This is a genomic window from Caulobacter sp. BP25 (assembly GCF_002737755.1).
In the GTDB taxonomy this organism is placed as follows: Bacteria; Pseudomonadota; Alphaproteobacteria; order Caulobacterales; family Caulobacteraceae; genus Caulobacter.
On sequence record NZ_PEGH01000018.1, the window covers coordinates 163,894 to 220,703 of the forward strand.

The window sequence follows — 56,810 nt, forward strand, 5'->3', positions numbered from 1 at the left end:
CGCGGATGGCGGTGGCGACCTCGGCGTAGCGTTGGCGGGCGCCGTCCAGGTGAGCGACCAGCGCCGCCCGCTTCTCGCGGGCCTCGCTGGCGGCCTGTTCGGCGGCCCGGGCCGCGCGGTCGGCGTTGATCCGGTTGGTCTCGGCCGTCTCCAGGGCGTCGCTGGCCTTGGCGCGGCGGGCCTCGGCGGCGGCGAACTCGTCGAGCAGGGCGACCAGCTTTTCCCGCAAGGCGTCCGGCGCTTCTCGGGCGGCCTCCAGGGCGGCGGCGGCCTTGACGCGGTCGCCCTCCAGCGCCTCGGCGCGCTTGCCGGCGGTCTCGGCGCGTTTGGCCCAGTCGGTGCGGTCGCGCTCCAGGCTTTCCAGGCGGCGCTGGCGGCCGGCGCGTTCGCGGGTCTCGACGTCGAGGGCGGTGCGGGCGGCGCTGGCGCCCTCGCGGGCCTTGGCCGCATCCTGGCGGGCTTGGGCGAGCTGCGGTTGAAGGTCCCCCGAGGTCTGGGCGGCGGCGTGGGCTTCACGTGCCTGGGCCAGCGCCGCGTCGACTTCCGCCTTCTCGGCCTCGAAGCGGGCGATGGTGTCGTCCAGAGACTGAGCGCGGGCGGCCCGCACCGCCTGCTCGCGCTCGAACTTGGCGACCTGCTCGCGGGCCTGGTTCAGAAGCCGCTCGGCGTCAGGCGGGCCGCGCCGGCGGTCGCGCAGCAGGTCCTCGACCGCGCGCATCCGGTCGGCGGCGGCCTTCAGGGCGGCGGCGGTGGCCTCGGCGCGCGGGGCCAGGACGTCGATCTCGGCCTCGACCTCGGCCAGACGTGTGCGCTGCTCCAGGCGGATGGCGGCGGGCTTGGGCGCATCGGCGCGGGCGACGAAGCCGTCCCAGCGCCACAGATCGCCTTCCTTGGACACCAAGCGCATGCCGGGCTTCAGCGCCTTTTGCAGTCGGTCGCCATCGGCGCGCTCGACCACGGCCACGTGGGAGAGACGCGCGATCAGCTCGGGCGGCGCCTTGACCAGCGGGACCAGTGGCTGGGCGCCCTCCGGCCAGACCGGCGAGGAGACCTGCGCCCCGCCCCAGTAGGACGGCGCCTTGGGATCGAGCGCGGCGTCGAGATCATCGCCGAGCGCGGCGGCCAGGGCCGCGCCATAGCCCTTGTCGGGCGAGACGCTGTCGAGAGCCGGCGCGTGACCGCTCTTGGCGCGCGGGGCGGTCAGCTGCGCCAGGCCCCGGGCCTCGGTGCGCAGACGACCCAGCTGGTCCTCGACGCCTCGGGCAAGCTGGCGAGCCTGAGCCTCCTGCTCGGCGGCCTTGACGCGCTGCGCCTCGGCTTCCTCCAGCGCCATGCGGGCGGCGGCTAGAGCGGCTTCGGCATTGGCGAAACGCTGGCGGGCGTCAGCGGCGGCCGGGTCGACCTCGGGGCCGATCGCGGCCCGTTCGGCCTTGGCCTGGTCGAGGGCGCGGTTGGTGCGGTTGGCGCGGGCGTCGGCCTCGGAGAGGCGCGTGGCGGCGGCGCGGAACCCGGCCTCCTCGGCGGCGACGCGGGCGGCCAGTTGCTCGACCTGCGTCTCGGCGACGGCGCGAGCTTCCTCGGCGGCCTTGGCGGCGGCTTCCAGCTCGGGGCCACGTTCAGGCGCGGCGGCGACCAGGGCGCGGACCTCTTCGAGCTCGGCGTCGATGCGAGCCAGAGCAGCGGCCGCGTCGTCCTTGGCCTGGCTCTCGCGGGTTTGGTCGGCGTCGATGCGGGAAAGATCGTTCTTCAGGCGCTCGAACTCGGCGGCGGCGGCTTCGGCCTCGCGCTCGGCGCGGTCCTTCTGGATGGCCAGTTGGCCCAGGATCGCCTGGGCGATCGTCGCCTCTTCCCGCAGCGGGGGCATGGCGACCTCGGCCTCGGTGATGGCCACCTGGGCGGCGGCGCTGGCGCGGGCGGTCTCTTCGACCAGGCGCGCGGCCTGCGTCGCCTCGCGCTGGGTGCGTTCCAGCGTATCGCGGGCCTCGGTCCAGCGGGCGTAGAGCACCGCGCCCTGCACGGCGCGGATTTCGGCCGACAGGCGCTTGTACTTCTCGGCCTGGCGGGCCTCGCGCTTGAGGCGGTTCAGCGCCGTCTCCAGTTCGCGCGCCACGTCGTCCAGGCGGGCGAGATTGGCCTCGGCGGCGCGCAGGCGCAGCTCGGCCTCGTGGCGGCGAGTGTGCAGCCCCGAGACCCCGGCGGCCTCTTCCAGAATGCGGCGGCGGTTCTGCGGCTTGGCGCCGATCAGCTCGCTGATCTGGCCCTGGCGGACCAGGGCGGGCGAGTTGGCGCCGGTCGAGGCGTCGGCGAACAACAGTTGGACATCGCGGGCCCGCACCTCACGGCCGTTGATTTTGTAGGTCGACCCCGCGCCGCGGTCGATACGGCGCACGACTTCCAGCACCGGATCGTCGTTGAACTGGGCCGGCGCCGTGCGGTCGGCATTGTCGATGGTCAGGGCCACGTCGGCGTGGTTGCGCGGCGGGCGCGCGCCGCTGCCGGCGAAGATCACGTCGTCCATGCCGCCGGCGCGCATCGCCTTGGCCGAGTTGGCGCCCATCACCCAGCGCAGCGCTTCAAGCAGATTGGACTTGCCGCAGCCGTTCGGGCCGACGATGCCGGTCAGGCCCGGCTCGATGCGGAACTCGGTCGGCTCGACGAAGGACTTGAAGCCCGAAAGGCGAAGGCGCTGGAACTGCACGAGGCGGTCCCCCTCCTCCTCAGCCCTTCGCCGCGACGGCGAAGGCCTTCGCCAGGGCGTCGAAGCCCGTGTCGCCCTCGATCGGCGCGCCGTTGACGAAGAAGGTCGGTGTGACCTCGATGTTGTCCTGGTTCAGGGCCCGGAAGAAGCGATCATTGACCGCCTTCAGCGCGGCCGGATCGTTCATCGCGGCGGCGAACTCAGCATCGGTCAGGCCGTACTGCTTGCCGATGGCCAGCAGGCCCTCCCACAGCTTCTCGCTGCGATAGATCTCTTCCTGGCGCTGGAAGACGGTGGTCAGCACGTCGAAGTACTTGCCCGGGATGCGGCGGGCCAGGATGAAACCGGCGGCCGCGAACTCGGTCGGCTGGGTCAGGAACTCGCGGAAGACGAACCGCACCTTGCCCGTGTCGACGAAGCTCTTGCGGACTTGCGGCAGGACCTGCGTCCACCAGTGGGCGCAGTGCGGGCAGCTGGTCGAGGCGTAGGCGACGAACTGGACCGGCGCCTTGGGCGAGCCCAGCGTCATCTCGCCAGGAACAGGCGGCAAGGGCGCGGCGCGCGCCATGGCGGGCGCGGCCGTGACGGCCAACCCCGAGATTAACAGCGCGCGCCGGTCCAGCGTCATTACTTCGAGGCTTCCGCGATGGCCGCGTCCAGCTCGGCCAGGGTGCGCGCGCCGCCCTCTTCGGCGCCAACCTTCTTGCCGTTGACGACGAAGGTGGGGGTGCCCTGGATCTTGGCTTCCTTGCTGTACTTTTCGACGCGGTCGTTGAGCGCCTTCAGCGCTTTCTCGTCGGTGACGCAGGCGTTGAACTGGTCCTCGCTCATGCCGGCCGACTGGGCGACGGTCAGCAGGCCCTCGCGGAACTGGCCCGTCTGGAACATCTGCGACTGGGCGCGATAGACCGAGTCCAGGACCTGGAAGTACTTATCCTTGCCGGCGCAGCGAGCCATCAGGAAGGCGGCGGCGGCCACCTCGTTCGGCGGGGTCAGGATCTCGCGGTAGACGTAGTTGACCTTGCCGGTGTCGATGTATTTGGCCTTGAAGGCCGGGTAGACATCCTCGTTCCATTCGGCGCAGTGGCTGCACGAGGCCGAGGCGTACTCGACGACGGTGACCTTGGCGTTCGGGTTGCCCTGGGTCATGTCGTCAGCGGCGACGGTCTCGCCCTTGGGGCCGCAGCTGGCGAGGCCGGCGGCGAGCGCGGCGACAAGGGTGACTCGGCTGATCAGCGAACGCATCAATGGGCCCTTTGGCGGTCGGTGGGAAACTTAAGCCCGATTCTCGTTTCGAAGGGAAAAGGGCTGGACGCGGACTACGGCAAGAGCGCGACCGACGACCTATTGTCAATGGTCATGGGCGCTCCGCAAGGGGGCTCAGCGGCTGGAGGAGAGGACCCCTCGGCCCAGCTTCAGCAGCGCCTGCTTCAGCGCCCCGTCGGGCTGCTCGGCCAGGCTGTCGGCGAGCTCTTTCTCTAGGGCGGCGTCCAGCGGCGGCTTGCGACGCGGACGCTGGGCGACGGGCGCGGCGGCCGCCTTGACCGGCCCTTGAATGATGCGCAGGCGCGTCACCACGCCCTTGCCGAGCAGCATGTCGAGACGGGCGGTGATCTGCGGCGCCTGGTGCTGGATCAGCGAGGCCATGGGCCCATCGACGCGCAGCTCCAGCGCGCCGCCTTCGCCGTTGCGCCCCTTGATGATGCGGACGGGCTCGGTGCGGCGGGCCAGGGTGTCGCCGACGATCTCGCGCCAACGGGTTTGCAGCGCGGCCGGACCCTGGCCAAAGCGGTTCTCGAGGTCCTTCAGCAACGGCGCCAGGCTCTTGCCGGCGGGCGGCGGCGGGCGGCGTTGGGGCTTCGTCCGCTTCTGACGAAGGATCGCGAGCGCTTCTTCCGGAGAGGGCAGGGGGCGGCGGGCCATGATGGAAAGCTAGCACGAGGCGGGCTGCTTGCGGTAGGCGAGGAGACGATGAAAGCCAGCGTCTCTCTTGATTGCGCCGCCCTCCGCTCGAACCTGCTGGCCTGGTACGACCGCCAGGCCCGAACGCTGGCCTGGCGGGTTTCGCCCGATGACCGCCGAGCGGGCGTGCGGTCCGACCCCTATCGCGTCTGGTTGTCGGAGGTGATGCTGCAGCAGACCACCGTGCCGCACGCGACCCCGTACTTCCTGAGCTTCACCCAGCGCTGGCCGACGGTCAGCGATCTGGCGGCGGTCGAGGACGGCGAGCTGATGGCCGCCTGGGCAGGGCTGGGCTACTACGCCCGAGCCCGTAACCTGCTGGCCTGCGCCCGCGCCGTCGCCAGCCAACACGGCGGCGTTTTTCCAGACACCGAGGAGGGCTTGCGGGCCCTGCCGGGCGTCGGCGCCTACACCGCCGCGGCCGTGGCGGCGATCGCCTTCGACCGCGCCGCCAATGTGGTCGACGGCAATGTCGAGCGGGTGATGTCGCGCCTGTTCGCCGTCGAGACGCCGCTGCCCGACGCCAAGCCGGAGCTGAAAGCCCTTGCCGGCGAACTCGTCACCGATGAGCGCCCCGGCGACTGGGCCCAGGCGCTGATGGATCTGGGCGCCACGGTGTGTAAGCCGAAGGGTCCGCTCTGTGATCGCTGTCCGGTCTCGGCTTGGTGCGAGGCCTTCAGGAGCGGCGCGCCGGAGACCTATCCCCGCAAGACCAAGAAGGCCGACCGCCCTCGTCGCCATGGCGTCGCCTATGTGCTGACGCGCGGCGACGACGTCGCCCTTGTGCGCCGGCCGCCGAAAGGGCTGCTGGGCGGGATGCTGGGCCTGCCGACGTCGGAGTGGCGAGCGAGCCCCCATGACGACACCGAGGCGTTGGCCGCCGCGCCCGCCGCTGCGGCGTGGCGCGACCTCGGCGCGGTCGAGCATGTCTTCACCCACTTCACGCTGACGCTGCGGGTGTTCGCGGCCGAGGGCGGCGCGGATGGCGACTTCGTCTGGACCTCTCGCGAAGGTCTCTTGGCCCTGCCCAGCGTGTTCCTGAAGGCCGCGCGGGCAGCGGAGCGACTCCCCTAGGACGAGTATTTTTATAGGATCGCCTCTGAGTTTCATGGCAAGCTATGCGGGCCGTTGGGTTGGCGGGCCCACGCGCTCGCCCCGCGCTCCGCGCGCCATGCTCAACCCTGGGAGCGTTCCATGACCGCTACGCCCACGAACGCCGTGATCGACATATCGCACTACAACACGCAGGTTGACTTCGCCCAGGCCAAGGCCGGCGGCATCATGGGCGTGATCCAGAAGGCCACCCAGGGCGCGACCTACGTGGACCCGACCTACGCCACGCGTCGACCGGAAGCCGAGGCCGCTGGCTTGTTGTGGGGCGCGTATCACTTCGGGACGGGCGATGACGTCACGACACAGGTCGAAAACTTCCTGACGACCGTCGGACCAGACAACGGATCAATGCTGCTGGTCCTGGACTTCGAGGAAAACACCGGCGGATCCAGCATGACCCTGGACCAGGCGCGCGACTTTGCCTCGGCGGTTCAAGCCCGGACCGGACGCTGGCCTGGCTTCTACTCAAGCAACAGCTACGTGAGCTCGATGCTGGACGGACCGGATTCCGTCCTGAGCCGTTGCTGGTTCTGGCTCGCGCAATATGACTCGACGCCAGAGGTTCCCTCGGCGTGGCCCACCTGGACCCTGTGGCAATATACGGACGGCTCGGCGGGCGAAGAACCCTACGATTGCCCCGGCGTCGGCCCCTGCGATCGCGACCAATACAATGGCGACGCCACCAAGCTGACCCAGTTCTGGGAAGCCGGCGGTGTCGTGAGCGTCAGTTCATTCCCGCCCGGACCTGAGCGCGCAGGACGTCGATCGGCGCCAGGCCCTTGTCGGTCTTGAAGTGCCAATAGGTCCAGCCGTTGCAGGCTGGAGCCGACTGCACCAGGGCGCCGATCTTGTGGATCGAGCCTGACAGGTCTCCGACCGTGATCGAACCGTCCGGACGCACCTTGGCCACCCGCTCGCCCTTGGCGCAGTAGAGGGTGTCGCCGGGCGACAGCAGGCCCGCCTCGACGATCGTGCCGAAGGGCACGCGCGGCTCGGCGCGTTTGGAGCCCATGACCTCCAGGTCCTCGGGCGCGATCGGTACGACCTTGGAAATCCGCGCCTTGGCGTGGTCGAGATATTCAGCCTCACGCTCGATGCCGATGAACCTGCGGCCCAGGCGCTTGGCGGCCGCGCCGGTGGTGCCGACGCCGAAGAACGGATCCAGGATCACGTCGCCCGGCTTGGTCGTCGACAGGATCACCCGATAGAGCAGGGCTTCGGGCTTCTGGGTCGGGTGGGCCTTGTTCCCGTCAGCGCCCTTGATGCGCTCCTCGCCGGTGCACAGCGGGATGGTCCAGTCCGAGCGCATCTGCACCTCGTCATTGGCCATCTTCAGGGCGTCGTAGTTGAAGGTGTAGCGCTTGGCGTTCTGGCTCTTGGACGCCCAGATCAGGGTCTCGTGAGCGTTGGCGAAGCGGGTGCCCTTGAAGTTGGGCATCGGGTTGGACTTGCGCCAGACAATGTCGTTCAGGATCCAGAAGCCCAGGTCCTGCACGGCCACGCCGACGCGGAAGATGTTGTGATAGCTGCCGATCACCCAGATTGCGCCGTCGTCCTTCAAGACGCGGCGGGCGGCCTTCAGCCACTCGCGGGTGAACTTGTCGTAGGCGGCGAAGCTTTCGAACTGGTCCCAGTGGTCGTCGACCGCGTCGACCTTGGAGTTGTCGGGACGCAGCAGGTCCCCGCCCAGCTGCAGATTGTAGGGCGGATCGGCGAAGATCAGGTCGACCGACTTCTCCGGCAGGGCGTTCATCTGCTCGATGCAGTCGCCCAGGATGATGGTTTCCGGCCCGAAGGTCATGTCCGCGTCCTCAAGAAAGAGAACGGAATCATGAGTCTTGCTGGTAAATGCGGTGTGTAGAGACGTGGTTAGCGAGACGTAAACGCGCCGCTACAGCAGTTGAAGCTGCTCGACGGCGGCCTTCACCGGCGCCCAACCCAGGCGGTGGATCGGCGAGGGACCCAGCCGGCGCAGGGCCTCCACATGGATTGGCGCGTGGTAGCCCTTGTGGCCGGCGAAGCCGTAGCCGGGATAGAGCGCGTCCATTTCGATCATCAGCCGGTCGCGGGCTTCCTTGGCCAGGATCGAGGCGGCGGCGATCGAGCACGACAAGGCGTCGCCCTTGACCACGGTCTTGACCTCGCACGGCAGCGGGAAGCGGTAGTTGCCGTCGACCAGAGCGATGGCCGGGGTCACCGACAGGCCCTCGATGGCGCGACACATGGCGCGGCCCGTGGCATGCAGGATGTTGAACTCGGCGATCTCCTCGATCCCCGCCATGTCGACGCACCAGGCGATCGCAACGTCCTTGATCTCCTCCTCAAGGGCCGCGCGGGCCTTGGCTGAGAGCTTCTTGGAGTCGTTGAGGCCCTTGGGCACCCGGTCGGGATCCAGGATCACCGCCCCGGCGCTGACTGGCCCGGCCCAGGGACCGCGCCCAGCCTCATCCACCCCGCAGACCGGTCCCGGTCCGCAGGCCAGTTCCAGCATCATGTCGGGCCCGGATCGCATGGATCGGTGTCTAGAGGGATTTGGCGCGATTGAAAATCGCCGCTAGATGCGGGAGCGGCTTGGACCGCCGGAGGACCTTGAATGCATCCAGCGACCATCGCCTTGCCGCTTCTGTGGCTTGTTGCGTCCGGGACCGCGTTTGTCTTCGTGTTCAAGCCGTATCCGCGCTGGCCGCTGGTGGCGACCCCGGCGCGGGCGGTGGCGGTTTTCCTGGCGAGCTTTCTGGGCGGCGCCGTTCTGGTGGCGGTGACGCGGCCCAAGGACGAAGCCCCGCCGCCCGCGCCCAGGCTGGCGCCGGCCGCGCGCGCCTTGCCCGATCCGGCCCAGGTCCGCGCCCACCCCGAGCGCTTCGTGGTGCTGGACAGGGTCACGGCCTTTCGCAACAAGGCCGGCGACGTCTTGGTGACCGGCGGCGCGACCAATGTCTCGGGTCTGGCGATCGCCGAACCTCGTCTCTCGTGCCAGATGGCCAAGGGACGGGCGAAGGCGGGAACCGTCTCGGCCGTTGCGCCTGGGACGATCCCGCCCGGCGGCAAGATGATCTTCGCCGCCCTCAATCTGGGCCAGGCCGAGGGGCCGTGGGACCGCTGGACCTGTCAGGTCGCCGGGGCGCGGGCGTCGTAAGCAGAGGCTTATCCAGGCCCGCATAAGCCGTCCGCCGATGGCCGCAGGCCGCCGGACGACGCAGGTCTTCTCCCGTCATCAGCACGGGAGAACCGCAAATGACCAAGCTCTCCACCGCCGTCCTCGGCGCCAGCCTTCTGATCCTGTCCTTGGCCGCGCCAGCCCTGGCGGACGAAACCAAGCCGGCCTCGCCGAAGGCGCGGGCTCCCTTGGTCAAGACCCTCCGGCCCGCGTCGTCCGAGGCCAAGGACCGCGACGATCACGGGGCGCGCCGCGTGTCGGAAGACCGCGACGACCAGGCCCATGGCGAAAAGCACAACAAGGCGCGCCGCCATGACCGCGACTGAACGCCCCGCCGCCGCGCCCCGCCGCTGGGATCCGGTGGTCAAGCTGACCCACTGGACGATCGTGGCGGCCATCCTCGCCAACGCCCTGATCACCGAGGAGGGCTCAGACGCCCACGTCTGGGTCGGCTACGCCCTGGCCGCAACGCTGACCTTTCGCCTGATCTGGGGCGTCATCGGTCCGGCCGAGGCGCGCTTTTCGGCCTTCCCGCCCAGCCCCGGCCGCGCCCTGGCGCATATGCGCGAGATCGTCGCGGGCAAGCGCGCCGAGCACGCTTCGCACAATCCTCTGGGCGCTCTGATGGTCTATGCGATCTGGAGCACGCTGGCGGTCATCATCGTCACCGGCGTGCTGATGGTCAGCGCCCCCGCCAAGCCGGAAGGCGGGCCCGCCGCCGCCGCGCCGCCAGCGGCGGCGGCGCAAAGTCTCGAACGCGAAGAGGACGAAGGCCAAGAGGGCCGCGAGGGCGGCGGCGAGCGCGAGGAGGGGCCGCTGGTCGAGATCCACGAGACGGCCGTCAACCTGCTCTACGTCCTGATCGTTCTGCACATCGCCGGCGTGGTGTTCGAGACGCGCCGTAGCGGCCGGCGGATTGTCTTGGCGATGCTTCCCGGGCGGCGCTAAGTCTTCGACCTATGATCAAGCGGCGTCGCGCTCTGGAACGCAGGATCACGATGATCGCGGTCGTCGTGATCCTTCAGCTCGCCGCCACCCTGTTCTTCCTGGTGGACGTCACGGGCGACGCGCGCGCCGACGGCATGGGCTCGCACCTCTGGGCCGAGGGCGGCGCGGTCCTGGCCCTGCTAGCCGGCGTGCTGTTCGGCGCGGCCCTGGTTCGCTGGCTGGTCTTGCGCGCCCGCCAGGACGAGGCGGCCGTCGCCGCGGCCAAGGGCGCGCTGGCCGACCTGGCGCGCCTGCGCTTTTCCGACTGGAAGCTGACGGCGGCCGAGGCGGATGTGGCCCTGTTCGCCCTCAAGGGCTGCGACGTCGCCGAGATCGCCGCCCTGCGCGGCGCGGCCACCGGCACCGTCCGCGCCCAGCTGACCCGTGTCTACGCCAAGGCCGGCGTGCGCTCGCAATCGGCGCTGATGGCGCTGTTCATGGAAGAGCTTGTGGAGGCGGGCTCTCAGCCTGACGCGCCCTAGGCGATTGGCCGCTTGATCCGCCGAACGGGGGGCGCTTGTCAGCCGGTGTCAGCAGGCCGCCTCGCCGCTGACGGCCTTCCTGATCGGGCCGCTGACTCAGTTCATCGTGATACCGTTCATGGCCCATGGCGCCGGGGCGATGGCGATTGGCGATTGGTTCGGGCGCGGCCCCGATCGGGGCATCGCCCTGGTCTTCACCGTGGCGGGCATGATCGGCGTGATCGTGACGCTGATGGCCTTCGGTTCCAGCGCCTACCGACGCCTGTCGGCGGCCTATGCTCAGGGCCAGGCCGCCGCTGGCCCGTAGAGGGCTATTGACGAAGGACGCCCGGAAGGCTGGCCGCGTGCGAGGAGCGCGCCGCCAGCCTCCTGGACGACTAGAAGTTCATGCGGGCTGACAGGGAGACCGTGCGCCCGTTGACCGCTCGCCCGAGGCCAATGCCGTTGGTCGGAACCGACGGCGTGGTGATCTCGATGAAGGCGACCTTGTCGAACAGATTCTCGGCGTTCAGCATCAGCTGCAAGCGTTCCGTCGGGCGGTACTGGGCGAAGGCGCCGACGAGCGTGTAGCCGGGCATCTTCATCAGGTTGTTGTCCTGCACCCAGCTGCTGGTTTGGCCGGTAAAGTTGGCGCCGATCGTCACCTGGCGAAGCTCGAACTGGGGCGAGACCTGGTAGATGAAGTCCGGTTGGCGGCGCGGGACCTTGCCGGCGACGGCGGCGTTCAGCTTGTCGTTGACGAGTTCGGCATGGGTGTAGGTCACGCCGCCCCGAACGCTGAACGGACCGTGGCGATACGTCCCTTCGGCCTCCACGCCATAGGCCTTGTAGGTCCGATCGGTGGTGATGGCGCCGGCCTGGACGTTCGTGTCTTCGGTGTCGGCCTTGAAGCCGGTGACGTTCAACGTGATGTTGGACGCGCGATACTTGAAGCCGCCTTCGAGCTGCTTGACGATGTCGTAGCCGTCGGCCTTGTTGACCAAGTGGCCATCGGTCGTGCTGACCTTGTTGGAGAACAGCACCTTGTCGGCGGCGGCCCGCGCGCCGCGGCTGTAGCGCACGAAGACCGCGAACGGCTCGGCGACCCGATAGTTCACGCCCACCGAATAGCTCATGTAGCCGTAGTTGTAGCGGACGGGCGCTGGGCGGTCGTAGGGCGTGAAGGCGGTCTTCGACTCCGCGACGGAAATGACGCCATCGCCGTTGAAGTCCACGGACTTGATGCCGACGCGGCCGCCGCCCAGATCCGCGCCGTAAAGCTGGCCGCGCACCCGGCCGCCGTCATGGCGGAGGCTGCCGCCGATCGCGATCTTGCCGAAACGATAGTTCAGCGAGGCGTAGGGCGCGGTGATGTTGTAGCGGACGTCATAGTCGCGACGGAAAAAGGCGGTGGAGCCGGACCGGTTGAAGCCCAGATAGCCGTTCTGGGTCTGCGGCACGCCGGCGGCGTTGGTGTAGTTGATCAGCCCCGAGTCGCCATCATCGGCGACATCCTGGATGTGGTTACTGTACAGGTAGTCGCTGGTGTAGTCCTGCAGCGACTTGTAGACGCCGCCGGTGATCGTCAACTCGCCCGCGCCGATGTCGTAGGCTCGGGTGGCGCGCAGATCGTTGATGAAGTTGTTCAGCGAACGCGACTCGATCCGGTTCAGCGAGGTCGCGACAATCAGGCCGTTGCCGTTGAGGGCGCCGAGATTGGTGATGACCTGGCCGGCGTTCGGGCCCGAGGCGTAGGTGTAGGTCCCCACGCCGCCGCCCAGCGAGGCCGGCAGCGCGCTGCCCGAATAGATGTTCGCGACCAGGTTACGGGTCGTGCCGCCCGCGATGTCCGAATACCGGCCGCGCTGGGTGATCGTCCAACCGCGCACTTCGAACTGCGATTCCAGGCCGATCGACTTCACCAGGGCGTTCATGCCCTGTCTGAGCGGAAGGACCGAGGCCTTGTTGTCGGCGTCCAGCGTGATGAGATCGCCCAGGTGGCCCGACAGCATCGAGTCGCGTCGGACATCGTAGGTGTTGAAGCTGCCGAAGACCGGGTTGTCGTTGGTTCCGGTGATGCGCACCGGGCCCGGCAGGTAGTGCGGCGAGCGGTCATCCAGATACTTGCCCGACAGCCGGACATACCCGTTGGAAAACTGCTTGGTGACGTTGAACTTCAACTGGCCGCCCTTGAAGGCGTCGAAGCCGGCGCGGCGCGGCCCCTCGCCGACCCTGTAGAAGCCGCCGATGTGAAAGCGCCAGGAGTCGTTGATGGGCGCGCCGTACTCGAAGTCCACGCGCTTCATGTCGTAGCCGAGACCGGTCATCACCTGGACCGTGCCTCCGGCCACGTCGCCGGTCTTGGAGATCAGGTTGATCACGCCGGCCGGCGAGTTCGACGCGAAGGTCGAGGACGAGCCGCCACGGATGGACTCGACCGCAGCCAGATTGAGGTCGGCGCGGATGTAGATGTCCACGGCGCCGTTGAAGAAGTCGCCGAACTCCAGGATCGGCAGGCCGTCTTCCTGAAGCTGCATGTATTTCGAGCCGCCGGACGCCAGCGGAAGGCCGCGGATCGTGTAGGCGGAGCTGCCGTCACCGGTGGACGACTCGGTCCGGATGCCCGGCAGGTTGCGGAGCAGGTCGCCAAGCGAACGCCCGCCGAGGACCTCGATGTCCTTCTCGCGCAGCGCGCTTGTCGAGGTCGCGCTGTCCAGTCGGTCGCGCCCCTTGGCGACGCCGGTGGAGAAGACCTCTTCGCGGCTGGCCGGCGTGCTCGCCGCCTGTCCGGAAGTGTTTGCGGCTGTGGCCGCGCCTGTCTCGGCCACAGCCAGAGAGGGTGCGACAAATAGAAGCGGCGCGATCGCGGCTGAGAGGTATAGTACCTTCATGATGGCAAGCTTCCTCCGTCATTTTGTATTATTGTTTTCGCGTGTTATCGTTTTTCAATCATGAATATTCAATGCGCGAATTGTCGCGGTAAGCGCGTGTTGTCGTCGAATTACATATCATCTGTGATGTATTCGTCCTCGCCATCTAAGGCGCGGCCCCGCTGGCGCGGCTTTTCGGCTGAATCTCGACCGGCGCGCGCCCAGCTCTGACCGGGTGGTTTCGCGATCGGCGTCCGCGAGGGCGCAAGCCGGCGTGGCGCCGCGCGCCCAATCTGGCGGCGACGGGCGGCGCAAAGCGTTCGCCCCGGGCGCTCTTGGCTCCGGAGCCTTTTTGATGGGCGGGAAGCGGCGATAGCGCCGCGCGGGCCCTAGGCTGTGGGCTGCCAGTCCAGCCAATCGCCGTAGGGGTGGCAGATCGCCAGCACGCGGGTTGAGCCCGTCGGCCATTGGGTCAAGCGCAGCTCGACCTTGCTGCGGTCCGGCGTCCACTCGAAGCCTATGCGCAGTAGTGGCCTTTTGTCGCTCGCCCTAGCGCCGGCCTGTTCCATCGTCTCATCAATCTGGAGTCGGTCCTGGTCGCTCAGGTACTGGATGAACATGGTGTGGATGACGGCGCGGCCGCGTCCTTCTGGCTGCGGCTCTTCCAGGCGCTCGTTGAGCCACGTCATGGCGTCGCCCTGATCGACGCGGGGCGGATGGATGCTGGCGATCTGGAGCGCCGCCTCGAGGCGCTTGTACCGATCCTGCTGGTTGGCCCAGGCGAAAGACAGCAAGCGTTCGCGATGTTCGGGATTGGACGCGTCGAGCGGCTGAAGATCTACGCCGCGTGCAGAGGCGATCTCCAAGGGTGCGATCGGCGGTGAAGGGCCGCGCCATTGAGGCTCGACGCGGACCGCCGAGGTCGGGTCGCCGACCGAGATTGCCCCCAGTCGATAGAAGTAGCGCGCGAGGTTAAGGTTCAGACCAGCGCTTGTTCCAAGATCGAGCAGCTCAAACGGCATGTTCCATCGCGTGCGCGCCGTCAGTAGCGCCGCGACGATTGCGCCGGCCCGAGCGACCTCATTGGTCTGGGGCGGATGTTCCAGCCAGCGGGCGATGAAGGCGTCTTCGAGCGATAGGGCTTCGGCGATCGCGCCGTCGAAGTCGCTATGGTCCCCGCCATACAGCCTGGTCAGCGACGCAGACGCGCCACGGCGCGCGAGCGCGTTGAGCGCGCCGTTGAATCGCATGGCGATGGCCGCGGCGGCGGGGTCTCCTTCCCAGCTGCGGATCATCGCGGCGCTGATCGGTGCGTGCGGGAGCTGACGCTCCACCGCTTCAAGTACGCTGGCGACGAATGGCGCTCCCATTGCGCGGCACCTGTCGGCCTGGCGCAGAAACTCGCTTCCGCCGCGGACTTCGGCGCGCTTCGTCATCCACTCGCTCTCCGCAGGGGTTTTTGTCCAAAGCTTGTCGGTCGGGCGCGGCTTGGCGGCCACGTTATCGACCTCGCGCCGCTCGGGCCCGTGGGCCGTCGCGCGGATCTTTTCCAGCCTGGTATCGCGACACTCGGTTACAGCCACTTTCGCGTCTTTCTCCACGCCTGATCCGCGGTTCCGCGCCGCCAAAGCGCGGCGCTCGGATGGCCCCCAAAAGTCCCGGCTGGTTCTCCGGGGGCGTGATCAGCGCTAGGGCTAGATAAGGTCCTCAACGGTTAAAAATTACCCCATGAGACAGTCTTTGCTTCGCCAGTCTCAGATATTGATTTGGAGGATACGTCGTAATCTGGATCGTATTGGGCGTAATTTAAAATTTTAGGTTGCGACAATTGCGCGCATCGGTTAAGCGAATATCGAAGATGCTTGAAATATACTCGCGACAATTCGTCGCACCCAAGTATAGAAAACCTTCAAATCCTCGATCATTAAGGTTTTAGACACCTTCAAGTCGCCTCCTTGCACCAACTTTTGCGGGAATGAGGTGTGGCGGAGCGCGGAAGGCGTTGCGCTCTTGAAGGGGCGAAGGGCGCCTAGGCGCGTCGATTGCGGCGCGAAGGGCGGCTCATCGTTCGCTCAAAAACTCAGCGGCGGACGGGCCCGGCTACGGCCGGCATCTCCCGTGTGCCAGGTCTCTGTAAGCGTTGGCCGCCGGGCGGCCTTCTCACGACAAAGAAGGGGATTTTAGGATGAAGGTTGTTCTTCTAGCGGGCGCCGCGCTGGCGGCCTTAATGACGGCCACGCCGACGCTGGCTCAAAGCGCGTCGCCCGACCAGGCTGAGCTCATCGCGCTGGTCCGCGCGCAGGCCCAGGAAATTGCTAATCTGCGCAATCGCCTGGACAAGATCGAGGGCGCTGGCGCAACGACCGCTCCGGGCGCTGCGGCGCGAATGGAGATCGGCGCGACCCGCCAGCCTCTCGCCAATGAGGAAAGCATCTCGGAGGTTTCGGGGCCGCAGATTGTCACCCCGGACCTGGCCGATCAGAGCGTCGCCCAGGTGATCGCGGCGGCCAAGGACGCCGCAGGCGTTACCACCGAGTGGAAGGGCGGTCTGCCGACGTTCCGCTCGCCGGACGGTTTCTACATGTTCAAGATGCGCGGCCGGATCATCAACCACGCCAGCACGACCTTCGGCTCCGACTACGGCGCCCGCAACATCACGACTACGGGCGCGCGCGCCCTGCGCATCGGCGTGGAGGGCGGCGCGGGGGCCCACTTCTTCTACCAGTTCGAGAACGACTTCGCCGACAACGTCTCCGATGTTGGCACCGCGTTCGTCGGCTGGCGCGATACGGTCGGCGATATCTCCTATGACGTTCGCTTCGGCAACATGTTCAACGATCGCAGCTTTGAGGGGTCGAGCGGCTCGGACGCGCCTTCGTTCCTGGAACGCAACGTCGTCGCCACCTCGATCATTCCCCAGCGCGGCTTCTACGGCATCTCGATCATGCCGCGGATCTTCTGGAAAAGCGGCCACGCCTCAGTCACGCTTAGCGGCGACAGCATGGACGCCAAGCAGAGTGTTTCGGACAGCCGGACCCTGATGGCCCGCGCGCACTGGAACCCGATCAAGACGGATCGCTCGACGCTGCACCTTGGCGTCTGGGGCTTCGACGAAGACCTGGCCGTGGGCGGCGGAGCCCTGACCCGCAATACGGTCATCGGCGGACGCTTCAACGGCGCGCTGCGCGTGTCGACCGGCACGGTGACGGGTGGCACGGGCACGCTGGGCTATGGCGCGGAGGCCGGCGGTTACGTCGGCCCGTTCTGGGTGATGGGTGAAGTTGGCGAGCGCAAGGCGGCGCTGGACGCCGGCCGCCCCGATCTCGTGACGAAGGCCTGGAGCCTGTCGAGCGGTTACTTCATCACCGGCGAACTGCCGCCTTACAACGCCCGCCTGGGCACCTTCGCCCAGCCCAAGGTGCGCAAGCCGGTTCTGCGAGGCGGCCCGGGCGCGGTCGAGGTGCTCGCACGCTATGAGAACATCGACTACTCGGGCGTTCCGACCGCCGGCGACGGCTGGGCGGCGACCGGTGGCGTGAACTGGTATCTGGATAACGTGATCCGGCTTCAGTTCAACGTGATCCACTGGAGCGCCACGAACCGCTCGGGCTCTTATCCGACCAAAGACAGCGGCCAAACGGTTAGCGGCGGGATTGGCATCACCTTCTAGGTCGAGCGCCGCTTGCGCACGGTCGGCGGTCTTCAGCATCTTTTTCATCACGACAAGATGTTGCGGGCCGCCGATCACGCATTTTACACACCGACCTCGCGATATGTGAGGCTCTTCGTCGCAGGGTCTGGGTTTTAACGCTTGTTGTGCAAATAGAGGTTTATCGACAAGGGGTCCGCATCTAGTCGTTGCGAACGTGGTTAAGCTTTTAATGATGAAAGTGCGTTATATTACTTTCGATCGAGCGAGTCTTTCCGTGAGTATTAGCGTGATGGACACCTAGAGGTCGTATTCCGATGGAGCGTGACGTGATCAAGTCAATGAGTATTCCGCGCAAGTTGAGCATTTCATTCGTGCTGATCTGCGTGTCGGCGGCGATCACCATGTTGGTGTTTTTTGCGACGATCTCGGCGATCCAGTCGTCGACAAAGAGCAGCAACCTCGCCCAGTCGATCCACGCCCAGACGTTGGCTCTAGAGACCGCGATCCTGCGCCAGAACAGTCAATTCAGAGGCTTTCTCGTCACCGGCGATGAAACCTACCTGAAGTCCTATTACGAAGGGCGCGACGAGTACGACAAGGTCGCTTCGGACCTTAAGCCCATGCTCACCAGCGCCTCGCAGCTGGAGCAGCTGGAGGCCTCGCGCGTCGCGACGTTGGCATGGCGGAAAGATTGGGGCGACAGGCTGATCGCCGTGGTCCGTCAAGGAGGCCGCGAAGAGGCTCAGGAGATCGTCCGTACGGCTGGCAAGAAGGTGCTGGTCACCCAGGCTGTGCAGCCGCTGCGCGACATCCGCAAGGACCAGACGAAGCTTATCGAGCAGAACGGCCAACGCCAGAACACCGCGATCATCACCGCCATGGTGGCCTTGGCCGTCGGAGGCGTGGCGCTGATCGGCGTCGCGATGGGTCTCTCGGCCATGCTGAGCCGGATGATCGCGCGCCCCATCACCCAGCTGACCTCGGCCATGGCCGAGCTTGCCCAGGGAAACAACGAGATCACCGTCGACGCCGATCGCGCCGATGAGGTGGGTGACATGGCGAAAGCCGTCCTGGTGTTCCGCGACACCGCCCTGTCCAAGGCGCTGGCGGACCAGGCCAAGGCCAAGGCTGATCAGGCCAAGGCCGAGGCCGACCAGGCCAAGGCCGAGGCGGACGCCGCGGCCCGCGAGGTTGTGCAAAGCCTTTCGGCGGCGCTTGAGCGTCTGGCCATGGGCAATCTGAGCATGCCGATTCATACGCGCTTCCCGACGGACTACGAAAAGCTCCGTGCCGACTACAACACCGCGCTGCAAAGCCTGACGGATCTGATCGCCGACATCTCGAGCGGCGTCAGCAGCCTCGGCGAAGGCGCGCACGATATCAGCAGCGCGGCGGACCAGATGGCCCACCGGACCGAGCAACAGGCGGCGAGCCTGGAGGAAACCGCTGCGGCGCTGAACGAAATCACCGTCGCGGTGCAAGCGGCCTCGGGCGGCGCCGGCTTGGCCAAGCAAGCTGTCGATGTCGCGCACAAGGACGTCGAGCGCAGCGGTAAGACGATGGACGAAGCCGTGGCCGCCATGGAGCGGATCGAAGCCTCGTCCCGCGAGATGGAATTGATCGTGGGCACGATCGACGAGATCGCCTTCCAGACCAACCTCCTGGCGCTCAACGCGGGCGTGGAAGCCGCGCGCGCTGGCGAGTCAGGACGCGGGTTCGCCGTGGTCGCCCAGGAAGTTCGAGCTCTCGCCCAACGGTCGGCCGAGGCCGCCAAGGAGATCAAGGGGCTTATCTCCAGCTCGAACGAACAGGTTCAGCTTGGCGCCAAGCTCGTCAATGAGACGGGTGGAGCTCTGGGCAAGGTTGTTGGCCAGTTTGGTGAAATCTCCCGTCTGGTGACGGAGATCGCCAGCTCGGCCACCGAGCAGGCGAGCGGCCTCAACGAAGTCAACGTCGCGGTCAATCAGATGGATCGCTTCACCCAACAGAACGCCGCCATGGTCGAAGAGAGCACCGCGGCCAGCCATGCCATCCGCGCCGAGACGGAACGGTTGAGGTCGAAGGTTTCGGTGTTCAAGGTCGCCGAAACCACGGCGTCGAGCCGCTCCGAGGCCGCCTAGAGCCCTTTCCGACCTGATTGGATCAATCGGATCGGATAGAAAGAGTTATAATTCAAAAGCTTAGAGTATTCTCCGATAACCGTTTCACACTCATCGGAAAATACTCTAGCGGGAAGCCGGCGCGCGCGTCGTCTCACGCGCGCTGGCCCAGCGCCTTACACGCCTCATGGCGGAAGCACGTCACGTAGTGGTCGTTGACCATGCCGGTGGCCTGCATGAAGGCGTAGACGATGACTGGGCCGCAGAACTTGAAGCCCTTAGCCTTCAGCGCCTTGGCCATGTCGACGGCCAGCGGCGTCTGGGCCGGGACCTGGCCGCTATGCTCCCAGGCGTTCTGGATCGGCGTCCCGCCGACGATGTCCCACAGGAAGCCCGAGAAGTCCTCGCCGCGCTCGCGCATGTCGAGATAGAGCCGGGCCCCGGCGATGGCCGCGTCGATCTTGCCGTTCGAGCGGATGATGCCCGCATCGGCCATCAGCCGGGCGCGGTCGGTCTCGTCAAAGCGGGCCACCTTGTCCGGATCAAAGCCCGCGAAGGCCGCGCGGAACGCCTCGCGTTTGCGCAGGATGGTGATCCAGGAAAGACCCGCCTGGAACCCGTCCAGCACCAGCTTTTCCCACAGGGCGCGGCTGTCCCACTCGGGCACGCCCCATTCGTGGTCGTGATAGGCCTCGTAGAACGGGTCCCCGTTCATGCCGCGCCAGGTGCATCGGGTCGGTTCGGTCATGACCCGACGCTATCAGAACTTTTCGAGAACAAAAGCCCCCTCAGGCGATCCAGTCGGGCCGCTCGACCTGAACCGGACGCCCCTCGACCGTCAGCGCCGCGCCGTCGATGCGGTCCAGGCGCAGGAGGGCGAGCGCGCGGCCGTTGCGACCGCTCAAGACCTCGCCGGCCCGCAGCTCGCCAGCCAGCACCTCGGCGCCGATGGAGGGCGGCGGACCTTCAAAGGTGATCGGCAGCATGCGGTTCTTGATCGTCCCGCGCCGCTTCATGCGGCTGGTGGTCTCCTGGCCGACGAAGCAGCCCTTCTTGAAGTCGATCCCGGCCAGCAGGTCGAAATTAGCCTCGATCGGATAGGTCTTCTCCTGGCCCCAGTCGGCGGGACCGGGCACGGCCAGGGCCAGGCGATGGGCGTCATAGGTGTCCTCGTCGGCGTTGGCCGGGCGCTCGTCATAGGCGCGCGCGCCCAGGGCCGGCAGGCGCGGATCGACGTAGAGGCCCGGGCCAACGGTCTCGTCGCCGAACACCGCCAGCACCGGGTGATCGCTAGCCTCCAGCGTCACCTTTGCTCGCAGGCGGTAGATCGTGAGGCGCTGTATCAAGGCGTCGCGCTGGTCAGCCTGGACGTCCAGCAGCGCGCCGTCCTCCATCCCTTTTGTGGTTCCGGCCACGAACAGGTCGTAGAGCAGCTTGCCCTGCGGCGTCAGCAGGCCCGCGAACCGCAGCTCGCCCGGCGCCAGGGTCTCGACGTCCTGGGTCAGCAGGCCCTGCAGGAAGCTCCTCCAGTCGGGACCGGAGACGGCGATGACGGCGCGGGAGGTCAGGCGGGCGGTGGTGGTCATGGGCGCAGATGTGGCGCCGAGGCGACGCTCGCGCCAGTCCCGAACATCGCGGAAACCTGAAGTGTTAACGCATGATGCGCCGACTCGCCGTTCAGCCTATAGATAGACCGATGACACAGCGGGCCTTCCCGATTCTCTTCATCACGGCGACGCGCATCGGTGACGCGGTGCTTTCGTCCGGCCTCATCAAGATGCTGGCCGACCAGATCCCCAACGCGCGCTTCACGATCGTGGCCGGTCCGCTGGCCGCGCCGCTGTTCGCCCATGTGCCCGGTCTCGACCGGGTGATCGTGATGGAGAAGGGGAAGAGTAAGGGCCATTGGTTCAAGCTGTGGAGCCAGGTGCGCCACAAGAAGTGGGGCTTGGTGGTCGACCTGCGCGGCAGCGCCACGGCGCTCTTCCTGCGCCGCGACAAGCGGGCGATCTGGAAGAGGACCCCCGGCGAGCCCGTGCACAAGGTGGTCGAGGCCGCTCGTGTCCTGAAGCTGGAGGGCGAGCCCCCCGCGCCCTATCTCTACATCACGCCCGAGGTCGAGGCCCTGGCCGACGAGCTGCTGGGGACAAATGGCGTTGAGGGGGGCGGCCCGATCCTGGCCGTGGGGCCGGCGGCCAACTGGATCGGCAAGGTCTGGCCGATCGAACGCTTCGCCCAGACCGCCGCCCAACTCTTGGACAAGGACGGACCGCTGGCCGGCGGCCGGCTGCTGATCCTGGGCGGGCCGGAGGACACGCGTCTGGTCGAGGAGCTGCGCATGGCCTCGGCGCGCGGCCGCACGATCGACCTGACCGGCAAGGTTGATTTGCTGACCGCCTATGCCTGCCTCAAGCGCGCCAGCCTGTTCATCGGCAACGACTCGGGCCTGATGCATATCGCCGCCGCCGCCGGCTGCCCCACTGTCGGCTTGTTCGGCCCCTCGGACGAGCGCCGCTACGGCCCCTGGGGCGACAAGACCGTGGCCGTGCGCGGTCCGCGCAGCTTCGAACAGTTTCAGGCTGTTGATCCGGAGCTCTCCCAGGCCATCCGCCATATGAGCGATCTGCCGGTGACCACCGTGTTGCGTGCGGCCAAGGACCTGCTGGCGCGAGTGACGCCCAAGCCGGAGCCGGTGGTCGAGGCGCCTGCCGCCGAGCCCGCCGCCGAGACCGAGCAAGCCCCGCAGCCAGCGCTGGACGCCGAAAAAACGCCCGCTCGACGCGCCGCCCCGCGCAAGCGCGGACCCAAGCTCAGCGAGACCTCAGAGCCCGGCTGATCCCGCCCTTGGTCCGGACGAACGGATAGTTGTTGCGGTGGAAATGGGGTGGCCCTAGATGGCCGAAAACCATCGCGAGGAGCCGTGCCATGACCCAGACCTTCGACCTGATCGTGCGTGGCGGCGAGGTGGTGAACCACGCCGGCCGGGACTTCACCGACATCGGCGTGCGCGGCGGCAAGATCGTCGCGATTGGTGATCTGTCCCAGGCCAGCGCCGGCGAGGTGTTCGACGCCACGGGCCTGACCGTGCTGCCGGGCGTCATCGACAGCCAGGTGCACTTCCGCGAACCGGGCCTGGAGTGGAAGGAAGACCTGGAAAGCGGCTCGCGCGGCGCGGCCCTGGGCGGCGTCACCGCCGTCTTCGAGATGCCCAATACCGAGCCGACCACCACCGACCCCGACGCCCTGGCCGACAAGCTCTCGCGCGCCAAGAACCGTATGCACACAGACCATGCCTTCTATGTCGGCGGCACCCACGAGAACGCGACCTTCCTGGGTGAGCTGGAGCGCCTGCCCGGCTGCTGCGGCATCAAGGTGTTCATGGGCGCCTCGACCGGCTCGCTGCTGGTGCAGGACGACGAGGGCGTCGAGAACGTGCTGCGGCATGTGAACCGCCGCGCGGCCTTCCACTCCGAGGACGAGTACCGCCTGGCCGAGCGCCGCAGCCTGGCTCGTCCCGGCGACTGGACCAGCCACCCGGAGGTGCGCGACGCCCAGGCCGCCCTGCAATCGACCCACCGCCTGGTCCGCATCGCCAAAAGCCTCGGCAAGCGGATCCACGTGCTGCACGTGACGACCAAGGAAGAGATCGACTTCCTGGCTCAGAACAAGGACGTCGCCAGCGTCGAGGTCACGCCCCAACACCTGACCCTGGTCGCGCCGGAAGCCTATGAGCGCCTGAAGGGCTTTGCGCAGATGAACCCGCCGATCCGCGACGCCGAGCACGTGGCCGGTATCTGGCGCGGGATCGACACCGGCGTCGCCGACGTGCTGGGCAGCGACCACGCCCCGCACACCCGCGAGGAGAAGGCCAGGCCCTATCCGGCCTCGCCGTCGGGCATGCCGGGTGTCCAGACCCTGGTGCCGATCATGCTGACCCACGTCGTCGACGGGAAGCTCACCCTGGAGCGCTTCGTCGACCTGACCAGCCATGGCGTCAACCGCATCTTCGGCCTGGCCGACAAGGGCCGTATCGCCGAGGGCTTCGACGCCGACTTCACCATCGTCGACATGAAGGCCCGCCGGATCATCACCCACGACTGGATGGCCACCCGCTCGGGCTGGACGCCGTTCGACGGCTTCGAGGCCAAGGCCTGGCCGGTGGCGACGATCGTGCGCGGGATCGTGGTCATGCGCGATGACGAGGTCATCGCCGAGGGCCGCGGGGAGCCGGTGCGGTTCCTGGAGACGCTAGCGGGGTAGGGTTTCCCTTCTCCGACCTCCCCGGCGAATGCCGGGGCCCAGATCGTAGAGCGTTAGGGCTGACGGGATTTAGAACCGAGGCCTATCGGCCGCTCAGAGCTTTCCATCTGGACCCCGGCATTCGCCGGGGAGGTCGGCTGAGTGATGGCTTTCGCGTAATTCCATCCGCCTACAGATCAACCAGCGCCGCTCCGCCTCCGCCGGCCCCAAGGCCAGCGCCCGGTCATAGGCCAAAAGCGCCTCATCCCGACGCCCCAGGCGCGCCAGGAGGCTCGCCCGCACGGCGTGGAACGGCTGGAAGTCGGCCAAACGCGCTGCGTCCAGGGTTTCCAGTTCGGCCAGCGCCGTCGCCGGCCCCGCGATCTCGGCCAGAGCCACGGCGCGGTTCAGGCGGACGAACGGGTCCTCGCGCCACGTCAGCAGCATGTCGTAGAGAGCCAGGATCGCCGACCAGGGCGGCGGTTCGGTCAGCGAGCGCCGACGGAACCAGGCCGCGTGCAGCGCGGACCGCAGCTGGCGGGGCCCCGGCCTGTTCAGCTTGGCGGCCCGGCGTAACAACGCGTCGCCCTCGGCGATCAGCGCCCTGTTCCAAAGCTCGGGATCCTGCTGGTCCAGCGGGACCATCGCGCCCCCTGTATCCACCCGCGCTGGCCGACGCGCCTCGGCGAAGCGCACCAGGGCGGCGAAGGCCAGCGCTTCTGGTTCGTCCGGCAGCAGGTCCGCCAGGACGGCGGTCAGGCCCAGCATCTCGCGGGCGTAGCCGGCGTGCGCGCCCAAGCCGGCCGCATCCTCGTGAGCGCGGGCATAGGCGATTTCCAGCGTCGAGAGCACAGCGTCGATCCGCTCGGGCCAGGCTTGCGGCCCAGGAACCTCGAACGACACGCCAGCCTGCGCGATCTTCCTCTTGGCGCGGGTCAGGCGCTGGAACATCGCCGGTTCGGAAACGAGGAAGGCGCGGGCGATCTCGGCGACCGACAGGCCGCAGACCAGCCGCAGGGTCAGGGCCGCGCGGGCCTCTGGCGCCACGGCCGGGTGACAGCAGACGAAGATCAGCCGCAGGCGCTCGTCGGGGATCAGGCGGGTGTCGGAGGCCAGTTGCGCCTCAATAGAGGGCTCAGGTTCGGGCGCGTCCGGCGCCAGTCTTCGCCGAACGCTCCGCTTACGGATCATATCCAGCGCCCGACGCCTTGCCGTGGCGTAGAGCCAGGCGGCCGGGTCCAGAGGCGGGGCTGTGGGCCAGACCTCGGCGGCCTTGGCGCAGGCTTCGGCGAACGCGTCCTCGGCGATGTCGAGGTCGCGGAACGCCGCCGCCAGGGCGGCGACGATCCGACCCCCGGCCTCCCGAAAGGTCTGGTCCAGCGGCGCCAGGCGCCTAGTCCTCGTCGATGACCGGCCGCACCTCGACCGATCCGTCGCCGGCGAAGGGGATGCGCTTGGCGATGGCCAAGGCGGCGTCCAGGTCCGGAACCTCGATCAGATAAAAGCCACCCAGCTGTTCGCGCGCCTCGGCGTAGGGGCCGTCATGCAGCGTGTCGCCGCCGCGCGACCTGCGCAAGGTGGTGGCGGTGTCCGACGACTTGAGGCCCTGACCGCCGCGCAGGACGCCCTCGGCCGCCAGCTCGCTGGCCAGGGCCTGATGCGCCGTGATGATCGCCTCAAGACTCGGGGCGTCGGCTTCGGCGTAGATCGCTTCGTTTTCGTACAGCAGCAGGGCGTATTGCATCGTCATCTCCCGTCGAGCCCGCGACCATCGCGGCGCTTCGACCCCAGAGACGCGCCGGCTCAGGCGGATTCGACAGCGGGCGCGGAAAAATGTCGAGGGGGATGCGGATGAAGGGGCAAGGCGGCTTTAGATCCTCCCCCGCGATGCGGGGGAGGTGGCCCAGAGGGCCGGAGGGGGCCAGCTTCGGCCGATGTCCAGTTCGCCCCCTCCGTCGCTCCGCGACACCTCCCCCGTGTCACGGGGGAGGAACTTTCACGAGCGTTCGCGGCGCTCTATGATCCGCGTATCCGGAATCGAACCGAACGATTTCAATCACTTCTCACTTTTACACGCCGCTGGATCATCCGCGTTGAATCCCGCTCCATACTTCTTCTCACCCGATGGCTTGGAAGGGACGTCCGGCCGGCGATCGTGACGGCTGTCGGGGGTGGTCGAGCGGGAAGCGCTCGCCGGTCTTCTTTCGGGAAGGCGTCTTCGCGGCGGATCCAGTGGCGGGCTCCCTGAAACATCGGGACGAGGCTCTGGCGGTGAAGACTTCGGCGGCGCGACAGGTCCGGGCTGAAATCGCCCGGGTGTTCCGGGACCGGGGTCGTCGCCCTGGCCCGCCCGTCGGGGGCCTCTTTCGGAAGCGGGTTAAAACCCCGCGCGTCGAGGGCTCACCGGATAACGACTGCGCGGAGCGCCTGGCTTCGTCGAAACGGTACTTAACTTCCAAACCTCCGGACGGATGTCCGGCGCTCCGCGTCCCTTTCCATCCCTTCAGCGGGCGACCGCGTGAAGCGGCGGAGTCGCGCCGACTTGAAACCGTGAATAGGCCTTACGCCGCCGTCTTCTTGCGCAGGCGCGCCAGGCGCCGCAGCCGACGCCAGAAGCGGGTCTTTTCCGGCTCCGGATAGGGTTGCAGGTTGCGGAAGAACTCCTCGGCGCAGGACCGCCACGAGAACTTCTCGGCGAACTTGCGCACCACGGTCCGGTCGAGCTCAAGGCACGCCAGGCAGGCCTCCTTCAGGCCGTCGGTCTGGCCCGGCGCCAGGACGCCGGCGTTGGAGCCGGGAATGATGTCGACGGGGCCCGGGGCCGAAAAGGCCGCCACCGGCACGCCGGCGGCCATGGCCTCCAGGATCACCAGGCCGAAGGTGTCGGTCAGGGATGGGAAGCAGAAGACATCGGCGCCGGCGAAGTAGCGACCCAGCTCATCGCCGAACTTGGCGCCCAGGAACTTCACCTCGGGATACTTCTCGGCCAGCTCTTCGCGCTGGGGACCGTCGCCGATGACGACCTTGGTGCCGGGCAGATCGAGGCTGGCGAAGGCCTCGATGTTCTTCTCGACGGCCACGCGGCCGACATTGAGGAAGATCGGACGGGCCAGGCCCTCGAAGATGTCGGGATCCTCGGCCGTGCGCGGTTTGAAGACGTCGGTGTCGACGCCGCGCGACCAGGGCGAGAGGTTGCGGAAGCCATGCTTGGCCAGCTCGTCGCGCATGGTCGGCGTGGCCACCATCAAACGGCCCGACGGCTTGTGGAACCAGCGCATGTAGGTGTAGCCGGCCGCCAGCGGCAGCGGCAGGCGCGCCGAGACGTATTCGGGGAACTTGGTGTGGTAGCTGGTCGTGAACGGCAGCTTCCATTCCAGGCAGATGCGGCGCGCGGCCAGACCGATCGGGCCTTCGGTGGCGATGTGGATCGCCTCGGGCTCGAACTGCTTGAAGCGCTCCTGCACCGGCTCATAGGCGCCGATGGCCAGCTTGATTTCCGGATAGGTCGGCAGCGGGAACGTCGGGAACTGGTCGGGGCTGACGACATCGACGACGTGGCCCATGGCGCGCAGTTCGTCGACCACCCGGGTCAGGGTGCGAACCACGCCGTTGACTTGCGGTTCCCAGGCATCGGTAGCAAGCAATATCCGCATCAGGCGACGGCGGGCTCCGGCAGGGACTCTTCGGTCAGGCTTGGCAGCTTGCGGCTGCGGTCGATCACCGACCACGAGCGCACCTTGGCCCATTCCAGGATTTCGAGGCGGCCGTCGGCATGCTCGACCACGGCGGTGCAGCTTTCGACCCAGTCGCCGTCGTTGACATAGGCGATGCCGTCGATGTCACGCATCTCGGCCTTGTGGATGTGACCACAGATCACGCCGTCCACCCCTCGACGTCGAGCCTCGTCGGCCACAGCGGCCTCGAAGTTCTCGATGAACTGCAAAGCGTTCTTCACCTTGACCTTCAGATAGGCCGAAAAACTCCAGTAGCCGAACCCCAGGCGGCGACGCGCGCGATTCACCAGGGTGTTCAGCATGAGGATGGTTCTATAGGACCAATCCCCGAGGAAGGCGAGCCACTTGGCGTGCTGGACGACGCCGTCGAACTCGTCGCCGTGGACGACCAGATAGCGTTTGCCGTCGGCCGCCTCGTGGATGATGTCGCGGGCCACGACCACGCCGCCGAAGTGCACGCCGCAGAACTCGCGGACGCGATCGTCGTGGTTGCCGGGCACATAGATGACCTCGGCGCCTTTGCGGGCCATGCGCAGGATCTTCTGGACCACATCGTTGTGGGCCTGGGGCCAGTGCCAGCCGCTGCGCAGCTTCCAGCCGTCGATGATGTCGCCGACCAGATAGAGCTTGTCGCACTCGATGTGGCGGATGAAGTCCAGCAGCAGCTCGGCCTGGCACCCTCGGGTGCCCAGGTGAAGGTCGCTGATGAAGACGGAGCGATAGCGGCGGACGGCGACGTCGGCGCTCATGGTCTTACCCCCGTTAGGCGCCGCAAGATCGCTCCGTCCCCGGATCGGCGCGAAGGCGGCCAACGGCAGGCGATTAAGCTGATTGCATGTCGCTTTGATGAAGCGGAGGCGGATCGTCGATGCGGCTTCCGGGCCGGGTCTTTCGCTGGGACAGCCCGCCGACTGCTCAGTTTCAGCGCATTTGTCAAAAATCTAGGCGCATGGGTAAGCCCTTTGCGGGCCTGGGGTTGCTCTAGCTGTTGCGGCGCAGCATCGCCCGCACTAGATCACGCCGATGGATGCCGCCCGCCTCGCCAAGGACACCCCGAAGTCGCAGAAGACCCGCGCTCGGATTCTGGATTGCGCGATGCACCTGTTCGCCGAGATCGGCTATCACGCGGCGACCAATCCGGCGATCGCAGACGCTGCCGGCCTGACGCGCGGGGCGATGCTGTACCACTTCCCGACCCGCGAGGCCCTGGTCGAGGCGGCCGTCGCCCACATCCAGGCCGAGCGCTCGACCCTGTTCCGCGCCGCCGCCGACAGCCTGCCGCCGGGCGCGGACGTGACCGAGCACGCGATCGACAGCTATTGGGACCTGCTGCACAGCACGCCTTTCCAGGCCTTCGCCGAACTGGAAGCCGCGGGCCGCACCGATACGGCCATCCAGGCCCTGCTGACGCCAGCCCAGGCCGAGTTCGACCGCGCCCAGGCTGGCGACCACTTCCTGAAGATCCTGCACGCAGGCGCTGGTCCGCGCTTCCAAGCCAGCCGTGACCTCGCCCGCTTCATGCTGGAGGGCCTGGCCCGCACGACCCTGACCTACGACAAGGACGGCCGTAAGGATCGCCTGCTGGCGGTGATCAAGCGCGCCACCCACATGCTGAACCGCAAGGGCGATATTCAGGACCTCTGGCCGGATTGAGCCTCGCCAGCTGCGTCAAGCGGAGAGTTTCTGGCCCAGGGCGCGAAGAAGCTGTCGCGCGTCGTCCTCGCCCAGCGCGCCCAGCATCCCTCGGACGCCTTCGGGCAGGTGAGCCGTCGCCGTGTCCGGATCACCGAACACATAGTGCTCGAACCCGGCCTTCCACGCCTGGCGCTGATGCGGGGGCAGAGCGCGCAGCGCCAGGACTGCATGCAGGAAAGCGTCCATGGCGCGGCCGCGTCCCGCCGGCTCATTGTCCCACCAATAGTTGGTCAGCAGGTTCACGGGCTCAAGCGAGCGCACATGGTGCCACCAAAGATAGGGGATGTAGAGCGCGTCGCCGGGGGCGAGCTCGACGGTCTCCGCCACCGCCAGGGCGCGCTCGAAGCGCGGGTGGGCCGCGAGATCAGGCGCCTCGAACGAGACCAGGCTGATCGCGGGGCCGCCGGGGGTCTTCTCCAGAGGGCCGACATAGAGATCGCCGACGGCTTCCGGCGGGAACAGGGTGAAGCGGCGGCGTCCGGCGACCACGCAGGCCAGGTTCTCATACGGGTCCTGGTGGGCTGCGACGATCACGCGATTGCCCAGCCAGAGCAGGGGCTCGATCTCCGGCCCCAACAGCGGGGCGAGGTTCTCGGTCGAGAAGCCGGGCAAGTGGACATCGGCCGGAATGGACTGGACCGCCAGCGGCGTCGGCGGATCGGCGCCACGCTGGGCCAGCAGGAAGTCGAAGCTCTTGCGCAGGCGGGCCGGACCGCGCTGGAAATTGAAGCCCGTCAGGTCGGCGTCGTAGAAGAAGCGCCCGCCGGCCTTGGGATCGCCGACCAGCGTGCCGACCGGCTGACCCTGATCGAAGCCGCCCAGATAGTCGAAGAGCGCCTCGTCTCCGGCCAGGGCGGCCTTCACCGCCGGCCAGTGGGCGACAAGGCCTCGCAGCACGACGGGGCGGCCGCCCGGGACGATCTCACCGTGGAAGCGGTCGGCGTCGATCGCCTGGAGTTCAAGCACAGCCATGTGGAGACGCCGCGAGGTTCACACTGGAGCCTCGACCCATACGGCCTCCAAGACCGCGCGCCTAGAGCCTGTCGGGGCTCAGGTCGGGGCGATCGGCAAGGCCGTGGTGAACTTGATCTGCTCCATCGCGAAGCTGGACGAGACGTCGCTGAGCGGCGCGGTGGCTATCAGGCGCTTGTAGAAGCGATCATAGGCGGCGATGTCCTTGACCACGACCTTCAGCAGATAGTCGACCTCGCCGCTCATGCGGTAGAACTCGACCACCTCTGGCAGGGCCTTGGCTCCGGCCGCGAAGAGGCTCAGCCAGTCCTCGTCGTGGCGGCCGGTCTTGACGGCCACGAAGACGGTCAGAGGCAAGTCCAGAGCTTCGCGATCCAGCAGGGCGACGCGCGCGGTGATCACCCCGGAGTCCTGCAGCCGCTTGATCCGCTTCCAGCACGGCGTCTGGGTCAGGCCGACCCGCTCGGCCAGATCTGCGATCGGAACGGTGGCGTCCTCCTGCAGGATCGCGAGCAGGCGTCTGTCGATATGATCGAGATCAATCATCTCCGCACCCCGCATTGATTGAGAATGAAATTCTCTCTACGCCGCGTTCAGTGCGCAATCCAGTAATGCCTTTCCCCGAATCCTCGCCATCATGGAGAGCCTCGGCAAGTCGCGAGGTTTCGATGCTGGCATCCTTCACCCGTCACCCCCGTTCGGTCGGCGAAAGCTATGGTCAGCACATGGGCGTGGCCTGGAGCTTTGGTTTCACCCTGATCGGCGCGGGCCTAGCCTGCCTCGTGCATGGCCTGCTGCCGTTCGCCTTCGAGCGGACGGGCAGCCGCGCGGTGCGCGCGCTGAACGAGCGCCTCTCCAACCGCTGCGCCCGGGCTGACGCGCATTTCGCCGCCGCTCCGGTCGCGGGCGAGACCGTCCGCGGATGACCGCCGCGGCCCTTCGGCTGGGCGTTGGCAAGCTGGCGCCAGGCCTGGTGGCGGGTCTGGCCCTGGCCGTTCTCGCCAAGCTGCTGTCCCAGACCCTGCACGCCCCTGCGCCGCTGATCGCGGTGGTCCTGGGCATGATGCTTGGGGCGCTTGGCCTGCAAGCCCAGCTCGGCGCGGGCCTCGATGTCTTCGCCAAGCCTGGTCTGCGTCTGGGCGTCGCCATGATGGGCGCACAGATCAGCTGGGCCGAGTTCGCCGCCTTGGGCGGTCCGGCCATTGTGGCCAGCGGCGTCGTCGTGCTGGGCGGTCTAGCCATCGGCGCGGCGGCGGGGTTGGCCTTGGGTCTGCCCTTCGCCGAGGCCCTGATCGCGGCGGCGGCCTGCTCGATCTGCGGCGCCTCGGCCGCCCTGGCCGCCTCGCAGGCCGCGCCGGCCAGCCCGGCCAATCAACGCACGACCGCCCTGGTCATCGTGGGCGTGAACTTGCTCTCCACGGTCGCCATGCTGGCCTATCCGCCGCTGGCCAGCGCCGTCGGACTGACCGCGCACCAGGCGGGGGTCTTCTTTGGCCTGTCCATTCATGACGTCGCCCAGGTGGCGGGAGCCGGGGCTTCGGTGTCGCCGGAGGCGGCCAGCACGGCGGCTCTGGCCAAGCTGGCGCGGATCGTCTGGCTGGGCCCTGCGGTGGTGCTGATCGGCCTTGTCCTGACCCGAAGCCGCGAAGGCGGTCGTGTCGCGGGCTTGCAGGCGCCGCCGGCTTTCGTGTTGGGATTCGCGGCATTGGCGGCCGCGCGGGGCCTGAACCTGATCCCGCCTGTTCTGGTCTCCACCCTCGCGGCGTGCTCCGGCTTTCTACTGCTGGCCGGAGTCGGCGCCATCTCGGCCATGCTGGGCCCCAAGGCTCTGTTGCAGGTCAGGCCGCGTCTGGCGGTGGCGCTGGGAACGGCCACGGTCGCGGTGGCCGGACTGGCCTATGCGCTGACGACATTATTCTTCTAACGATCAAGGCTTGGCTGAGCACGAAACCGACTCCATGGTCGCGTCCATGAGTCGGAGGGACCCTCAGTGAGCTTCTGGACGCGCCGAAAGGCCATCGACACCATCACCGCCGGACACGCGGACAGCCATCAGCTGAAGAAGACCCTCAGCTGGCCCCATCTGGTGGCCCTTGGCGTCGGCGCCATTGTCGGCACCGGCATCTACACCCTGACCGGCATCGGCGCGGGCCTGGCCGGTCCGGGCGTCATCCTGTCGTTCCTGATCGCGGGCGCGGTCTGCGCCTGCGCCGCCCTCTGCTACGCCGAGCTATCGACGATGATGCCGGCGGCCGGCAGCGCCTACACCTACAGCTACGCCGCCATGGGCGAGCCGGTCGCCTGGTTCGTCGGCTGGAGCCTGATCCTCGAATACACCCTGGTCTGCGCGGCCGTGGCGGTGGGCTGGTCGGCCCACGCGCACGGCTTGTTCAAGGCTATGGGTTTCCCTGACGCTCTGCTGGCTGGCCCGCATGCGGGTGGGCTGATCAACCTGCCGGCCGTGATCATCTCGATGGCGGTGGCGGGTCTTCTGGCTCTCGGCACCCGCGAGAGCGCCGTGGTCAACATGGTCCTGGTGGCGGTGAAAATCCTCGCGCTGATCGTCTTCGTTGTCCTGTGCCTGCCCGCCTTCGACGCCAGCCACTTCGCGCCGTTCATGCCCTACGGCTTCTCGGCCGCGCCGGGGCCCGACGGGGTGAAGATCGGCGTGATGGCTGCGGCCAGCCTGATCTTCTTCGCCTTCTATGGTTTCGACGCGGTCTCGACCGCCGCCGAGGAGACCAAGAACCCCAAGCGCGACCTGACGATCGGCATCGTCGGCTCGATGGCCGCCTGCACGGCGATCTACATGATCGTCGCCGCCGTCTCGATCGGCGCGTCGCGCACCGAGGTGTTCTCCAAGAGCGAGGCGCCGCTGGTCTTCATCCTGGAGAGCCTTCAGTACCCGAAGGTCGCCCAGCTGGTGGCCCTGGCGGCGGTGATCGCCCTGCCGACGGTGATCCTGGCCTTCATGTACGGCCAGAGCCGCATCTTCTTCGTGATGGCTCGCGATGGTCTGCTGCCGCGCGCTCTGTCGCGGGTGAACGCCAAGACCGGTACGCCGGTGATGATGACTCTGCTGACGGGCGCACTTTCGGCGGTGCTGTCGGGCCTGCTGTCGCTAAAGGACATCGCCGAGCTGGCCAACGCCGGCACGCTGTGGGCCTTCATCGCGGTGGGCGCTTCGGTGATCCTGCTGCGCCTGCGCGAGCCAAACCGTCCGCGCGTCTTCTCCACCCCGATCTGGCAGGTCGTGGCCCCCGCCGGCATCCTAGGTTGCCTCTATCTGTTCATCAGCCTGCCGGTGAAGACCCAGGTCTACTTCCTCTACGCCCACCTGATCGGCGCGGCGATCTACCTGGCCTACGGCGTGCGCAAGAGCGTGCTGGCCCAGGCGGAGAAGGCCTCGAAAGGCGCGTAGGGGAAGGCTTCCATTCTCAAGGGTCATCGCTACAGTTCTGGTCAAAACAGATGTTTGACCGGGAGAAACGCGTATGGCCCTCGACCTTGAGACCCGCGAGCAGCTGATCGACACGGTGGCGCGCTTCGTTGCAGAGCGGCTGCGTCCGATCGAGGCCAAGGTCGCCGAGGACGACGCGGTGCCCGCCGAGGTCATCGAGGAGATGAAGGCGCTCGGCCTCTTCGGCCTCTCGATCCCGGAAGAATACGGTGGCCTGGGTCTGGGCATGGAGGACGAGGCGCTGGTGGCCATCGAGCTGGGCCGCGCCTCGCCCGCCTTCCGCTCGGTGTTCGGCACCAATGTCGGCATCGGCAGCCAGGGCCTGGTCATGTTCGGCGACGACGCCCAGAAGGCTAAATGGCTGCCAGGGGTCGCGTCCGGCGAAGTGATCACCTCGTTCGCCCTGACCGAACCCGAGGCCGGCTCGGACAGCGGCGCGGTGCAGACGCGCGCCACGCTGGACGGCGACGCCTACGTCCTGAACGGCGCCAAGCGCTACATCACCAACGCCGGCAAGGCCTCGCTGTTCACGGTAATGGCCCGCACCAATCCCGACGTCAAAGGCGGGGGCGGGGTGTCGGCCTTCCTTGTGCCGCGCGATCTTCCCGGTCTCTCGGTCAGCAAGCCCGAGAAGAAGATGGGGCAGCAGGGCGCCCACATCCATGACGTCACTTTCGACAACGTCCGCGTGCCCGTCGAGAATCGCCTGGGCGCGGAGGGCGAGGGCTTCAAGGTCGCCATGCAGGTGCTGGACCGCGGCCGCCTGCATATCGCCGCCGTTTGCGTGGGCGTTGCCGAGCGGCTGATCGCCGACTGTGTGGCCTATGCTTCCGAGCGCAAGCAGTTCGGCCAGCCGATCGCCAACTTCCAGCTGATCCAGGCGATGATCGCCGACAGCAAGACCGAAGCCCTAGCCGCCCGCGCGCTGGTGCTCGAAACTGCCCGCAAGCGAGACGCCGGCGTCGGGGTCACGCTGGAGGCGGCGGCCAGCAAGCTGTTCGCCTCGGAGATGGTCGGCAAGGTCGCCGACCGCGCGGTGCAGATCTTCGGCGGCGCCGGCTATGTCGCCGACTATGGAATCGAGCGCCTCTACCGCGACGTCCGAATCTTCCGAATCTACGAGGGCACCAGTCAGATTCAGCAGCTGATCGTCGCGCGGGAGACGCTCAAGCAAGGCGGCTGAGCGATTTGGATGCGTGGCGGTTTGTCGCACGCGTCGCACATGCGTGGCTGCGTCGTCGCGTCGCATGGCGGGGTTGAAATCCCTATTAACGTTGGTCCCAGGCGCGTCGGCCGAGGCTCCCCGCGTTGAGTTTTGAGCGAGGGCGAGCGCGGCAAGCTGACGCACGTCTGGCGAGTATGTTTAAGCCGACATTAAGTACGCCGCCGCGAGCCTTTCCGCTGCACCCAGCAGATGGAGCACGGCCATGAGCCACGACTACGCGATCAACGAGCGAGTGGCGTTCATGGGGATCGACGACAAGGCTCGAGGAGCCCTGCGCGATCTTCGGCCTGTCGTCGGAAAGGCGATCGGGCCGGCCCTGGCGAGCTTCTACGCCAAGGTGGCCGCCACGCCCGAGACGCGGAAGTTCTTCAAGGACGACCAGCACATGGCGGCCGCTAGCGCCCGCCAGAAGAGCCATTGGGATGGCATTGTCCAGGCAGAGTTCAGCGAGGACTATGTCCGCGCCGTCCGCGCCATTGGCGAGACACACGCCCGGATAGGCCTTGAGCCCCGCTGGTATATCGGCGGCTACGCCGTGGTCAGCGACCACCTGATCCGTTCGGTGCTGGAGTCGGTCTGGCCCAAGGGCTTCATGAGCAAGGGCGGTGTGGTCGAGGCTGGCGAGGCGCTGAGCGCCCTGATGAAAGCCGTCCTGCTGGACATGGATTTCGCCATCTCGATCTATCTTGAGACGATCGACAACGAGCGCAAACGCCTTGAGGCCGAGCAGCGGAAGAGCCAGGAATGCCAGGCCCAGATGGTCGCGGCGCTGGGCGAAGCGCTGGACCGACTGGCTCAAGGCGATCTGAAGGCGCGGCTGGACGTCGACGTCGTCGCCGAGTTCCAGAAGCTGAAGAACGACTTCAACAACGCCGTGACCTTGCTGGACCAGGCCATGGCGGGGGTCAACGCGGCCACGGACGGCATCCGCTCGGGAACCGATGAAATCAGCGTCGCCGCCGACGATCTGGCGCGTCGCACCGAGCAGCAGGCGGCGAGCCTTGAGGAGACCGCCGCGGCGCTGGACGAGATCACTCAGACGGTCCGTCGCGCGGCTGACGGCGCTAAGCAGGCGCAGGACGTGGTCGCGGGCGCCAAGTCGGAAGCCGAGCGTTCGGGCGTCGTGGTCGACCAGGCCGTCGCGGCCATGGGCGAGATCGAGACCAGCTCGCGCGAGATCGGCAACATCATTGGCGTGATCGACGAAATCGCCTTCCAGACCAACCTGCTGGCGCTGAACGCCGGCGTCGAGGCCGCCCGGGCGGGCGAAGCCGGCAAGGGCTTCGCGGTTGTCGCTCAGGAGGTACGGGCCCTGGCCCAGCGCTCGGCCGAGGCCGCCAAGGAGATCAAGGCTCTGATCGGCGCCTCGACCAAACAGGTCGAAGCCGGCGTCGGGCTGGTGGGGCAGACGGGCGACGCGCTGAAGGGCATCGTCGGGAAGGTCGCCGAGATCGACGAACTGATCGTCCAGATCTCCGCCTCGTCGCAAGATCAGGCCCGGGGGCTCTCCGAGGTGAATATCGCCGTCAATCAGATGGACCAGGTGACGCAGCAGAACGCGGCGATGGTGGAGCAGACTACGGCCGCCACCCATTCGCTGAAGAGCCAGACCGCCGAGTTGGCGCGTCAGGTCGCGACCTTCTCGATTTCCGGCCGCTCCGTGGCGTCCCCCGCCCAGGCCGTGTCCACGCCGACGCCCGCCCCTACGCCAGCGCCACGTCCGGCCCCCGTCGCGCGTCCCACAAGCCGTCCAGGCGCCTCGGCGTCCGTTTCCCGAGGCGGCGCGGCCGTGGCCTTGAAGGAAGAGTGGGAAGAGTTCTAGAGGGAGCGAGGTTCCGATGCGGAGCTGGCCTATCGCCGGTCCGCGTTCTGTCGCACGCATAGTAAGACGCCCTCGCCGAGCGATCGGCGAGGGCGTTCTTTTGTTCCACCAGGGGGGTGACGCTTATGCGCCGCCCGGGAAGCGGAACGGAACTTTCACGGTGCCGGTCTTGGCGCCCATCGGCAGCTTTTCAGCGATGCACATGGCGGCCTTGTCGAAGCCCTTGCCCGCGGCGCTGTTGTCGACGACCTTGCAGTCCGACAGCTTGCCAGCGTCAGCGGTGCATTCCAGCATCACCTGAGCGGCGTCGCGGGTGTTGGCGAACTGCTGCAGGCAACGGCCCATCTGGTCTTCGAAACCGCCGGCGGCCGAAGCGGCCTGGGCGACGAAAAAGCTGCCGGCGATTCCCGCGGCAATAGCGATCGGATATTTCATCCCGCTGCTCCTAGTAGTGTTTCTACGTCCCCTGGACGATGCGCCAACTGGACGCAGGAGCAAATTCTCAGGGCGCAGTTAATATATTCTAAGCTTTGTAAGAATATTCGAGATTTACTTTCAGGTAACCATGGCGATCTCGCGGATGATGGCCCTGTGTGGTTACGGCGCTCCTTATAATCGCACTCGCGGACGCTGCGACCAAACGCCCATTTCGAGGCTTTCGGGCGCATTTATCTCGAATTCCTTTTAACCAAGTCAGAGTCTGTTAGGACTCTATCTGGATTATCTCCTCTCAGTTTGGCGACCCGTGGGCACGGGCCGCTGGTTGGAGGGGACCTACGATGAAACGACTTCGTCTCGTCGATCTACCGTTGATCATTAAGATCGGCTTCGCGCCGGCCTTCGCGCTGCTTATGCTGGCCCTGATGGCCGGCGGGGCTATCATTGTTCAGAAGAGCCAGTCGGCCGCGCTGAAGCAGGTCGTCGAGAACGACATGCGTCAGAACATGGAGATCCAGAAGATCTCCAAGCGCATCTCGAACATCAACGGCGAACTGTTCGTCGTCATGACGCACAAGGCTGGCAACATCGACGTCGACAAGAACGACGCTCGCATGGCCGCCATCCTGGCCGAGACGGACGCGGTGAAGAAAGATCTGCTCGCGTTGAAGAGCAAGCTGCCGGCCGACGAGCAACCGAAGATCAACGAACTGATCAAGTCTATCGAGGAATGCCGTAGCGCCATCGACACCGTCAGCGGCATGATCGGCGTGGACTTCGGCATGGCCGCCGGCTTCATCGCCCCCTTCGAAGAACAATACGCCAAGATGACGGGCGTGCTGGACCAGGTGGTCGCCGCCGCCAACACGCGCGTGGCCAAGGAGACGGCCAAGCGTCAGGCCGAAGCCACCGCCGCGATGAGCATCACCGTTATCCTCTCGCTGGTCACCCTAGCCGCCGTCGGCGCACTGGCGTTCCTGACTGTGATGACGACCCGCAAGTCGATCAACGACATCGCCGGCGCTACCGACAAGCTCTCCAAGGGCGACAACAAGATCGACCTAGAGAAGCTGACGCGCGGCGACGAACTGGGCGCCATCGTTTCGGCTCTGAAGGTCTTCCGCGACAACCAGCTGCACCTTGAGCAGCTGCGCGCCGAGCAAGAGAAGTCCGCCGCCCTGACTGCGGACGAACGCCGCGCCAAGGAAGCCGCCGCCGCCGCCGCCGCCCAGGAAAGCGCCCTCGTGGTCACCAGCCTGGCCGAAGGCCTGGAGAAGCTGGCTCTGGGCGACCTGACCTTCCGTGTCAGCGCCGAGTTCCCCGGCGACTACCGCAAGCTGAAGGACGACTTCAACGCCGCCATGAGCTCGCTGCAGGAGACGATGAAGGTCATCGCCGCCTCGACGGACGGCCTGCGCACCGGCGCCGACGAGATCGCTCACGCCTCCGACGATCTGTCGCGCCGCACCGAGCAGCAGGCCGCCAGCCTGGAAGAAACGGCCGCCGCTCTGGATCAGCTGACCGCGACTGTTCGTCGCACGGCCTCGGGCGCCCGCCAGGCCTCGGACGTTGTCTCCACGACCCGTGGCGAAGCGACGCATTCCGGCCAGGTTGTGCATCAGGCAGTCTCCGCAATGGGGGAGATCGAGAAGAGCTCGGGCCAGATCAGCCAGATCATCGGCGTGATCGACGAGATCGCCTTCCAGACCAACCTTCTGGCCCTGAACGCCGGCGTCGAAGCGGCGCGGGCGGGCGAGGCGGGTCGCGGCTTCGCCGTCGTGGCCCAGGAAGTTCGCGCTCTGGCGCAGCGTTCGGCCGAGGCCGCCAAGGAGATCAAGACTCTGATTTCCTCGTCGACCCAGCAAGTCAGCCAAGGCGTCAGCCTGGTCGGCCAGACCGGTGAAGCGCTGCAGCGTATCGTGACGAAGGTTGGTGAGATCGACGCTCTGGTCACCGAGATCGCGGCCTCCGCCGCGGAGCAGGCGACTGGTCTGAACGAAGTGAATACGGCCGTGAACCAGATGGACCAAGTCACTCAGCAGAACGCCGCCATGGTCGAGCAATCGACCGCCGCGACGCACTCGCTGAAGGGCGAGACCGCCGAGCTGGTTCGCCTGATGGCCCGCTTCCAAGTGGGTGCGGCCGCCTCGTCCTACTCGCGCCCGGCCCCCGCCGACGCGACTCATCACGCTCCGGCGCGCAACCCGGTGGCCGAGCAGCAGGCCCGTCTGAACAGCTTCGCCCGTCCGGGTCGGAGCAGCGGTTCGGCGGCGGTCGCTCAAGCCCCCGTCACGGAAGGTTGGGAGGAATTCTAATGGCCGCCATTGCGCTGCCTGAAAATCTGGATCTGAAGGCCGCGGTCCCTCTCAAGACCGCGCTTCTAGAACGCCGCGGCGCCCCGATCGAGATCGAGGCCGATAGGGTGCGGCGCTTTGGCGGGCTTTGCCTGCAGGTCCTCCTGGCGGCCCGCAAGGCCTGGGACCATGACGGTCAACCCTTTTCCATCAAGGGGCCTTCCGAGGCCTTCGTAGAAACCACCCGTCTGTTCGGCGCTGAAAAGGCGCTTCTGTCGGCGGAATTCCAAGGAGCTGAATCGTGACGCAGACGGTTCTTACGGTCGACGACTCCCGCACCATGAGGGACATGCTGCGCATGGCCTTGGCCGGCGCGGGCTTCAACGTGGTCGAGGCCGTCGATGGCGAGCACGGGCTTGAGGTCCTCTCGGCCCACCGTCCCGATGTGATCATCACGGATATCAACATGCCCAAGCTGGACGGCTTTGGCTTTATCGAGGCGGTGCGCGTCGACGACGACTATCGCGCCATCCCGATCCTGGTCCTGACCACCGAAAGCGACCCGGCCAAGAAGCAGCGGGCCCGTGAGGCCGGCGCGACGGGCTGGATCGTGAAGCCGTTCAATCCGGAAAAGCTGGTCGACGCCATTCGCCGCGTCGCCGCCTGATCCAGCGAGCACTTCGCCGCTTAGATTTGAATACCCGTTGCTAGACGCGAATTAGGACGTACGGGAAATGGACGAGCTAGAGGCCATCAAGGTCACTTTCTTCCAGGAATGCGAGGAGCTTCTCGCCGACCTCGAGGGCGGTCTCCTGGCTATGCAGGAAGGGTCCGGCGACCTCGAGACGGTCAACGCCGTGTTCCGCGCCGTCCATTCGATCAAGGGCGGCGCCGGCGCCTTCGGCCTTGAGCCGCTGGTGCGCTTCGCCCACGTGTTCGAGACCCTTCTGGACGCCGTGCGCTCCGGCGCCGTGCCCAGCACGATCGAGCTGGCCGCTGTCCTGCTGCGCGCTTCCGACATCCTGGCCGACCACGTCAGCGCCGCTCGCGGCCTTGGCGATGTCGACATGGCCGCCTCGGCCGCCATGGCGACTGAGCTGGAGCACTGGACCGACCCGAACGCCAGCCCCGCGCCGGCCCCTGTCGCCGAAGCTACCGCCGCCGAGACGCCCGTTGAGGCTGCTCCGGCCGCCGCTGCGCCTGCGGACGACGACGCGATGGAGGAAGACGATCTCGGCTTCGTCTTCGTGCCTCAGACCATCACGGTGGAAGCTCAGGCGGCCGACGCTGAGCTGGCGCCTGACAATGTCTGGACGGTGTCGATCCGTCCGAAATCCGATCTCTACCGCAAGGCCAACGAGACGGCTCTGCTGCTGCGTGAGCTGAGCCGCCTTGGCCCCATCAAGGCCACCCTGGACGACCGCCACCTACCGGAACTGGACGAACTGGATCCGGAAGCGGCCTACGTCACCTGGAACGTCCGCGTCGAGACCGACGAAGACGAGACCGCGATCCGCGAGGTCTTCGAATTCGTCGATGGCGACTGCGACCTCGACATCATTCGCGGCGAGGCCTCGGTCGAACAGCTGGCCGCTCTGGTCGGCGCCACCGAGCCGTCGGCCGCCGAGGTCCAGGCGCCGTCGACGCCTGAGCTGCTCGTGGCCGAAGAGCCGGCCCCCGCGCCCATTGAAGTCCAACCCGCCGCTGAAGCGGCGCCCCCGCCGCCGGCTCCGGTCGTCCAAGCTCCGAAGGCTGCGGCGCCCGTCGCTCCGGCCGCGCCCGCTGCGGCGCCGGCCAAGGCCGCTCAGGTCGAAGTTCCTGGCCCCGGCCAGTCCGTCATCCGCGTCGATCCCGAGCGGATCGACCGCCTGATCGACCTTGTCGGCGAACTGGTCATCAACCAGGCCATGCTGGCGCAGCGCGTCGGCGAATACGGCATCGCCCCATCCTCCAACCTGGCCATGGGCCTCGACGAGCTGGAACAGCTGACGCGCGAGATCCAGGATAGCGTCATGGCCATCCGCGCCCAGCCGGTGAAGTCGGTGTTCCAGCGCATGCCGCGTCTGGTCCGCGAAGTCGCCAACATGACGGGCAAGCAGGCTCGCCTGGTGATGGACGGTGAGAACACCGAGGTCGACAAGACGGTCATCGAGCGTCTGGCCGAACCGATCACCCACATGCTGCGCAACGCCATCGACCACGGGCTGGAAAGCCCCGATGAGCGCAAGGCCGCCGGCAAGAACCCTGAAGGTATGGTCCGCCTGGCTGCCCTGCACCGCAGCGGCCGGATCGTCATCGAGGTCTCGGACGACGGCAAGGGCATCAACCGCGAACGCGTCTTCTCGATCGCCGTCAAGAAGGGCCTGATCGCGCCCGACCTGCAGTTGACCGACGAAGAAATCGACAACCTGATCTTCCTCCCGGGCTTCTCGACCGCCGACAAGATTTCTGACGTGTCGGGCCGCGGCGTCGGCATGGACGTGGTCAAGCGCTCGGTCCAGGCCCTGGGTGGCCGGATTTCGATCACGTCTCGCCCGGGTCAAGGCTCGACCTTCACGCTTAGCCTGCCGCTGACCCTGGCCGTCCTGGACGGCATGGTGGTCGACGTCGCCGGCGAAACCCTGGTCGTGCCGCTGGCCGCCATCGTCGAAAGCCTGCGCCCGAAGCCGGAAGAGATCCGTCCGCTGGGGCCCGTGGGCTCGGTGCTGGCCGTCCGCGACAGCTTCGTACCGCTGATCGACGTTGGTTTGGCGCTCGGCTACCGAGACCAGAGCCCGCCGCCGACCGACGGCGTGGTGCTGCTGGTCGAGGGCGAGGACGGCTCGCGCGCGGCCCTGGTCGCCGACGCCATCCACGGCCAACGCCAAGTGGTTATCAAGTCGCTGGAGCAGAACTACCAGCAGGTCGAAGGCGTCGCCGCCGCGACCATTCTGGGCGACGGCCGCGTGGCTCTGATCCTCGACGTCGACGCTACGATCGGGATGCGGCGTCGCGAAGGCTCCACGCCCCGCCCCCCTGAACCCACTCTCATCGCCGCGGAGTAAGTCATGACAGATCATGCCACCGCCACCGGCGCTGAACGCCGAGAACTCATTTCCTTCCAGGTGGGCGACCAGGAGTACTGCGTCGACATCATGGCCGTCCGCGAAATCCGCGGCTGGAGCCCGGCGACCACCCTTCCGCAATCGCCCGGCTACATGCGCGGCGTGATCAACCTGCGCGGCGCGGTCCTGCCGATCATGGACCTGGCCTGCCGTCTGGGTATGCCGGTCCTGGAGCCGACCGTCCGCAGCGTCTTCATCGTCGTCAAGGCGGCAGACCGCACCGTGGGCCTGCTGGTCGACGCGGTGTCCGATATCCTGTCCGTCAACGACGACATGATTCAGCCGACGCCCGACGTAGCCTGCGACGCGGTTCGCAGCTTCGTTCGCGGCATTATTTCCATCGAGGGCCGGATGATCAGTGAAATCTCGCTGGATCGCATTCTGCCGGAACGGGAGGCGATGGCCGCCTGATGACCGCTGCAGCCCTTTCGGAACGCGACGCCATCGTCGATGGCGAGTTCGCCTTCACCAACCAGGACTTCAAGCGCATCGCCGCGCTGCTGTACGATCTGGCGGGCATCAGCCTGCCCGACAGCAAGGCGACGCTGGTCTATTCGCGCCTGGCCAAGCGCCTGCGGGCCCTGGGCCTCCGCTCGTTCGCCGACTACTGCACCTTCGTGGCCAGCGATAAGGGCGGCGACGAAAGCCAGGAGATGCTCCGGGCGCTGACCACCAACGTCACGCGCTTCTTCCGTGAGCCGCACCACTTCGAGGACCTGCGCGTCAACGTGCTGGAGCCCGTCGCCGATCAGGTGCGGGCTGGCCGGCGTCTGCGCCTCTGGTCGGCGGCCTCGTCCTCAGGGCAGGAGCCGTACTCGATGGCCTTCACCGTGCTTTCGGTGTGGCCCAACGCCGCGGACCTGGACATCCGGATCCTGGGCACGGACATCGACACCAACGTGTTGGCGACCGGCAGGGCCGCCGTCTACGACGAGAACCTGCTGGAAGGCATCCCTGCGGCGACCCGTAGCCAGTTCTTCGATCGCGACCCCAGCGACCGTCGCGCCTGGCGCGTCTGTGAAGCCGCCCGAAGCCTCGTGGCCTTCCGGGAACTAAATCTCAACGGTCCGTCGTGGCCTATGAAAGGCCCATTCGACGCCATTTTCTGTCGGAATGTCGTGATCTACTTTGATGAACCTACACAGGAACGCGTCTGGAGCCGCTTCGCGCCGCTCGTCGCCCCTGGCGGCCGTCTCTATGTCGGCCACTCCGAGCGCGTTGGCGCTTCCGTGACCGCGTTCGAAAGCAGCGGTCTAACCGCCTACAGAAAGGTGGGCCGCTAATGGCTAAGATCCGCGTACTCGTTGTTGACGACTCCGCTACGATGCGGAGTCTGATCTCCGCCGCCCTGAACCGGGATCCTGAGATCGAGGTGGTTGGCGGCGCCGGAGACCCCTTCGAGGCTCGGGGCATGATCAAGGCCCTGAACCCCGACGTCGTCACCCTGGATATCGAGATGCCGAACATGAACGGCATCGAGTTCCTCGAGAAGATCATGCGTCTTCGGCCCATGCCGGTGGTCATGGTCTCGACCCTGACCCAGGCCGGCGCGGAAATGACGCTGCGGGCCCTGGAACTGGGCGCGGTCGATTGCGTGGGCAAGCCGGCTGACGCGACGGGCACCCAGGAGGCTCTGGCCGAGATCGTCACCAAGGTGAAGACGGCCGCGCGCGCCTCGGTGCGCACCAAGGCCGACGCCGCCCCCGCCCGGGCGCCCCGCAAGGACTACATGCCGTCGGGTGACTTGGTCGCGATCGGCTCGTCGACCGGCGGCGTCGAGGCGCTGCTGTCGATCCTGCAGCAGTTCCCCGATACCTGCCCGCCGACGGTGATCACCCAGCACATGCCGGCGACCTTCACCGCCAGCTTCGCCGCGCGCCTGGATCGCTCCAGCGGCGCCAAGGTCACCGAAGCCTCGGACGGCGCGGTGCTTGAGCCGGGCAAGGTCTATGTCGCGCCCGGCGGCGCTACCCACCTCGAGGTCGTTCGTTCGGCTGGCCTGCGTTGTCGTCTCGTGGCCGGGGACCCGGTCAGCGGCCACCGTCCGTCGGTGGACGTGCTGTTCAACTCGGTGGCCAATACGCTCGGGGACAAGGCGGTGGGCGTGATCCTTACGGGCATGGGCCGTGACGGCGCCCAGGGCCTGGCGGCGATGCGCAAGGCTGGAGCCCGGACCCTGGGTCAGGACGAGGCCAGTTGCGTCGTCTACGGCATGCCGCGAGCTGCTTTCGAAGCTGGAGCCGTGGAGAAACAGGTGTCCCTGTCCTCCATGGGCCAGTCCATTCTCGATCTGGCCTCGGCGAGGCGCTAAACCCATGCCCCAAGCAAGCACCATTTCCGTTCTCGTCGTCGACGACCAGCTGACCATGCGGGCGCTGATCCGCAATGCTCTACAGCAGATCGGCTTCAAGGATATCCGTGAGGCGCCCGATGGCGAGGAGGCTCTGAAGAACCTCCTGGCCAAGCCGGCCAACCTCGTCATTTCGGACTTCAACATGCCGAAGATGGATGGTCTGGCGTTGCTCCGCGCGGTGCGCTCGCACCCGCCGATCCGCCAGACGGCCTTCGTCATGCTGACGGGCCGCGCAGACCGGGAACTGGTCCAGCGGGCCGTGCAGTTCGGCGTCAACAACTATTGCGTGAAGCCGTTCACCGTTCAGGGACTGCGCGAGAAGATCGAACAAGTGTTCGGGCAGCTGACATGACGCACCACAACCCCTCCGAAGACACTGAGCGCGCGATCAAGGTTCACGTCACCCAAGGCGAGAGCCACGTGACGACCGATCCCAACGTGGTGATGACCACCGTGCTGGGCTCGTGCATCTCAGCGTGCATCCGTGACCCGCAGTCGGGCGTCGGCGGTATGAACCACTTCCTCCTGCCCGACTCCGGCGACGGACGCGGGACCGGCGGGGACGCGGTCCGCTACGGCGCCTACGCCATGGAACTGCTGATCAACGAACTGCTGAAGAAGGGCGCCCGCCGGGAACGGTTGGAAGCCAAGATCTTTGGCGGCGCCAAGCTGTTCGATGGTCTTTCGGACGTCGGCGCCAGCAACTCCGCGTTCGCCGAGCGCTTCCTGCGCGACGAAGGTATTCCGATCGTTTCGTCCAGCACGGGCGGCGTTTCGGCTCGCCGGGTCGAGTTCTGGCCGGCCTCGGGCCGCGTTCGCCAGCGCCTGGTGGCCGTCGACAACGCGCCTCAGGACGTCCGTCGTCCCGCACCCGCTCCGATGCCCGCCGCCTCCAGCGGCGACGTGGATCTGTTCTAACCGTATGCAAGCTTCGCCGCTCCAGACGCCGACAACCGACACGACCGAGCATCTCGCGGTCGGTGAGTTGTCGCGTCGCCTGGCGGTGGAGTTGGCGTCGGCGGCCGCGATCTGCCGGGACTGCGAGCATCTCGCCGGGGATCTCGCCAGCGGTGGCGCCACGATCGAGAACCTGGCGCGACTACAGGCTCTCGACGAGCTGAGCCAAAGGCTGCACGGTTTGTCGGAAGTGCTTGAGCGTATCGGCCATCACGCCTCTGGCGAGTGGAGCATGTCGATCACGCCGGTCCTCAACGGTCTTGGTCTCGCCGACATGGCCCAGCGCTTGCGCGCCGAGGAGCAGACCGAGGAACGCCAAGTCGCCGGCGAACTCGACTTCTTCTAGCGCCGATGAGCGACGCGCTTCTCCCCTCGACACGGATCAACCTCGAGCGGGCGACGGTGCTCGTGCTGGATGACAACGGTCCCTCGCTGGATATTCTGTCTCAGGTCGTGTCGGGTTTCGGCGTCAAGCAACTGCTCCGCGCCGAAAGCGTCGCCGACGCTCAGACCTTGGTTCGCACCAAGACCTTCGACCTGATCATCAGTGATGTGCAGATGCCGACCACGGACGGCATCGAGTTCATTCAATGGCTTCGGCGGGAGGGCGGCGAGACCAACCGCTACATTCCCGTCATCCTGGTCACTGGTCACACCCGCACCTCTCAGATCTTCAAGGTCCGCGACGCAGGCGCCAACTTCATGGTGGCCAAGCCGATCACGCCCAAGGTGCTGCTCGAACGCATCTTCTGGGTGGCCCGCGAGGACCGCGCCTTCATCGAGTGCGACACCTATGTCGGACCCGATCGGCGCTTCAAGCACGAAGGACCGCCGCCGGGTACGGATGGGCGGCGTAAGGATGACCTTCCACCGGAGGTGGGCGATGCGCAGACGCCTAACATGTCCGACGACGAAATCGCAAACCTGATGCGCCCAGCTAAGGTGCAGATATGAAAGTCCGCAAGTTCCGCCCCACCAACCGCCTGACCGCCCTGATCAAGGAACGGGGCGGGATCATGGCTAAGGACGCCATCGCCGCCGCCGAAGCCGGGGTCGAGAGTCTGCGCGAGTCTTCCATGGCCGCGCTGGACGAGGCGATCGCCGAGATCGAACGTCGCTTCGGCAGGGATACGCCCGAACGCGTGACCGAGGTCTATGAGGGTCTCTACGTGCTCGGCTCCCGGATCATCGACGTCAGCGCCTTCGTGTCCGACGCGGGGATCGACAAGGCCGCTGTGTCGCTCTGCACTCTGGTCGATAGCTGCGAACACGCCGGCTATTGGCGCTGGGACGCCGTGGACGTCCACATCGACGCCCTGCGCTTGCTTAGGGCTCATGGCGCCGAGCTGCCCCTCGATCAGCGCGAGGCCATGTTGCAGGGTCTCTATCGGGTCAGCAACTACCGCCCCGAAGAGGCGTAATGCCGTCCCCAGGCCTAAATAGGCTCTAACTTCATACACCTAGAGTGCGTTTGCGCGGTTCAACCGCTCAAACTTAAACCGCACGCGCTCTAGCGGCGCTCCCCATATCTCCTTGCGCCAGCGACACTGTTGGCGAACGACGCTATGTGTCGGAAACGCAACGGCGCGCCCGGTTCTGAAACCTTACGCCGTATTGCGGCCTTGTAGCGCGTCCGTGGCTTTGTTAGCACTGTGATACCGGTGTCAAAAAACAAAGATCACTTCTGACACCGGTGACAAAAAACGAAGACTTACCGGCTGGGACTCGTTTCGCGAGGGCAGGTCGCGAAGCGGATCAAAGGCCAAATACGGCGCGGACGCCGATGGTCGACACGGGAGGAGACAACATGTCCAAATGTATCCCTAAGCGCGCGTGCGCGCTCCAGTACGGCGTCTCGGGCGGCGCCTTGGCTTTGACTCTTATGATGGCTGGCGGCGCGATGGCGCAGACCGCTCCTGCGGCGCAGGCCGCCGAGCCCGCCGAGGGCGTTGTCGAGGAAATCGTCGTCACGAGCTTCCGTCGGTCGCTGGACGCGGCCCTGAACGCCAAGCGCGACTCGGTTTCGTCGGTGGACGTGATCGTCGCCGAAGACATCGCCAAGTTCCCCGATCAGAACCTCGCCGAGTCGCTGCAGCGCGTGCCTGGCATCTCGATCGTGCGCGACGGCGGCGAAGGTCGCGCCATCACCGTGCGAGGTCTGGGTTCGCAGTTCACCCGCGTTCGCGTGAACGGCATGGAGGCCATTGCCACGACATCCGACGGCGCCAGCGCCAACCGCGAGCGCGGCTTCGACTTCAACGTCTTCGCCTCGGAACTGTTCAGCTCGCTGGTCGTGCACAAGACCGCCGAGGCTTCGCTCGACGAAGGTTCGCTGGGCGCGGTGGTCGACCTGAACACCGGCAATCCGATGCGCGGCAAGGACGGCTTCACCATGGCCCTCAGCGCGCAGGGTCAGTATAATGACCTGAGCGACGATCTGGGTCCGCGCGTGGCCGGTCTGGTCAATTATCGCGCGCCGAGCGGCTTCTGGGCCGCTTCGATCTCGGCGGCCTACTCGCAGCAGAACCAGATCGAGTCGACCAACAACACGGTCCGCTGGGCGCAGGCCCGTTTCAACCGCGTTGGAACGACCAATTGCTTTACCACCCAGAACTCGGGCGGAACCTACGTGCCCAGCGACGCCTGTAACCAGGTCGCCCTGGCCTTCCACCCGCGCATTCCGCGCTACGGCGAGATCAATCACGATCGTGAGCGTCTGGGCGTGACTGGCAGCCTGCAGTTCGCCCCGACCGACCGCACCAAGCTGTCTATCGACGGCCTGTTCTCGCGCTATAAGGCGATCCGCAACGAGAAGTGGGGCGAGGTGCTGTTCCGCTCGAACGAGCGCTCGATCAGCGTCCGCGATTACACGATCGACAGCAACAACAACCTGATCAAGGGCACGTTCGACAACGCCTGGGTGCGGATCGAACACTACGAGCGCAAGCTGGACACCACGTTCCAGCAGCTGAGCGCCAATCTGCAGCACGAGTTCAGCGACAAGTTCAAGATCGACGCCCTGGCTGGCTTCTCGAAGTCGGACGCCGATATCCCCTACGAAACCACGATCATTTTTGATGATCGCGACGCCACCGGCTATCGCTACGACTACACCGATATGAAGAAACCGGTGTTGGCGTTCGGGACCAGCGTCACCGACCCGACGAACTTCCAGTTCGCCGAGTTCCGCGACCGTCCGTCCAACAACACCAACAAGTTCAAGACCTTCGCCCTAAACGGCGATTGGGCGATGACCGAAGCGGTGTCCCTGAAGGGCGGGGTCTCGTTCCGTCAGTTTGACTTCGACCTGCGCGAAGGCGCGCGCGACTCGACGTACTGCGCCGCCTTCACCTGCGCTACGGGAACCTACGGCGCGCCCGTGACGGCCGCTCTGGCTCAGAGCTTCACACTGAAGGGCGCTGAGGCGCCCGCCGGCACGACGACGAGCTGGGCGGTGCCGAATTTGCAGGCCGCTACGGCCTTGATCAACCTGTACCAGCGTCCGCTGATCGTTCAGGCGGGCAACACCCGTTCGGTCACCGAGAAAGACACAGGCGCCTACCTGCAGATGGACCTGAAGAGCCAGATCGCAGGCATCGACTACGCCCTGAACGCGGGCGTGCGCTATGTGAAGACCGACCAGTCCTCGACCGGCATCAACAACAGCCAGAGCGTCACCGTCGATCGCAAGTACACGGACTGGCTGCCGGCTGCGAACTTCGTGCTGTATCCGACCGACAAACTGATCCTGCGCCTGTCGGCGGCCGAGGTCATGACGCGTCCGAACCTCAGCACTCTGAGCCCCGGCGGCACCGTCGACGGCTTCAACTACCGCGTCACCTTCGGCAACCCGCAACTGGATCCCTACCGGGCCAAGTCCTACGACGCCGCTGTCGAATGGTACTTCGCGCGTGAGTCGATCTTCTCGGTTGCGGTGTTCCAAAAGGACATCGACAGCTTCCCGATCTCGGCGACCCGTCAGGGGACCTATGCTTCGACCGGCCTGCCGACCTCGCTGATCCTGGCTAGCTCGCCGGCCGCGGCCAATCCCGAAGGCCAACCCTGGACGATCAACACCACGGTCAACGGCCAGGGCGGCAAGCTCAAGGGCGTCGAGTTCGCTGTGCAGGGACCGTTCAGCTTCCTGCCAGGCTTCTGGTCGAACTTCGGCGGTATCGCCAACGTGACGCTGGTCGATTCCGACGTCGACTACACCGTCCAAGGCGCGGCGACAAACCCGACCCCCGCCAGCGGCTTCCCGGTCCTGGTCAGCCGCACCGAGCGCGAGCGTCTCTTCAACCTGTCCCGCCGGGCCTATAACGCGACCCTTTACTACGAAGCTGACAAGTTCAGCGCGCGCGCTTCGGTGGCCTATCGTAGCGGCTTTATCGACGCCACCAGCGGCACCGGTAACGTGTTCGAGGGCTATAACAGCTCGATCAATGTCGACGCCTCCATGCGCTACCGTGTGAACGACAATCTTGAGGTTTCTCTGGAAGGCGTGAACCTGACCGACGAGTACCGCGACCGCTTCACCGACCTCGAGGCCAAGCGCAACTACGAATACAACCACTTCGGCCGGACCATCATGTTCGGTGTCCGCTACAAGATGTAGCCACGCCGAAGGGCGAAGACGGGAAAGGCCGCCAGGTGACTGGCGGCCTTTTTCTTTGCCCAAGGGGGCGGTTAGGCCGCCGGCGAGGTCCTGGCGCTCGGCTCCAAGGGGGGGCTCGACCATGGTGGCGATCTTGCCATTCTCGACGAGGACGGTGTGTCCATTAGCAAGAGCGACCGCCGTCAGCCCTGGGCGTTCAGCTCGGCTACGAAGTCATAGGCGTCGCCGCGATAATAGGACTGAGTGACTTCCACCGCCCGGCCGTCCTTAAGGAAGCCGCGCCGTTCGATCAGCAGTCCCGCGTCTTTGGCAGGGACGCCCAACAGATCGGCCTGCTCGGCGGCGAACAGCACCGCGCGCAAGCGCTGCAAGGCTCGCACGGGCCTGTGGCCCGTGGACTCCAGCGCCTCGTAGAGCGAGACCCCCACCGCCTCGACCGATGGCAGGGCGAAGGCGGCGATCGTGGTGTACTCCACCGCCATGGGCGCGCCGTCAGCGTAGCGGATGCGGGCGAAGCGATAGACGGGCGTGCCGGGCGAGAGCCCCAGGGTTAGCGACTCCTCCGGCGTGACCTGACCTTCGCTGCGGCTGATCCATTGGCTGCGCGGCGCCCGCCCGCGCGCGATCATATCCTCGGTGAAGGACGAGAGCTTGGAGAAGCTCTTCTCGACCCGAGCCGCGACGAAGGTGCCGGCGCCTTGGCGACGGGTCAGAAGGCCTTCGCTGACCAGGCCGTCCAGCGCCTTGCGCACGGTGATCCGCGAGATCTTGAATTCGTCGGCCAAGTCCCGCTCCGCAGGCAGGGCGTCGTCGGGGCCGAGGATCTTCTTATGGATCGCCTCGCGCAGCGTGCGCTGCAGTTGCTTGTAGAGGGGGGCCGGATCGCCGGCGGGGTCGAGCCGTCCGATCCGTTCCGCGAATGTCATCGCCCAGCGCTCCCCACGCAAATCGTCGCCGTTGGCCATTCATGCTGGTCACGTGCGACCATTCCAATACCAATCATAATTCGGTCCGTAATGGGTTTCTTTCCACCCCGTTATCTCAAGAAGCTCCGTCCTGAGGCCGGAGCGGCGCCTATGTCTGGGCAACCTTCCGGAAAACAGGCGTTGGCCCGGCCCTAAACCGTACCCTGATCAAGACTTGGCCTTCGCCTCCGCCGACTGTTTCATGCGCGCAGCTTTCGGCCCCACCTTCAGCCAAACCCTGCAGGCGCCTCGGATCGTCGGCAAGGTCTAGGTCTAAAAGTCGTCCGAGGCGCTCTTCGGCTAGGCGGCGCGGCCAAAAACTCCGGCTTGGCCACTATCCCCGGCCGCGTGCTTGCGCGGCGGGGCAAAGGTTGGTCTTTGCTTGAGCTTCAGGGCCACGAGCGTCAACCCTTCGCGGCGATCGAACGCATGACCCCCATCGCCCGTGAACCCGTCTTCGAGAAGAGTCCAAGCCCTTGTCCCACCTCGTTCTTGCATCGCCCTTGAAAGGCTGGATCGCGTCTTTGGATGAGGCTCCGGACGCGGTGTTTGCGGGACGGATGCTGGGCGACGGGGTTGCGATTGATCCGTTGGGTGGCGAGCTTGTGGCGCCTTGCGACGGGGTTGTGGCCTCAGTGCACCGGGCGGGTCACGCGGTGACGCTGCGCGCGGCGTGCGGGGCCGAGATTCTGATGCATGTGGGGCTTGAGACGGTGGCTCTGGGCGGCGAGGGCTTTGAGGTCCGCGTGCGTGAGGGCCAGTCGGTGCGCGCGGGCGATGGGCTGATCAGCTTTGATCTGGATTTCCTGGCCCAGCGGGCCAAGAGCTTGATCACGCCGGTGGTCATCACCAATCCCGAAGCCTTCGAGATTGTGCGCCGCGACCAGGACCAGGCCGTGGAGGCGGGCGGTTTCCTGATGGAGCTGCGGGCGCTGGGCGGTGCGGCGGCCTCGAACGCCTCGGATGCGTCCAACGAGATTTCCCGCGCGGTGACCGTGCCCTTGATGCACGGGATCCACGCGCGGCCGGCGGCGCGGATCGCCGAGCTGGCCAAGACCTTTGGCGGCGAGACGGCGCTGGTCGTGGGCGCGCGCCGCGCCAGCGCCAGGAGCCCGGTGGGGCTGATGGCCCTGGCTGTGCGCCACGGCGACGAGATCGTGGTCACGGCCTCGGGCGCGGACGCCGCGAACGCCGTGGCGGCCATCGTCGCGCTGATCGAGAGCGGCATGGGCGAGGGGGCTCGGGTCTTGGCGAAGGCTGCGCCAGCGCCCGCCCCGGCCCCGATCGCGTCGCAGCCGCTGGCGCCGGCGGCGCTGCCGGCCGACGGGGTGCTGAAGGGCGTGCTGGCCGCGCCGGGGCTTTCGATCGGCAAGGCCGTTCGCCTGGCCTCGTCCGACATCGCCGTGCGCGAGCAGGGCGAGGGGCAGGCCTTTGAAGAGGCCGCGCTGGTGGCCGCCCTGGACAAGGTCCGCGCCAAGATCGAGGCCAATGCGTCCAAAGAAAACGCCCCTGGGGGCGACAAGGCCCGCAAGGCTATCCTGTCCGCCCACCTGGCCTTCCTGGACGACCCCGAGCTTCTCGCCCAGGCCAAGAGCCTGATCGCGGCGGGCAAGAGCGCCGGCTTTGGCTGGCGCGCGGCGGTGGGCGGTTATGTCGAGGCGCTGCGCGCGCTGGGCGATCGCCGGATGGCCGAGCGGGTCGATGACCTGATCGACCTGGAGCGCCAGGTGCTGCGCGCTCTCAATGGCGAAGACGATGACGCCGCGGTGCTGCCGCCCGGCTCGATCCTGTTGGCCGACGAGCTTTTGCCCTCGCAGCTGATGGGGGCTGACCCTGGCGTCATCGCCGGCTTCGCCACCGCGCGCGGCGGTCCGACCTCGCACGTGGCGATCCTGGCTGCGGCCATGGGCATCCCGGCCCTGGTGGCGCTGGGCGGCGCGGCGCTGTCGATCGCGGACGGAACCGCCCTGATCCTCGACGCTGATGGGGGAAGCCTTCGCGTGGCCCCCGACGCCCCGGCTCTGGAGGCGGCCCAGACGCAGCTGGCTCAGCGCCAGGCCCGCAAGGCCGCCGCCCACGCCGCCGCCCACGCGCCAGCCGTGACGAAGGACGGAACCCGCATCGAGGTCTTCGCCAACACCGGCTCGGTCAAGGACGCCTTGGCGGCGATCGAGAACGGCGCGGAGGGCAGCGGACTTCTTCGCACCGAGTTCCTGTTCCTGGACCGCCAGACCCCGCCCGATGAGGACGAGCAGGCCCGCCAGTACCAGGCCATCGCCGACGCCCTGCAGGGGCGGCCGCTGATCGTGCGCACGCTGGACGTCGGCGGCGACAAGGCCGCGCCCTATCTGCCGATCCCGGCCGAGGAGAACCCGGCGCTGGGCCTGCGCGGCGTGCGCGTCAGCCTGTGGCGACCGCATCTCCTGAAGACCCAGCTGCGCGCCATCCTGCGGGTTCTGCCTCAAGGCCAGTGCAAGATCATGGTTCCGATGATCGCCAGCCTCGACGAGCTGCGGGCCGTGCGCGCTGTGCTGGAAGAAGCCAAGCGCGAGCTTGGGATCACGCACGTCGAGCTGGGCGTGATGATCGAGACGCCGGCTGCGGCCGTGACTGCCGACCTGATCGCCGCCGAGGCCGACTTCCTGTCGATCGGCACCAATGACCTGACCCAGTACGTGCTGGCCATGGACCGGGGCAATCCCGAGCTGGCCGCCCGGATCGACGCCCTGCACCCGGCGGTGCTGCGGATGATAAGCCAGACCTGCCAGGGCGCGAAGGTCCACGGCCGCTGGGTCGGGGTCTGCGGAGGCCTGGCCTCTGACGTCGCCGCCACGCCGATCCTCTTGGGCCTTGGGGTCACGGAGCTGTCGACCACGGCCGCCATCGCCCCGGAGGTCAAGGCCCGCGTCCGCGATCTTGATCTGGCCGCTTGCCAAAAGCTCGCCGCCCAGGCCCTGGCCCAGACCTCGCCGCAGGCCGTGCGCGGCCTTGTCCAAGCCTTCGGAGCCTAAAGCATGAAGTCTCCGATGAAGTCTCCGCTCGAGATCTCCAGCCGCTGGGCCGGGCCCTGATGCTGCCGATCGCGGTGCTGCCGGTGGCGGGCCTGCTCTTGCGCCTGGGCCAGCCAGACCTCCTCAACATCGGCTTCGTGGCCGCGGCCGGGGATGCGATCTTCTCCAACCTCGGTTTGCTGTTCGCCATCGGCGTGGCCGTGGGCCTGGCCCGCGAGAACAACGGCGCGGCGGGCCTGGCGGGCGTGGTCTGCTTCCTGATCGCCACCGAGGGCGCCAAAGCCCTGCTGCATGTCCCGGCCGAGGTGATGGCGGGCCTTGTCCAGGCCCACGCGGACCTGGCCTCGGCCGCCTATAAGGCCAAGGCGCTGGGAAAGCTCAGCGTGCCGATCGGCATCGTCTCGGGGATCATCGGCGGCCTCTTCTACAACCGCTTCTCGGGCTTCAAGCTGCCCGAGTATCTGGCCTTCTTCAGCGGCCGGCGGTTCGTGCCGATCGTCTCAGGGCTGGCGGGTCTGGCCATCGCCCTGCTGCTGGGCCTGGGCTATGACGTCCTCAACGGCGGGGTCGACGCGGCCAGCCGGGCCGTGGTCGGCTCAGGCGAGCTTGGCCTTGTGGTCTACGGGTTCCTGAACCGGGTCCTGATCGTCACCGGCCTGCACCACATCCTCAACAACATCGCCTGGTTCGTGGTCGGCGACTATCACGGCGCCACGGGAGACCTGCGCCGCTTCTTCGCCGGCGACCCGGCCGCCGGGGCGTTCATGAGCGGGTTCTTCCCGGTGATGATGTTTGGTCTGCCGGCCGCGTGCCTGGCCATGTACCACGCCGCCAAGCCCGAGAAGAAAAAGGCCGTGGGCGGCATGCTGGCCTCGCTGGCCCTGACCTCGTTCCTGACCGGGGTGACCGAGCCGATCGAGTTCTCGTTCATGTTCCTGGCCCCGGCGCTCTATGCGATCCACGCCATCCTGACGGGCGTCTCCATGGCGCTCCTGGACATGCTGCATGTGAAGCTGGGGTTCACGTTCTCGGCGGGCCTGTTCGACTATGTGCTGAACTTCGGCAAGGCTAGCCGGCCGCTGTGGCTGATCCCGATCGGCCTCGTTTACGCTGGCGTCTATTACGGTCTCTTCCGCTGGGCCATCGCGCGGTTCGACCTGAAGACCCCCGGCCGTGAGGACGAGGAGCTTCCGGCGGCGGCCACGGTCACGACCGGCGGCGGGCGCGGGGCTGACTTTGTTCAGGCTCTGGGCGGGGCGGCCAATCTCACCAGTGTCGACGCCTGCACCACGCGCCTGCGCCTGATCGTCGTCGACCAGGCCGTCGTCAGCGAGCCGGCCCTCAAGGCCCTGGGGTCACGCGGGATCGTCAAGCCCTCCGACAAGGCCCTGCAGGTGGTGCTGGGCCCGATCGCCGACGCCGTCGCCGGCGAGATCCGCGCGGCCTTGGGCGCTCCGGCGCCCCCGGTCCAAGCTCAGACCCAGGCCCAGCCGGCCCAGGCCGTCGCCGCCCCGACCGCGCTGGACGAGGCCCTAGACGAGGCCAAGGCTCAGGCCATCCTCGCCGCCCTCGGCGGCCCGGCCAATCTGCGCGAGGTCACCGCCTGCGCCAGCCGCCTGCGCCTGGTCCTCGATAACCCCGAAAAGCTCGACAAAACCGCCCTCGCCAAAGCCGGCGCTCGCGGCAGCGTCACCCTCGGCCACAACGTCATCCACATCATCCTCGGACCTCAGGCTGAGGCCGTGGGCGACTGCCTGCGCCGAGCCTTGAGCGTGGGGATTGATGGTAAGCCTCAGTCTCGAGAAGACGGCCCAGCGGGAAGCTGAAAGTGGCTGCGCCGTTCCGATCTCACGGAGCCGGCGTTAGGCGCAGCCCGCCAGTTGAGCTCGGCTACGTGCGATACGAGCTTGGATGCGCTCCCAGGTGCCGAGCTTGATCGGCTCGCCCTTGCGCAGCTTATTCCAGGTGGTCTCGCTGATGCCGTAGACGCTGAACAGGTGCTCGCGGGTGACGGCGGGCAGGCCGCCCTTCAGGCTTTCGAACCGCTCGCGCGTAATGGTTATGGTCTGGACCACGCCAAACTCCAGAGACGATGCAGGAAGGCGCGGCCGGCGCTCAAGGGGGGAGAGACGGCGCCGGCCGCTGACGATCGCTAAAGGGGGAAGCGATCGTTATTCGCGTCCGGCGGCGGCCGGCTTGCGGTAGTCCAAGGCCGGTGGACGGTCGCCCAGCATGGCCTTGTAGGTGAAGTCCGGGCCGCGGCGCTGGTCGAGCTCGGCCTTGGCCTTCTTGATGATGTCCGGGCTGGTGAAAAGGTCCGCGCCGGTCAGCGCCAGGGTCTTGGCCGCGTTGACCGCGCCCTTGACGCCGATCGACATCCCGGCGGCCGCGACGTTCTGCCAGCTGTGGCCCGCCGAGCCTGGCACGAAGCTCGCCGTGCCAAGGCCCACCGTGGGCGTCACCCAGCTGATGTCGGAGACGTCGGTCGAGCCGCCGCCGCCTTCCAGCTCGACCTTGTAGGGCTCGATCGTCTTGACCGAGTCGATCGAAGGCGGATTGACCATTGAGGTCTGCATCTTCTTGGCGAAGGCGATCTCCTCGGACGTCCAGGTAATGCCGCCGACCTTGCGCAGGTTGGCGTCCATCACGCGGCCCAGGGTGTCGTTGGGGAGCAGGGCGTAGACGCCGCCGGTGATCTCTTTCTCGACCGTCGTACCGGTGGCCAGGGCCGCGCCCTCGGCGGCCTTCTCGACGCGCGACCAGACGTCCTTGACGACGGCGGGGTCGGGGTGGCGGACGTAGTAGTAGACCTCGGCGAAGTCTGGAACGACGTTCGGCGCCGAACCGCCCGAGGTGATCACGTAATGGATCCGGGTCTTGTCGGGCGTATGCTCGCGCAGGAAGTTGGCGGCCACGTCCATGACCTC

The 56,810-nt window shown here is 67.0% G+C and carries 49 protein-coding genes and 3 pseudogenes (2 of these 52 only partly in view); 32 read left to right on the plus strand and 20 right to left on the minus strand.

What is annotated here, in order from left to right:
- The 4 genes from smc to CSW59_RS14710 form a co-directional block, all read right to left on the minus strand.
- A protein-coding gene (smc, locus tag CSW59_RS14695; protein ID WP_099444747.1) for a chromosome segregation protein SMC crosses the window boundary here: on the minus strand, positions 1–2,698 show its 5' portion. Its footprint begins 746 nt before the window's first position; only the first 2,698 of its 3,444 coding nucleotides appear in the window; it begins with the start codon at positions 2,696–2,698; its stop codon lies off the left edge, out of view.
- A gap of 19 nt (positions 2,699–2,717) precedes the next feature.
- Entirely contained in the window at positions 2,718–3,326 is a 609-nt protein-coding gene (locus CSW59_RS14700; RefSeq protein ID WP_099444748.1) for a thioredoxin domain-containing protein, read from the minus strand.
- Positions 3,326–3,943 carry a DsbA family protein gene (locus CSW59_RS14705; protein ID WP_099444749.1) on the minus strand — a complete coding sequence of 206 codons (618 nt, stop codon included), beginning with the start codon at positions 3,941–3,943 and terminating at the stop codon, positions 3,326–3,328. The genes CSW59_RS14700 and CSW59_RS14705 overlap by 1 nt, the downstream gene beginning before the upstream one ends.
- Positions 3,944–4,078: 135 nt before the next feature.
- Entirely contained in the window at positions 4,079–4,621 is a 543-nt protein-coding gene (locus CSW59_RS14710; protein WP_099444750.1) for a DUF721 domain-containing protein, read from the minus strand.
- A 48-nt stretch (positions 4,622–4,669) separates the two neighbouring features.
- On the opposite strand from CSW59_RS14710, the gene mutY reads away from it, so the two are divergent.
- Together mutY and CSW59_RS14720 are read left to right on the plus strand one after the other, a co-directional pair.
- Positions 4,670–5,734, plus strand: coding sequence for an A/G-specific adenine glycosylase (gene mutY / locus CSW59_RS14715; protein ID WP_099444751.1), 1,065 nt, complete (start codon positions 4,670–4,672; stop codon positions 5,732–5,734).
- A gap of 120 nt (positions 5,735–5,854) precedes the next feature.
- The gene (locus tag CSW59_RS14720; RefSeq protein WP_099444752.1) at positions 5,855–6,565 is read left to right on the plus strand and encodes a glycoside hydrolase family 25 protein; all 711 of its coding nucleotides are present in this window, start codon (positions 5,855–5,857) and stop codon (positions 6,563–6,565) included.
- Here CSW59_RS14720 and ccrM read toward each other — a convergent pair.
- Together ccrM and CSW59_RS14730 are read right to left on the minus strand one after the other, a co-directional pair.
- Positions 6,498–7,574 (minus strand): adenine-specific DNA-methyltransferase CcrM, encoded by a 1,077-nt coding sequence (gene ccrM, locus CSW59_RS14725; RefSeq protein ID WP_099444753.1) that lies wholly within the window; start codon positions 7,572–7,574, stop codon positions 6,498–6,500. The genes CSW59_RS14720 and ccrM overlap by 68 nt on opposite strands.
- 90 nt (positions 7,575–7,664) lie before the next feature.
- Positions 7,665–8,285 carry a ribonuclease HII gene (locus CSW59_RS14730; protein ID WP_099444754.1) on the minus strand — a complete coding sequence of 207 codons (621 nt, stop codon included), beginning with the start codon at positions 8,283–8,285 and terminating at the stop codon, positions 7,665–7,667.
- An 81-nt stretch (positions 8,286–8,366) separates the two neighbouring features.
- Between CSW59_RS14730 and CSW59_RS14735 the strand changes: the two genes are divergently transcribed.
- The 5 genes and pseudogenes from CSW59_RS14735 to CSW59_RS14755 form a co-directional block, all read left to right on the plus strand.
- Entirely contained in the window at positions 8,367–8,909 is a 543-nt protein-coding gene (locus CSW59_RS14735; RefSeq protein ID WP_099444755.1) for a hypothetical protein, read from the plus strand.
- 98 nt (positions 8,910–9,007) lie between these two features.
- Entirely contained in the window at positions 9,008–9,256 is a 249-nt protein-coding gene (locus CSW59_RS14740; RefSeq protein WP_099444756.1) for a hypothetical protein, read from the plus strand.
- Complete coding sequence (locus CSW59_RS14745) at positions 9,243–9,878, plus strand: cytochrome b/b6 domain-containing protein (protein ID WP_099444757.1); 636 nt, start codon at positions 9,243–9,245, stop codon at positions 9,876–9,878. The genes CSW59_RS14740 and CSW59_RS14745 overlap by 14 nt, the downstream gene beginning before the upstream one ends.
- 11 nt (positions 9,879–9,889) lie before the next feature.
- The gene (locus CSW59_RS14750; RefSeq protein ID WP_099444758.1) at positions 9,890–10,399 is read left to right on the plus strand and encodes a LuxR family transcriptional regulator; all 510 of its coding nucleotides are present in this window, start codon (positions 9,890–9,892) and stop codon (positions 10,397–10,399) included.
- Positions 10,400–10,448: 49 nt separating this feature from the next.
- Positions 10,449–10,706, plus strand: a pseudogene (locus CSW59_RS14755) (MFS transporter); the annotation flags it as partial.
- Positions 10,707–10,776: 70 nt separating this feature from the next.
- On the opposite strand, the gene CSW59_RS14760 reads toward CSW59_RS14755, so the two are convergent.
- Positions 10,777–13,269, minus strand: a complete 2,493-nt coding sequence (locus CSW59_RS14760) for a TonB-dependent siderophore receptor (protein WP_099444759.1) — start codon at positions 13,267–13,269, stop codon at positions 10,777–10,779.
- Between the two features lie 368 nt (positions 13,270–13,637).
- Entirely contained in the window at positions 13,638–14,849 is a 1,212-nt protein-coding gene (locus CSW59_RS14765; RefSeq protein ID WP_236632227.1) for a DUF2332 domain-containing protein, read from the minus strand.
- 584 nt (positions 14,850–15,433) lie between these two features.
- On the opposite strand from CSW59_RS14765, the gene CSW59_RS14770 reads away from it, so the two are divergent.
- Together CSW59_RS14770 and CSW59_RS14775 are read left to right on the plus strand one after the other, a co-directional pair.
- Positions 15,434–16,918, plus strand: coding sequence for an OprO/OprP family phosphate-selective porin (locus CSW59_RS14770; RefSeq protein ID WP_099444760.1), 1,485 nt, complete (start codon positions 15,434–15,436; stop codon positions 16,916–16,918).
- Between the two features lie 308 nt (positions 16,919–17,226).
- Positions 17,227–19,020, plus strand: coding sequence for a methyl-accepting chemotaxis protein (locus CSW59_RS14775; protein WP_236632228.1), 1,794 nt, complete (start codon positions 17,227–17,229; stop codon positions 19,018–19,020).
- Between the two features lie 133 nt (positions 19,021–19,153).
- Here the strand turns inward: CSW59_RS14775 and CSW59_RS14780 are convergent, their stop codons facing one another.
- Both CSW59_RS14780 and CSW59_RS14785 read right to left on the minus strand, forming a co-directional pair.
- The gene (locus CSW59_RS14780; protein ID WP_099444762.1) at positions 19,154–19,747 is read right to left on the minus strand and encodes a DNA-3-methyladenine glycosylase I; all 594 of its coding nucleotides are present in this window, start codon (positions 19,745–19,747) and stop codon (positions 19,154–19,156) included.
- 40 nt (positions 19,748–19,787) lie between these two features.
- Positions 19,788–20,585: a folate-binding protein YgfZ gene (locus CSW59_RS14785; protein WP_099444763.1), complete on the minus strand. Its 798-nt coding sequence runs from the start codon at positions 20,583–20,585 to the stop codon at positions 19,788–19,790.
- Between the two features lie 110 nt (positions 20,586–20,695).
- Between CSW59_RS14785 and CSW59_RS14790 the strand changes: the two genes are divergently transcribed.
- Both CSW59_RS14790 and CSW59_RS14795 read left to right on the plus strand, forming a co-directional pair.
- A complete protein-coding gene (locus CSW59_RS14790) occupies positions 20,696–21,835 on the plus strand; it encodes a glycosyltransferase family 9 protein (protein ID WP_369825781.1) in 1,140 nt (379 codons plus the stop codon).
- An 89-nt stretch (positions 21,836–21,924) separates the two neighbouring features.
- The gene (locus tag CSW59_RS14795) at positions 21,925–23,259 is read left to right on the plus strand and encodes a dihydroorotase (protein WP_099444764.1); all 1,335 of its coding nucleotides are present in this window, start codon (positions 21,925–21,927) and stop codon (positions 23,257–23,259) included.
- Between the two features lie 93 nt (positions 23,260–23,352).
- On the opposite strand, the gene CSW59_RS14800 is transcribed toward CSW59_RS14795, so the two are convergent.
- The 4 genes from CSW59_RS14800 to CSW59_RS14820 all read right to left on the minus strand — a co-directional run bounded on the left by CSW59_RS14800 (position 23,353) and on the right by CSW59_RS14820 (position 27,721).
- The gene (locus tag CSW59_RS14800; protein WP_099444765.1) at positions 23,353–24,627 is read right to left on the minus strand and encodes an RNA polymerase sigma factor; all 1,275 of its coding nucleotides are present in this window, start codon (positions 24,625–24,627) and stop codon (positions 23,353–23,355) included.
- 4 nt (positions 24,628–24,631) lie between these two features.
- Complete coding sequence (locus tag CSW59_RS14805) at positions 24,632–24,982, minus strand: YciI family protein (RefSeq protein WP_099444766.1); 351 nt, start codon at positions 24,980–24,982, stop codon at positions 24,632–24,634.
- Positions 24,983–25,799: 817 nt separating this feature from the next.
- A complete protein-coding gene (locus CSW59_RS14815) occupies positions 25,800–26,891 on the minus strand; it encodes a glycosyltransferase family 1 protein (protein ID WP_099444767.1) in 1,092 nt (363 codons plus the stop codon).
- Complete coding sequence (locus tag CSW59_RS14820) at positions 26,891–27,721, minus strand: UDP-2,3-diacylglucosamine diphosphatase (protein WP_099444768.1); 831 nt, start codon at positions 27,719–27,721, stop codon at positions 26,891–26,893. Before CSW59_RS14820 ends, CSW59_RS14815 begins: the two co-directional genes overlap by 1 nt.
- Before the next feature lie 274 nt (positions 27,722–27,995).
- Here CSW59_RS14820 and CSW59_RS14825 point away from each other — a divergent pair, with 274 nt between their 5' ends.
- Complete coding sequence (locus tag CSW59_RS14825) at positions 27,996–28,625, plus strand: TetR/AcrR family transcriptional regulator (RefSeq protein WP_099444769.1); 630 nt, start codon at positions 27,996–27,998, stop codon at positions 28,623–28,625.
- A gap of 15 nt (positions 28,626–28,640) precedes the next feature.
- On the opposite strand, the gene CSW59_RS14830 is transcribed toward CSW59_RS14825, so the two are convergent.
- Both CSW59_RS14830 and CSW59_RS14835 read right to left on the minus strand, forming a co-directional pair.
- A complete protein-coding gene (locus CSW59_RS14830) occupies positions 28,641–29,639 on the minus strand; it encodes a cupin-like domain-containing protein (RefSeq protein ID WP_099444770.1) in 999 nt (332 codons plus the stop codon).
- A gap of 78 nt (positions 29,640–29,717) precedes the next feature.
- Positions 29,718–30,200 (minus strand): Lrp/AsnC family transcriptional regulator, encoded by a 483-nt coding sequence (locus CSW59_RS14835; protein WP_099444771.1) that lies wholly within the window; start codon positions 30,198–30,200, stop codon positions 29,718–29,720.
- 107 nt (positions 30,201–30,307) lie between these two features.
- On the opposite strand from CSW59_RS14835, the gene CSW59_RS14840 reads away from it, so the two are divergent.
- From CSW59_RS14840 to CSW59_RS14860, 5 genes are all read left to right on the plus strand, one after another.
- Entirely contained in the window at positions 30,308–30,565 is a 258-nt protein-coding gene (locus CSW59_RS14840; protein WP_099444772.1) for a DUF6356 family protein, read from the plus strand.
- Complete coding sequence (locus tag CSW59_RS14845; RefSeq protein ID WP_099444773.1) at positions 30,562–31,563, plus strand: putative sulfate exporter family transporter; 1,002 nt, start codon at positions 30,562–30,564, stop codon at positions 31,561–31,563. Before CSW59_RS14840 ends, CSW59_RS14845 begins: the two co-directional genes overlap by 4 nt.
- A 66-nt stretch (positions 31,564–31,629) precedes the next feature.
- Positions 31,630–33,060 (plus strand): amino acid permease, encoded by a 1,431-nt coding sequence (locus CSW59_RS14850; RefSeq protein ID WP_099444774.1) that lies wholly within the window; start codon positions 31,630–31,632, stop codon positions 33,058–33,060.
- 73 nt (positions 33,061–33,133) lie between these two features.
- Positions 33,134–34,282, plus strand: a complete 1,149-nt coding sequence (locus CSW59_RS14855) for an acyl-CoA dehydrogenase family protein (RefSeq protein ID WP_099444775.1) — start codon at positions 33,134–33,136, stop codon at positions 34,280–34,282.
- A 244-nt stretch (positions 34,283–34,526) separates the two neighbouring features.
- The gene (locus CSW59_RS14860) at positions 34,527–36,146 is read left to right on the plus strand and encodes a globin-coupled sensor protein (protein WP_099444776.1); all 1,620 of its coding nucleotides are present in this window, start codon (positions 34,527–34,529) and stop codon (positions 36,144–36,146) included.
- Positions 36,147–36,269: 123 nt separating this feature from the next.
- Here CSW59_RS14860 and CSW59_RS14865 read toward each other — a convergent pair whose 3' ends face one another.
- Positions 36,270–36,581, minus strand: a complete 312-nt coding sequence (locus tag CSW59_RS14865) for a hypothetical protein (protein WP_099444777.1) — start codon at positions 36,579–36,581, stop codon at positions 36,270–36,272.
- A gap of 300 nt (positions 36,582–36,881) precedes the next feature.
- Between CSW59_RS14865 and CSW59_RS14870 the strand changes: the two are divergent.
- The 13 genes and pseudogenes from CSW59_RS14870 (at position 36,882) to CSW59_RS14930 (ending at position 49,907) form a co-directional block, all read left to right on the plus strand.
- Positions 36,882–38,899: pseudogene (locus tag CSW59_RS14870) on the plus strand (methyl-accepting chemotaxis protein).
- Positions 38,899–39,183, plus strand: coding sequence for an STAS domain-containing protein (locus CSW59_RS14875; RefSeq protein ID WP_099444779.1), 285 nt, complete (start codon positions 38,899–38,901; stop codon positions 39,181–39,183). Before CSW59_RS14870 ends, CSW59_RS14875 begins: the two are co-directional and overlap by 1 nt.
- Positions 39,180–39,545 (plus strand): response regulator, encoded by a 366-nt coding sequence (locus CSW59_RS14880; protein WP_013080817.1) that lies wholly within the window; start codon positions 39,180–39,182, stop codon positions 39,543–39,545. The genes CSW59_RS14875 and CSW59_RS14880 overlap by 4 nt, the downstream gene beginning before the upstream one ends.
- Positions 39,546–39,612: 67 nt before the next feature.
- The gene (locus CSW59_RS14885; RefSeq protein ID WP_099444780.1) at positions 39,613–41,922 is read left to right on the plus strand and encodes a chemotaxis protein CheA; all 2,310 of its coding nucleotides are present in this window, start codon (positions 39,613–39,615) and stop codon (positions 41,920–41,922) included.
- 3 nt (positions 41,923–41,925) lie between these two features.
- Entirely contained in the window at positions 41,926–42,393 is a 468-nt protein-coding gene (locus tag CSW59_RS14890) for a chemotaxis protein CheW (protein WP_099444781.1), read from the plus strand.
- Positions 42,393–43,265, plus strand: coding sequence for a protein-glutamate O-methyltransferase CheR (locus CSW59_RS14895; protein ID WP_099444782.1), 873 nt, complete (start codon positions 42,393–42,395; stop codon positions 43,263–43,265). Before CSW59_RS14890 ends, CSW59_RS14895 begins: the two co-directional genes overlap by 1 nt.
- Positions 43,265–44,293: a chemotaxis response regulator protein-glutamate methylesterase gene (locus CSW59_RS14900; RefSeq protein ID WP_099444783.1), complete on the plus strand. Its 1,029-nt coding sequence runs from the start codon at positions 43,265–43,267 to the stop codon at positions 44,291–44,293. The genes CSW59_RS14895 and CSW59_RS14900 overlap by 1 nt, the downstream gene beginning before the upstream one ends.
- A 4-nt stretch (positions 44,294–44,297) precedes the next feature.
- Positions 44,298–44,687 carry a response regulator gene (locus CSW59_RS14905; protein ID WP_047403396.1) on the plus strand — a complete coding sequence of 130 codons (390 nt, stop codon included), beginning with the start codon at positions 44,298–44,300 and terminating at the stop codon, positions 44,685–44,687.
- A complete protein-coding gene (locus CSW59_RS14910) occupies positions 44,684–45,253 on the plus strand; it encodes a chemotaxis protein CheD (protein WP_099444784.1) in 570 nt (189 codons plus the stop codon). The genes CSW59_RS14905 and CSW59_RS14910 overlap by 4 nt, the downstream gene beginning before the upstream one ends.
- A gap of 4 nt (positions 45,254–45,257) precedes the next feature.
- Complete coding sequence (locus CSW59_RS14915) at positions 45,258–45,638, plus strand: chemotaxis protein CheU (RefSeq protein ID WP_099444785.1); 381 nt, start codon at positions 45,258–45,260, stop codon at positions 45,636–45,638.
- 5 nt (positions 45,639–45,643) lie between these two features.
- A complete protein-coding gene (locus tag CSW59_RS14920; protein WP_099444786.1) occupies positions 45,644–46,246 on the plus strand; it encodes a response regulator in 603 nt (200 codons plus the stop codon).
- Positions 46,243–46,713, plus strand: coding sequence for a chemotaxis protein CheE (locus CSW59_RS14925; protein ID WP_099444787.1), 471 nt, complete (start codon positions 46,243–46,245; stop codon positions 46,711–46,713). Before CSW59_RS14920 ends, CSW59_RS14925 begins: the two co-directional genes overlap by 4 nt.
- Before the next feature lie 386 nt (positions 46,714–47,099).
- Positions 47,100–49,907 (plus strand): TonB-dependent receptor, encoded by a 2,808-nt coding sequence (locus CSW59_RS14930; protein WP_099444788.1) that lies wholly within the window; start codon positions 47,100–47,102, stop codon positions 49,905–49,907.
- Between the two features lie 182 nt (positions 49,908–50,089).
- On the opposite strand, the gene CSW59_RS14935 is transcribed toward CSW59_RS14930, so the two are convergent.
- Complete coding sequence (locus CSW59_RS14935) at positions 50,090–50,833, minus strand: GntR family transcriptional regulator (RefSeq protein ID WP_099445262.1); 744 nt, start codon at positions 50,831–50,833, stop codon at positions 50,090–50,092.
- Positions 50,834–51,348: 515 nt separating this feature from the next.
- On the opposite strand from CSW59_RS14935, the gene ptsP reads away from it, so the two are divergent.
- On the plus strand, positions 51,349–53,883 hold the full coding sequence (gene ptsP / locus CSW59_RS14940) for a phosphoenolpyruvate--protein phosphotransferase (RefSeq protein ID WP_099444789.1): 2,535 nt from the start codon (positions 51,349–51,351) through the stop codon (positions 53,881–53,883).
- Positions 53,884–53,898: 15 nt separating this feature from the next.
- A pseudogene (gene nagE, locus CSW59_RS14945) lies at positions 53,899–55,709 on the plus strand (N-acetylglucosamine-specific PTS transporter subunit IIBC).
- A 36-nt stretch (positions 55,710–55,745) separates the two neighbouring features.
- Here nagE and CSW59_RS14950 read toward each other — a convergent pair.
- Together CSW59_RS14950 and CSW59_RS14955 are read right to left on the minus strand one after the other, a co-directional pair.
- Complete coding sequence (locus tag CSW59_RS14950) at positions 55,746–55,958, minus strand: hypothetical protein (protein ID WP_099444790.1); 213 nt, start codon at positions 55,956–55,958, stop codon at positions 55,746–55,748.
- A gap of 96 nt (positions 55,959–56,054) precedes the next feature.
- Positions 56,055–56,810, minus strand: partial view of an amidohydrolase gene (locus CSW59_RS14955; protein ID WP_099444791.1) — the 3' portion only. Its footprint extends 729 nt past the window's final position; only the last 756 of its 1,485 coding nucleotides appear in the window; its start codon lies off the right edge, out of view; it ends in the stop codon at positions 56,055–56,057.

Excerpts from the sequence above, each read along its gene's own strand:
- CSW59_RS14700 (WP_099444748.1), bottom strand. The coding sequence starts at position 3,326 with ATGACGCTGGACCGGCGCGCGCTGTTAATCTCGGGGTTGGCCGTCACG.
- CSW59_RS14705 (WP_099444749.1), bottom strand. The coding sequence starts at position 3,943 with ATGCGTTCGCTGATCAGCCGAGTCACCCTTGTCGCCGCGCTCGCCGCC.
- CSW59_RS14710 (WP_099444750.1), bottom strand. The coding sequence starts at position 4,621 with ATGGCCCGCCGCCCCCTGCCCTCTCCGGAAGAAGCGCTCGCGATCCTT.
- mutY (WP_099444751.1), top strand. The coding sequence starts at position 4,670 with ATGAAAGCCAGCGTCTCTCTTGATTGCGCCGCCCTCCGCTCGAACCTG.
- CSW59_RS14720 (WP_099444752.1), top strand. The coding sequence starts at position 5,855 with ATGACCGCTACGCCCACGAACGCCGTGATCGACATATCGCACTACAAC.
- ccrM (WP_099444753.1), bottom strand. The coding sequence starts at position 7,574 with ATGACCTTCGGGCCGGAAACCATCATCCTGGGCGACTGCATCGAGCAG.
- CSW59_RS14730 (WP_099444754.1), bottom strand. The coding sequence starts at position 8,285 with ATGCGATCCGGGCCCGACATGATGCTGGAACTGGCCTGCGGACCGGGA.
- CSW59_RS14735 (WP_099444755.1), top strand. The coding sequence starts at position 8,367 with ATGCATCCAGCGACCATCGCCTTGCCGCTTCTGTGGCTTGTTGCGTCC.
- CSW59_RS14740 (WP_099444756.1), top strand. The coding sequence starts at position 9,008 with ATGACCAAGCTCTCCACCGCCGTCCTCGGCGCCAGCCTTCTGATCCTG.
- CSW59_RS14745 (WP_099444757.1), top strand. The coding sequence starts at position 9,243 with ATGACCGCGACTGAACGCCCCGCCGCCGCGCCCCGCCGCTGGGATCCG.
- CSW59_RS14750 (WP_099444758.1), top strand. The coding sequence starts at position 9,890 with ATGATCAAGCGGCGTCGCGCTCTGGAACGCAGGATCACGATGATCGCG.
- CSW59_RS14760 (WP_099444759.1), bottom strand. The coding sequence starts at position 13,269 with ATGAAGGTACTATACCTCTCAGCCGCGATCGCGCCGCTTCTATTTGTC.
- CSW59_RS14770 (WP_099444760.1), top strand. The coding sequence starts at position 15,434 with ATGAAGGTTGTTCTTCTAGCGGGCGCCGCGCTGGCGGCCTTAATGACG.
- CSW59_RS14780 (WP_099444762.1), bottom strand. The coding sequence starts at position 19,747 with ATGACCGAACCGACCCGATGCACCTGGCGCGGCATGAACGGGGACCCG.
- CSW59_RS14785 (WP_099444763.1), bottom strand. The coding sequence starts at position 20,585 with ATGACCACCACCGCCCGCCTGACCTCCCGCGCCGTCATCGCCGTCTCC.
- CSW59_RS14790 (WP_369825781.1), top strand. The coding sequence starts at position 20,696 with ATGACACAGCGGGCCTTCCCGATTCTCTTCATCACGGCGACGCGCATC.
- CSW59_RS14795 (WP_099444764.1), top strand. The coding sequence starts at position 21,925 with ATGACCCAGACCTTCGACCTGATCGTGCGTGGCGGCGAGGTGGTGAAC.
- CSW59_RS14805 (WP_099444766.1), bottom strand. The coding sequence starts at position 24,982 with ATGCAATACGCCCTGCTGCTGTACGAAAACGAAGCGATCTACGCCGAA.
- CSW59_RS14815 (WP_099444767.1), bottom strand. The coding sequence starts at position 26,891 with ATGCGGATATTGCTTGCTACCGATGCCTGGGAACCGCAAGTCAACGGC.
- CSW59_RS14820 (WP_099444768.1), bottom strand. The coding sequence starts at position 27,721 with ATGAGCGCCGACGTCGCCGTCCGCCGCTATCGCTCCGTCTTCATCAGC.
- CSW59_RS14825 (WP_099444769.1), top strand. The coding sequence starts at position 27,996 with ATGGATGCCGCCCGCCTCGCCAAGGACACCCCGAAGTCGCAGAAGACC.
- CSW59_RS14830 (WP_099444770.1), bottom strand. The coding sequence starts at position 29,639 with ATGGCTGTGCTTGAACTCCAGGCGATCGACGCCGACCGCTTCCACGGT.
- CSW59_RS14835 (WP_099444771.1), bottom strand. The coding sequence starts at position 30,200 with ATGCGGGGTGCGGAGATGATTGATCTCGATCATATCGACAGACGCCTG.
- CSW59_RS14840 (WP_099444772.1), top strand. The coding sequence starts at position 30,308 with ATGCTGGCATCCTTCACCCGTCACCCCCGTTCGGTCGGCGAAAGCTAT.
- CSW59_RS14845 (WP_099444773.1), top strand. The coding sequence starts at position 30,562 with ATGACCGCCGCGGCCCTTCGGCTGGGCGTTGGCAAGCTGGCGCCAGGC.
- CSW59_RS14855 (WP_099444775.1), top strand. The coding sequence starts at position 33,134 with ATGGCCCTCGACCTTGAGACCCGCGAGCAGCTGATCGACACGGTGGCG.
- CSW59_RS14860 (WP_099444776.1), top strand. The coding sequence starts at position 34,527 with ATGAGCCACGACTACGCGATCAACGAGCGAGTGGCGTTCATGGGGATC.
- CSW59_RS14865 (WP_099444777.1), bottom strand. The coding sequence starts at position 36,581 with ATGAAATATCCGATCGCTATTGCCGCGGGAATCGCCGGCAGCTTTTTC.
- CSW59_RS14875 (WP_099444779.1), top strand. The coding sequence starts at position 38,899 with ATGGCCGCCATTGCGCTGCCTGAAAATCTGGATCTGAAGGCCGCGGTC.
- CSW59_RS14885 (WP_099444780.1), top strand. The coding sequence starts at position 39,613 with ATGGACGAGCTAGAGGCCATCAAGGTCACTTTCTTCCAGGAATGCGAG.
- CSW59_RS14890 (WP_099444781.1), top strand. The coding sequence starts at position 41,926 with ATGACAGATCATGCCACCGCCACCGGCGCTGAACGCCGAGAACTCATT.
- CSW59_RS14895 (WP_099444782.1), top strand. The coding sequence starts at position 42,393 with ATGACCGCTGCAGCCCTTTCGGAACGCGACGCCATCGTCGATGGCGAG.
- CSW59_RS14900 (WP_099444783.1), top strand. The coding sequence starts at position 43,265 with ATGGCTAAGATCCGCGTACTCGTTGTTGACGACTCCGCTACGATGCGG.
- CSW59_RS14905 (WP_047403396.1), top strand. The coding sequence starts at position 44,298 with ATGCCCCAAGCAAGCACCATTTCCGTTCTCGTCGTCGACGACCAGCTG.
- CSW59_RS14910 (WP_099444784.1), top strand. The coding sequence starts at position 44,684 with ATGACGCACCACAACCCCTCCGAAGACACTGAGCGCGCGATCAAGGTT.
- CSW59_RS14915 (WP_099444785.1), top strand. The coding sequence starts at position 45,258 with ATGCAAGCTTCGCCGCTCCAGACGCCGACAACCGACACGACCGAGCAT.
- CSW59_RS14920 (WP_099444786.1), top strand. The coding sequence starts at position 45,644 with ATGAGCGACGCGCTTCTCCCCTCGACACGGATCAACCTCGAGCGGGCG.
- CSW59_RS14925 (WP_099444787.1), top strand. The coding sequence starts at position 46,243 with ATGAAAGTCCGCAAGTTCCGCCCCACCAACCGCCTGACCGCCCTGATC.
- CSW59_RS14930 (WP_099444788.1), top strand. The coding sequence starts at position 47,100 with ATGTCCAAATGTATCCCTAAGCGCGCGTGCGCGCTCCAGTACGGCGTC.
- CSW59_RS14935 (WP_099445262.1), bottom strand. The coding sequence starts at position 50,833 with ATGACATTCGCGGAACGGATCGGACGGCTCGACCCCGCCGGCGATCCG.